The sequence below is a fragment of the Paenibacillus caseinilyticus genome, from assembly GCF_027533645.1.
Taxonomy (GTDB): domain Bacteria; phylum Bacillota; class Bacilli; order Paenibacillales; family NBRC-103111; genus Paenibacillus_G; species Paenibacillus_G caseinilyticus.
In genome coordinates, this window is the sequence record NZ_JAQAGY010000025.1 from 57,672 (window position 1) to 102,855 (window position 45,184).

Here is a 45,184-nt window from a genome sequence, read left to right on the forward strand (position 1 = left end):
CGATTTGTGACAAATCGAACCTTCTACCTAACAGCAAGTTACAGACGGTCTGCAAGCTTCAAGAATCGGGTCAAAATAACGGCTGCTTCAGCTCTTGTAGCCGGATTGGCAGGCCCCAGCTTGTCAGCGGAGATCCCATTCAACAGCTTCGCATTCAGCGCCGCCGCCATCTCCTGATGGGCCCATACGATTTGATCCGCATCACTGTAAGGGGACAGCAATGAAGCTTGTGCACTTGCAGGCACAGAAGCCGCTACTTGAACATAGTCCAGAGCGCGAACGACGATCGCTGCGAGTTCTTCCCGGGTCATCTGGGCACTCGGACGGAAGGTGTTATCCTCATAGCCGTTGACGATCCCCGTATAGACAGCAGAAGAGACTGTCGAAGCATACCAAGCAGAGTTAGTTACATCCGTGAAATAAGCAGACGACGTCACCGAAGGGATATCCAGTGCACGCACAACGAGAGCAGCAAACTCCGCACGGGTAATGCTGCGGTCCGGTTGGAACTCCGTAGCCGATACGCCGCTTATAATACCGTGGCTTGCCAGAAGCTCGATATCCGCTTTTGCCCAGTGGGAGGTAAGGTCTTCAAAGCTTGCCGGAGCGTAGACGCCTGTATAAACATCGGAATATACAGAGCCTGCTACACCCTCTACCGTGCTTGAGGTATTGGCGGTTACAGCAGCCATAGCCATGGCTGGAAGTAATGTGGCTACTAACAACAGGGAGACGAGGGCACTTGCGATCTTGCGGACAATCATAATCTATCTCCTTTCAAATTGGAGCAGCTATGTAAATGGAGAGTGAGTTAGAACATTCATTCTATACTAGTCCATCTCATAGAAGCATAGGGACTATTGTACCATATCCCCAAAGAAAAAAGGCAGTTTACCTCGGGATGAGATAAACTACCATGGGTGGAATTGTAAAGCTGTTATTTAGTTGAAAGTTGTTAGCTCATTCGAGGGATTCTCTTACGGGATTAATTAAAGTTACTGTTTAAAAGTATATCGAGTTGTTGCTTTTCATTAGGATCTTTTTGTATAAGTCTTTCCAGTAATCCTGGGTCATCCTTACCTTGCTTACGAAGGGAGGCAAGATACCAGCGTGCGATAATTGGATCGGCAGGTTCAAAAAACTCGCTATAAATCCTTCTTTTTAAGAACTCCGAAGATTCCTGATATTTACCCTGCATATAATAGATTTGACCAATATTCAGTACAATACTAGGAGATACGAAGAAGTCTCGGCCTTGAAGTTGTCCTTTTGGGAGATTCTTTAATTCTTCCGTTTTATGTTCCACTATTTTAAGAATGTCAAATGCTTTTATCCAATAGCTTTGATTTTTTTTCTCAGCAGATTGTGCTCCATATTCCGTAAGTAATGAGATAGCCTGTTCATATACAGTAAGATCCCATCTATAATTATCTATGCCTTTTAGAGCAGTCTCAATGGCTTTATCATATTCCTTATTATTACGATAAAGCTTAATTTTCTCATTGAACAACTGTCTATTGTACGGTTCATTTTGCTCAAGCATATTGATTAATATTTGAGCTTCAGCCAAATACTTAGGATCTTTTGTTTGGATATAGACTTGGTTCATAATAGAGAGTTTTGTTGCTGTATAGCTAGGGTTTGCTGTTAACTTTATTGCTTCGTTTAAAGGTTTGGAGATTTCCTCCAGAGGTTTCTTCTCAGCAATATATTGAGAAGAAACTCTAAATAAGGAATGTGCCTTGATATAACTAATAGACGTAAAAATAAAGTAGATTGATATTAAACAAAGCAAGATTGGATAAAGATATTGAACCTTTCTAGGAGGATCACCTAACCGAATATCCGAACGGACCTCGGTTGACGAAGCGAAAGAGGCCATTCCACCAAGGCATATAAAAACGATACAGGCAAGGTAAAGGAAGCTCATCTCAAAGTCCAACATGCTATGGAATAAAATGGAAATTGCAAAAATATAAAATATCAAGAGCATTTCATTGTTCTTATCTTTTCTATAAGCTTTTAAAAAAGAATAAAGGATGTAGCCGACGAATAGAAGGAAGACTGTTAACCCGATGATACCAGCCTCAGTTAAGTATTGTAGGAAAAAATTGTGTGCTTCCCTGCTAGTATACGGGTTGTTTTGATATTGCTCATATAAGGTTGCCCAAGCTCCGCCCCCCGCTCCTAGAAAAGGATAGTCTGAAACTAATTTCAAAGCATCCTTAAAAAAGGTTACTCGTTCCAGAACACTATTCTCTTGAAAGTTGATGCTTACTAATCGTTCCTTTAAAGAGGTTGGTAAAACACCAATGAGTGTTGAACTATTCAGTAATATAACAGTGCACACTGACATTAATATAATAAAGGCCGGAATTATCAGATTTGTAAAACGTTTTTCTACCAGCTTATTGAAAGTTTTATCACCATATTTTTTGAACAGTGCTTCTATTATATAAACGAATATTGTGAATAATAGGGAAGTGCCTAAAACATAGGACCAACCAAGCCAAGATTTATGCTCCAATACACTAATTGTAGGTGCTGGGACAGAGGAATTTATTTGAGTTTCAATAATCTTAGAGATTGGAATTCCAATGTCCACAATGGGTTGGAGGACAGCGATACAACAAAGCAAACTTAGAAGGGAATATACAAAGAATCTTATTTGTCTGCGTATATCAAGAAATGGAATGATAGCAAGCACAATGAAGGGGATCAGCACAAAACCTCCCCTTGAATAGGTTAGCATGATCGAAAGCGTTATGGGAACCAACATAAATGAGCAAATAATTTGGATATATTTCTTTTTTGAACTTGAAATGATAAAAAGGGTGCTGAAAAATAATGCGATCAGATATGCGGCATATGCGTTGGCATATTGAAAAACGGCAGTGAGCCGGAAGCCATATTCCGTAATCATGATAGAATGCATATAGTATAAATTTCCAAATATTGTTGAAATGCCAAACCAAACAACAATATACCCAGATACAAGTATTCCGTTCAATATGGTTAAAGCACCAAAAAGACTTTTGGCATAATATAGTGCTAAGAGGAAGAAGGAGGCATAAAGTAACATAGTTAATAGCATATGTTTGTTAAGATGCACTGAAGCAGCATTAGTGAATGATATGAGATAGGAGATGGGGAGCAAAAGAACAAGAAGGCTCAATATGCCGCGTTTATCTAAACGCCAACTTGTAAAAAGGTGTATCGAGAGTAAGAATAAACATGATGCCCCCCAGAACCAGTTAGTATAAATGGGGCCTTCAAAATCTGGTGAACGCCCATTAAACAAACCTTTATAAAAGGGAGAAATAAAGAAGAAGATGAACAAAAATGCCATGGTTAGCCAAAAAATAATTGAGGTTTTTTCTGAGGGCGGGATGCTTGCTTCTCTTTTATACATGATAACACTCCTTGTTTAAGAAAAAAGTCACCATTTAACAACCAATGATGACTTAGATTTGTGTTTAATTGGTTTAGGATTGTTTGAAGAACTCTTTAATATAGATGACGAGCAAACTTAATAATAGAGATACTATAAATGTAATTGCTATATTCAACGATTTTTTTGGTGCCACTGGCGTGGCAGGCGTTAATGCGGGATTGATCATAACTGCTTTAAAACCGTCCGAAAACCAAGAGGTCGAGTTCTTATTAATTATATCTGCAGTCAATTTGCTTTGAATATCATTTGTATGTGTTTCGAATTCTTTAATTCTATCGGAATTGGCCTGGACTTCACTTTTATACTTAGATAGGTTGATGGAGATTTCAGATAGTGTTGAGCTTAGAGATGTGTGCGCTGGATTAATTTCCTCATCTGTATATTGTAATGCTTGGCTATTTTTGCTGCGTTGAATGTCTGTTATGATGCTCTGAAACAGCGGGTCACTTGATAAGGTTTTAATGGTCGTTAATTTTTCGGGAGTTTGCTTCAGCAGAGTAGAGGCATTATCAAACTGACTTTGTGTTTGCTTAAGCAAATCTTCGGATTTTAACAAGTTGTTTTTATAGATTACAATCTTATCATTATAGTCGGAAACTTCAACATTAACACCGACTTGGAGTGCTAAGTAGTTTGCAATATTTCTAGCAATTTCCGCATTAGAAGAACGGATGTTTATAGTAATTAAATTCGAATTTTTCTCTGATTTCACATCAACAATATTTTTTAAAGTGTTGAGATTATAGGATGGCTGTTCTAGATTCAACTTTTGAATCATGTTTGTAAGTGTGTAGTCACTGGTTACTTGTTCTACGTAAGGGGTTAAATCTTTTTGTATAACTTTCTCTGTGTTGTCTTCGAACTGATTGTTGATGATTACCAATGCAGTAGATTCGAATGTGGGCTTAACAATAAAATAGTTGTAAACAATCGAAAAGATAGTAAGGGTTAAAATAATTTGAAGGGCTATTTTTTTATTTTTTCGTATAGTATTTACTATGCTTTTCATGGAAATTGCATTAGCCATATCGATCCTCCTTAATATAATAACTTTTGTATTATACTATATAGAAAAGAGCAATAACAATAAATGTCGAAATGACAAATATTAAAAGTTCAGTAAGTTTGACCTTTGCTTTTTTAGTATGCTAAGCTCTTTAAAAGTCTGCTTATAATACGTCGAAAAATCATGAATTGGTGTGATATGAACTTGATTAAGAGAATTCCTACGTATGCAGTAGTAGCTGGTAGTGCATGGATCAGCCGAATTATTTCGGCCGCTTTACAAATTCTTATTATACGTTTATTAACGGATGTTCTAAGTGCAAGTGAGTATGCTTATTTTGTGCTGCTTACCAGTCTAACAGGATGGTATAATTTAAGCAGTTTTGGTGTTGGGTATAGTCTTCAGAACTATATTTCTGAGCTTAGGGCCAAAGGTGAGGATTATAGAGCCTATATTAGTACCGCATGTCTTATTGTTACTGCCTGGTTGATTATTTTGGTTTTTTTGCTTTATACTGCTAGCACACAATTCGCACCTACATATTTAAAACAATTCGATTTTCTAACAAATGAACTAAAAATAAATAACTTTTTTATCGTGGGAATATTCGGGATTGTAGCTGGCATAACTGGAATAATATATAATATCTGGTACTCCGTTGATAAAGGATACCTATCAAGTATTATTCCTGCAATCTCCGCTATGATCTCATTCGGAAGTGTATATTTTTTATCAAACTTCTCATCCTTAAATGACAAATTGACTCTTTTTCTAATAGTTTATGTAGCACCGGCAGCAATTTTGCCAGGTATTTTTTTTATAAGGACCGCCATAAGATCATGGGGTAAAGGACATACATTTCAAACAATAGCATTCAAGCTAATAATAAAAAGGGCCTTGCAGTTTGGGGTTTTCGGAATAATGGCAGCCGCTGTTGTGCAAATTGATTATATTATCATGTCTCAAAACATTTCGTCTGAGCAAATCGTCATATACAATATAACTACTAAGATATATTCTATCATTGCATTTGTTTATAGTTCTGTATTAACAGCCCTTTGGCCCGAATTTACTAAAATGATATCTAATAATGAATGGATAAAGGTGAGACATTCGGTTGTAAAATACATTACTTTCGGAATAATTTTCTTCGCGATTAGCAGTGTTGTTCTTATTTTTTTAATGCCCTTTATTGTTGGTATTATCTCACCTAAGTTAGACATTGTGGTACCCGTCTCCCTGCTTGTTATTTTGGCTTTATATCATATAGTTCGTATCTGGACGGATACCTACTCGATGGTTCTGCAGAGTATGAGTGACTTGAAAATGATGTGGTTATGGACCCCGGCCCAGATCGTATTAAATGGTGCGTTGCAATTCTTATTGTCAAAGCAGTTTGGGATATACGGAATTGTGTTAGGGTTGATTTTATCTTACCTTCTTACGTTGGGATGGGCTTTGCCTAAACGGTTTTTATATCATGCTAAACAAGACAAAGCAAAAGAGGCTAATTAAATGCGGAAAACCATATTGTTTGTTCTTCCGAATCTTCAAGGTGGAGGTGCGGAAAAGGTCACTCTATCTTTCATAAAGTACTTGGATAAAGATAAATATAAGCCTATTCTATTTCTTTTGAAAAATGAGGGGGTATATTGGAATGATGTTTCTTCGGATGTGGAGGTTCATTACGCTTTAGAATCAGGGCAATCCCTCATGAAAAATGGATTTAGTGTTTTAAAGAAGTTGATATCAGTATCAAAAAGGTGCGACATATTGATAGGTTGTCTTGAACTTATTACCACTTACTTAGTCGTCATCTCAGGGAAATTACTCAAGAAGCCTACGATAGGTTGGGTGCATACCAATCTTAAATATTATCCAACTGCAACAAAGTGGAGCTACAAGTTTTTTACAAAACTATTCTATGGATTACTTGACAAAACTATTTGTGTGTCAGAGGGGGTTCTTCGGGATTTTATAAAAGAGTATCCAAGTATACATGAAACAAAGGTAGTACGTTTATATAATATCTTAGAGCCAGTAGTTATAGATCATCCAGAGAATGAACCATCAGATGAGCAAAAAGATATTCCAACTGTTATTGCTATGGGACGTCTTGTAAAGGAGAAAGGATTTGATACTTTAATTAAAGCTCATTCGGAGTTAATAGCGGAGAAAACCGCTCATTCTTTGTTGATCCTTGGTGAGGGAGAGCAAAGAGAATCACTGGAAGAGTTGATTCGGGAGCTACGGGTAGATAAAACAGTTACCCTCCAAGGGTTTGTTCCTAATCCTAATGAGTATCTATTAGAAGCGGATATATTTGTGTTAAGCTCAAGGTTTGAAGGCTTCGGGATGGTTATCCTAGAAGCAATGGCAGCGGGGGTTCCGGTAGTTGCTACAAATTGTGATGGTCCTATTGAAATATTGGAGAATGGCACACACGGTAAATTAGTTCCAATTGATGACATTAACGCCCTTAAACAAGCTATTAAGACATTGCTAAATAGTGATAAGGTAAGAGGGGCGTTTATTTCTAGTGGGCTAGAAAGAGTCAAGGATTTTTATCCGAGTAAAGTAATGCCACAATTCGAGATGATTATAAGAGAGGTACAAGATGAAAATTAGTTTGGTTTTGGCTACGTTGGGAAGTCGACACGACGAGATTATACGGCTACTTGAGTCACTTGATAATCAAAGTTATAAGAATTTCGAATTAATTGTAGTTGATCAGAATGAAGACGATGCTTTACGAAATCTACTCTTACTTTATAATGATAAATTTAAATGGCAGTATGTAAAAAGTGAGAAAGGTCTATCATTGTCAAGAAATAATGGATTAAAGTATGTCTCAGGAGATATTATTTGTTTTCCTGATGATGATTGTTGGTTCAATGAGCAAGTTTTGCAAAGGGTTGTTAACACTTTTCAAAATAATAGCTCTTTCGATGGTCTAACTGGAGGCTGTTTCGAACCAGATGGAAGTGGAAATATCGCTAAATTTGACAGCGAGAATGGATATGTTGATTTTTATAGCGTGTGGACTAAAGCAGTGTCTTGTACTATTTTTCTTAAGAAAAATGTTTTGGATACAGTTGGTGGATTTGATACAAATTTGGGGGTCGGTGCCAAAACTCCTTTTAAATCTGGAGAAGAAACAGATCTTATGATTAGAGTAATTAAAAGTGAATTTACAGTGTTTTATGACTCGGAGCTAATAGTGTACCATCCTAATCCAATTATCGAATATGATGCTAGAACATATGGTAGAGCATACACTTATGGATGCGGTTTTGGGCAAGTGTTAAAAAAACATTCGTATCCATTAATGTTCGTACTAAAATGCTTGATCCGGCCAATGGGTGGATCTATATTAAATCTGATAACTTTTAATACATCAAAAGCAAAATACCATCTTAATGTTTTTAAAGGGAGAGTCTATGGTTACACACACTAAGAATCTAGTAGAGGGTTTAGCATGAAAACTTCTAAACTCTCTTTCTATTTATATATTATGTCAGTGTTTTTAATACCTCTATCTCCTGCAACGAAGCTAATTCTTGGTATGGAGAACCTAACATGGGTAGATCCATCATTAATTTTATGTATGCTAGGCGTAATAATTCTAATTATGACTGATCAAATTAAGGTATATCAAAGAAGCTATTTGATATTATCAATTATGACGTTTATATTAATTTATTTCATCGGTGCTTTAATAAATGGTTCTCGTTTAGAAAGTATCTCAGTAGGGGAAATAATTCGAGAACCGCTCAAGTTATTATTATGTCTATGTATGACATATCTTACCTATGTGTTTACAAATCAAAATGAAGACCGAGTGACCATATTTTATTATTTTGGGACAGGTGCTATTTTACAGTTTTGTTTTGCTGTCTATTTAATTCTAGCTTATTATTTAAATCTACCTTTGCTTCCCCCAATGAAAGAATATATTGTTGACTATGTTGGACGTCAATCGTTATGGATTACCCCCCCTATTCCTAGGTTGGGAGGAACGTTCATTGAGAGTCCCCCCTTCGGTCTTTATATGTTAGTCGTGTTATTCTGCGCCACCCTTTTCTACAAATACTCTAAAAATATCTTCGCATTGGTAGTAATTATTATCGGTCTTTTGGGTGCAGTATTTTCATTAGCAGATCAAATATTAGTGGCTCTTCTAGTTAGCTTTTGTTTAATATTCATCTCTCTTGAGAAAGTAAGGAAGTCCTTTTTTATGCCAGTATTGGTAGTATATGCTGCGGTTTTGGTGGCAGTAGTTACTATTCTGGTTATGCCACATTTTCAAAACAAAATAGAGGAAATATCTAATATTAATCAATCTTCTGTTGGAGAAAGAACATTCCATATTTTATTTTCTTTAAAAATGCTATTTAATGATATTTTGACATTCTTAATTGGCTTAGGACCCGGACTTTATGGAAAATATGCTACTACTACGGGTTATTATCCTGATACGGTTACCCCCCAGGTTACAATTATTGAGATTCTTGTAGAAACAGGGGTTTTAGGGTTTGCTATATTCGCTTGTTTACTAGTTCTTACATTGAGAAGGATGTTAAGGCTTCATTCCATGTATGGGATAGCTGTATTCGTTGGTCTTTTTTTAGCAATTGCTGCTCAAGCCACATGGAAGTGGAGTAGTGTGTTTTTTTTAATTCCTTTTGTATTGTCCTTTAAAACACAGTTGGAACCCACAAATTTGGAGTGATTTATTTTGAAAAAAGTGGCTGTAGACGTTAGAATGATTAATGCTTCCGGAATAGGTACGTATATTTCAAATTTGTTGCCTCTTATTATAGAGAGCAATCCAGAAATCCATTTTTACTTGTTGGGTGATTCATCAAGTATTGAAAGAAAACAGTGGAATCTATCGAACATTTCAGTAATAAAAATGCAGAGCCCTATTTATTCTATAGCGGAACAAAAAGAGTTTACTCGTAAAATTCCCAAAGATATTAATTTATTTTGGTCTCCTCACTTTAATATACCGCTTTTTTATCGCGGCAAATTAATTGTTACAATTCATGATTTATTCCACCTAGCTAATCCAAAGTTCACCACAGTTCCACAAAGGATTTATGCGAAAATATTTTTTAATGCTTTGCGTAAGAAAGCTGATAAAATTATGTTTGTTTCCGAGTTCAGTAGAAGTGAATATACAAAATATCTTGGTGCCTCGTCAAAAGATTGCGTAACGCATATTGGTGTGGATTCTAGCTGGCTTCACTTTACAAAACTCGGTAAATGCAATAATAAACCATTCATACTTTATGTGGGGAATGTTAAACCTCACAAAAATTTAATGTCGTTACTAAGTGCTTATGAGAGAATAGCCGATAAAGTTATACATGACTTGATTATCGTGGGGAAAAAAGAAGGTTTCATTACAGGAGATACGCAAGTCTCTAAAAAAGCAGAGATGCTCGGGGAAAGAGTTAAATTTACAGGATATATTGAGGAAAGCACCCTTAAAAATTACTTTTCAAACGCAGACCTTTTAGTGTTTCCTTCTTTCTATGAAGGTTTTGGTTTACCTCCACTAGAAGCAATGGCTGTTGGATGCCCTACCGTTGTTTCCACTGCCGCTTCTATTCCTGAAGTGTGTGCTGATGCTTCTCTATACTTTGATCCGCACGATGCGGGAAGTATTGCTGAAAAAATATTGCTAGTGTTAAACGATAATGAGATTAGGGGAGAATTAATTCTTAAAGGTAAAGAAAGGGCTGCTTTATTTACTTGGGAGAAATGTGCAGCAAAAACAAACGAGCTGATTAGAGGAGTATTGGAACAATGAAAGTAGCATTAATTCACGAATGGATAGTTAATTATGCGGGTTCAGAGAGGGTACTAGAGCAACTCGTTTCATTATTTCCTCAAGCGGATATTTTCTGTGTAGTTGATTTTTTGCCTGATGGAGAAAGAGGGTTTATTAATAACAAAAAGACAAACGTGACTTTTATTCAAAAGCTACCATTTGCAAAAAAAAAATTCAGGAATTATTTGCCTCTCATGCCATTAGCTATTGAACAACTAGACTTATCTGAATATAATCTTGTAATTTCTAGCTCTCATGCAGTAGCGAAAGGCGTCATAACCGGCCCTAATACATTACATATCTCTTATGTTCATTCTCCTATGAGATATGCATGGGATTTACAACATCAATATCTCAGGGAGACAAAGCTGGACAAAGGGATGAAAGGAATAATAACAAGAGTAATCCTTCATTATCTACGCTTATGGGATTATAGAAGTGCAAATGGTGTCGATGTGTTTTTGGCTAACTCTGATTTTATCTCAAGAAGAATAAAAAAAGCTTACCGAAGAGATGCGACAGTAGTATATCCGCCTGTAGGCGTGGATTTATTTGAGGTTAACGAAATTAAAGAAGATTTCTATTTAACGGCTTCTAGAATGGTGCCGTATAAAAAAATGGATTTAATTGTTGAAACATTTTCAACTATGGAGGATAAAAAACTTGTTGTTATCGGAGACGGGCCAGAATTCGATAAAATAAAACAAAAAGCAGGTAAAAATGTAACTTTGTTAGGTTACCAAGAATTCTCTGTATTAAAATCCTATATGCAAAAGGCTAAAGCTTTTATTTTCGCTGCCGAGGAAGACTTTGGAATCATACCTGTTGAGGCGCAAGCATGTGGTACTCCAGTGATAGCATTTGGTAAAGGAGGAGCGCTTGAGACTGTAATTGGATTAGAATCTGAAAAACCAACAGGTGTCTTTTTTTACGAGCAAACCACAGCTTCCTTAACTGATGCAATTAATAATTTTGAGGCTAATATTGAACGCTTTTTTGCTCAAAGTTGTAGAGATAATTCTCTGAGGTTTTCTGTAGAGACTTTTAAAAAAAATATTCAACATATTATTGAGAATGAATATAGGGAATTTCTAAGACGTGATAAGGAAGTGTCCGAATGAAACTTATACTACTGTCGGGTGGATCAGGTCAACGGTTGTGGCCTCTATCTAATGATATAAGATCAAAGCAATTTATAAAACTGTTGAGATCCTCCGACGGTAAGATGGAATCTATGGTCCAGAGAGTGTGGGGGCAGTTAGAGAAAACCGACCTACATCACCAAGCCTACATAGCTACGGGTAAGTCTCAAGTAGGGATTCTCCAGAATCAATTAGGAATGGAGATTCCTTTAATAATAGAACCTAGTAGGATGGATACTTTTCCGGCGGTTGCTTTAGCAGCCGCGTATCTTTTTTCAGAAAAAAAAGTAGATCTTGATGAAGTGGTTATTGTTCTACCGGTTGACCCCTATGTGGAAGATGGATTTTACAAAAAGTTATTTGAGTTGGAAAAGTACTTGATTGAAGAAAAGACAGATATCGCATTATTGGGCGTGAAACCTTCTTTCCCTTCTGAAAAGTATGGTTATATAGTCCCTACAAACTCTAATGCTGATAATCCTTGGCTTTATGTTTCAGCGTTTAAAGAAAAACCTTCTGAAGCTACTGCTAAGGAGCTAATTGACTCGGGGGCGTTGTGGAATTGTGGGATTTTTGCCTTTAAACTGGGGTATTTATTGTCTATACTGAATAAAATGGATGTAATACCTGAATTCAATAAAATGACCGGAATATATAATGATTTACCTAAAATTAGTTTTGACTATGAAGTTGTTGAAAAAGCCAAGAATATTATTGTCGTGCCTTATGATGGACAATGGAAGGATCTTGGTACTTGGAATACTATAACTGAGGAAATGGGAGAGCGGGTAATTGGAAGAGGAACTTTAGAACACTCGCCTAATACACACATTGTAAATGAGTTAGATATTCCAACCGTAGTCCTAGGCATAGAAAATGCCGTAGTAATCAGTAGTCCTGATGGTATTTTGGTTGCTGATAAAAGCTTGAGTCCCAAAATTAAAGGTTATATTCCACAAGACATCGACAGGGTCATGTATGAAGAGAGACATTGGGGTATGTCAAAGACATTAGAATATAGAAAAGTGGATGGACAAGAGGAAATTCTAACAAAAAGAATACTAATCAGAAAGGATAAAAATATAAGCGTGCATTATCATAAATGCAGGAGAGAAATTTGGACCATTTTACATGGAGAATGTGAAATTCTTCTTGGGAATGAAAAATTAATATTATCTTCTGGGGATACTTTGAAAATAATGCCTAATATAATCCATAGCATAAGAGCACTAACTGATTTAGAATTTATAGAAATTCAATGTGGTTCAGAACTGACGGAAGAAGATGTTTATAGAATATCGTTGGAATGGTTATAGACGGCATTGTATTATTTACTAACGCTAAATAAATGATTGCTATTTGTATTTATGGTATAGTTAGACTATAACTTATTATTAAAAGAATTTAGGTGATAAAAGAATGTTGAGAGGTAAGGATAAATTCCTGTCTCAAGTTTATGCTCTTACAGATTTTATTGCTGTTAACCTTGTTTTTTTCTTGGCATGGTGGATTAAATTTATCAGTGGCATTTTTGTTATTGAGATACCGCTGCCCTTGGAAACGTACTATTTATGGACTTTAATATATGCCATAATCTCAGTGCCATTAGGGTATTTTTATAGACTTTACTCCTCTGATCGTAAACGAAAAGAAGGTTTTGGGTATGAAGTGTACAAAGTTTTACAAGTCAATCTGAGCAGTCTATTAATCCTGCTTAGTTTGTTGTTTATATTTAGAGAAATTGATATTTCCAGGTATTTCCTGGCGGTTTTTGTAACTGCTAACGTCGGATTTGTTATTCTTTACAGATATTTTGTGAAAATAACACTTAAGATGGTTAGAAGAAAGGGTTATAATAGACGCTATGTGCTAATCCTAGGTGCGGGTAGTTTGGGGAAGAAATTTTTGGAAAACATGGCACTTCACCGTGAAATAGGGTATGAAGTTGTTGGATTCCTTGATGATTTTCACGCTAGCCTGCCGAATAGTAAAAAACCAATCTTAGGGAAAATAGATGATCTTGAGAATATCTTCAATCAGACAATAATAGACGAAGTTGTTATTGCATTGCCATTAGAAGCTCACCATAAGATTGGGTCAATCATCGAAAGATGTGAAAAGTTTGGTACAAAGGCTTTAATCATACCGGACTATTATGATTACTTGCCTGCAAGGCCTTATTTTGAGAATTTTGTGGGACTTCCGATAATTAACGTCCGTGATATTCCTCTTGATGACATTGCGAACAGAATGGTTAAAAGAGCTTTTGATATCGCGTTCTCTTTAACTGCAATACTTGCATTGTTACCGTTGATGATTCTGATAGGTGTAGGTGTAAAGGTAACTTCCCCGGGTCCAATTATTTTTAGGCAGGAAAGAGTTGGGTTAAATAGGCGGACATTTGAAATGTATAAATTTAGATCTATGAGATCACTCCCTCCGGGGACAGTGGATACAGGATGGACAGTTGAAAATGATCCTCGAAAAACGAAGTTTGGATCTTTTCTAAGAAAAACCAGTCTAGATGAATTGCCTCAGTTTTTTAACGTTTTGTTTGGCCATATGAGTGTTGTCGGTCCAAGACCCGAACGACCTTACTACGTAGAGCAGTTCAAGGAAGAAATTCCTAAGTATATGGTTAAACATCATATAAGGCCCGGGATTACGGGCTGGGCACAATCAAATGGTCTACGAGGTGATACGTCTATTGAGGATCGTATTAATCATGACATCTTCTACATCGAGAACTGGAGCTTCCTCTTCGACATCAAGATTATCTGGAAGACAATCGTCAACGGATTCGTCAACAAGAACGCTTATTAAACAGCAGCAGGCTCAGCGGCACAGACTCCATAGCACTTATCCTATATGTTATACACCTGTAACCAACTGGTTACAGGTGTTTTTCTTTTCCCCCGACTCCTTGTCTGCATAATGGGCCAAGTCCCCACATAGACATGTTATCAGATGGATTCTTGACTATGGCGTGGAGGGGATGAAGGAATGCGGCGGTATACATGGGTAGTCGCCCTTGTGATGTTGTGTATGGCCTTGGTGGTAACCGGCTGCGGAGGGAAGAAGGATGCGGGTTCGATCGTAAAGGATCTGGACGAGACGGTCGCCAAGATGCAGAGCTATCATGGCAAAGGGGTCATGAAGCTGAACACTAGCGCGGAAGCGCAGGAGTATAACGTGGAAGTGTGCTATCAGGCTCCTTCGTATTATCGAATCTCGCTGACGAATGCCAAGAAGGATATCACGCAGATTGTACTTCGCAATGATGACGGGGTGTTCGTACTGACGCCGCATCTGAACAAGAGCTTCCGGTTCCAAAGCGACTGGCCGGAGAACCAGGGTCAAGTGTACTTATACCAATCTCTCGTGGGGAGTATTGTAACGGATGCGGACCGCCAGTTCGCGGAAGATGAGAAGGCGTTCGTGTTCGACGTCGCGGCGAATTATCAGAATAACTCGTTGGTGCGGCAGAAGATCTGGCTTGATAAGAAGACCTATCAGCCGCAGCACGTGGAAGTATCGGACGCGAGCGCGAATGTGATGGTTGAACTCAGCTTCAGCGAGTTTCAATTCGATGCGAAGTTCGATAAAGCCCAGTTCGAGATGCAGCACAACATGACGGGCTGGCAGACGAAGACGCTTCCTACGATGAAGCATGAGGATACGGGCAAAGACAAGGCTGGCGACGCTTCGAGCGCGAATGCTTCGGGTCAGGCGAACGGCGCAGCAGCGGGCGATACGGCCGCTGCAGGCAAGAACGATGCAGCAGCGGGCGATAAGGCCGCAGCGGACAAGAACGGCGCAGCAGAGGGCGGTACAGCCGTAACAGGTACGAACGGCGCAGCAGCGGGTGGTACAGCCGCAACTGGCACGAACGGCGCAGCAGCGGGTGGTACAGCCGGAGCAGGCACAAACGGCGCAGCAGCGGGTGGTACAGCCGCAACTGGCACGAACGGCGCAGCAGCCGGCGGTACAGCCGTAACAGGTACGAACGGCGCAGCATCGGGCGATACGGCCGCTGCAGGCAAGAACGGCGCAGCAGCCGGCGGCACGGCCGCAGAGGGCACTCACGGCGCCTCGGGGGCCGCTGATGCCCATGGCACGGCCGCCTCCGGCAAAGCAGCCGACACGGGCACTGCTCCTGCCGCGGCAGGCAGTACACCGGCAGCGCCCGGATCCGCCGCGAAGCCAACATCGTCGTTCGGCGTCATCGAGCCGCACTATCTGCCTAGCGGCGTGAAGCGCCAAGACATGACGGAGGTCAAGCTTGGCGAAGACAAGGCCGTGATGCTCCGCTACTCCGGCACTTACAACTTCACGCTGCTGGAGTCGCGTCCGACGACCAAGGAAGTGTCCTACCTGCCGGGCGATATTCTGGATCTCGGCTTCACGCTTGGCGTGGTGACGGGCGATGCCAAGAAGACGCTGGTCTGGACTTCTGAGGGCGTAGAATTCCGTCTCTCCACAGGCGACCTGCCGCAAGATGAGATGATCAAAGTCGCCCAGGCGGTACAGGGCGAATTGGGCAAATAAACCGTTCGGATCACCGGTTTCCGGGCACACCCGCCACCGAATTTCCAATTTCTACGTTGACAGGGTGCGGTGGAACGGATTAACATGGATTTAGCGATTGACCATCCAGGGAAGCTCTTTTCGGGACGCCTTATCAGGCCCGAAGGGAGGCTTCCCTGGGTTGTGTAAGATCTATAGAGGCCAAAGAAGGTGAATTCATGGATTCGTTTTACCGGCCTACGCGGGTGGAGATCTCCCTGGATGCTTTGCGCCACAACATCGGGGAGTTCCGCAGAGTACTGCCGGAGCAGGTGCGGATGATGGCAGTGGTCAAAGCGGATGCGTACGGACACGGTGCGGTCGAGGTATGCCGGGAAGTGCTGCAGTGCGGTGTGGAATACATCGCGGTAGCTTTTCTGGACGAAGGCCTGGAGCTTCGGAAGGCGGGCATCAGCGCCCCGATTCTTGTGCTCGGGTACACGCCTCCGGAAGGGCTGGAGACGGCCTGGAGCCATGACATCACGCTCAACCTGTATACGGATGAACTTCTGGATGCCTGGGAGCGTCTCGGACCGCGGGAGCGGCCGCTGCGCATTCACATCAAGATTGACTCGGGCATGAACCGGATCGGCGTAGCAGGGGAAGAGCAGGCGGTAGCGCTGATCGACCGGGCCTTGGGCATTGCAGGACTGCAGGTAGAAGGGTTGTTCACCCATTATGCCTGTGCGGACGAAGAGAACAAAAGCTATACGATCGAGCAGTATACCCGTTTCTCGGCTGTGGTAGAGCATTTCCGCGGCCGTGGTATCGAGTTTCCCTACATTCATGCCGGCAACAGTGCAGCCGCCATCGATACGCCGGAGCTCACTTATAACATGGTGCGGCTCGGCATCTCCATGTATGGTCTTTATCCATCGGAGGAAGTCGGCAAGGAGCGGGTCGATCTGCATCCGGTGCTCAGCATCAAGACGGGTGTTGTGATGCTGAAGCAGGTGCCTGCCGGGGAGGGGATCAGCTATGGAGCTGTGTACCGGCCCCAGGTTGAGGAAACGATCGCCACACTGCCAATCGGGTATGCAGACGGTTTCTCGCGTATGCTGACGGGCAAAGCCGAGGCATTGATCCGCGGCAGGCGCGTGCCGATTGTCGGAAGAATTTGCATGGACCAGTGTATGATGAACGTTACGCCCCTTGCCGATATTTCTAGTGAGGAAGAAGTCGTCATATTAGGAAGGCAGGGGGGTGAGACCATCTCGGCGGAAGAGCATGCGCAGTGGCTCGGTACAGTCAATTACGAAGTCGTCTGCATGATCTCTCACCGAGTCCCTCGGATGTATATCCGCGGGGGGCAAGTGGTCTCTACCATTAATCCGCTGCTGCGGCATTTGTGGGAACGGAAGTAAGGCAAGGCGTCCGGAATTGCAGGGAATGACGGGCGGTGTCGAAAGGTTTTCATTTCCATCGACTTTTTTTGGAGCCCTGAGAGGATTTTCATGTTTTGCCGCGAATATGTAGGGAGACATGGTTTGAGGAGCCTCCCGGTATAACATATCCGCTATACTCTGTGCATATATTGCTTTTGTATATATTTACAGAACTTTTGCCATAATGGAAGTAGGGTGCTTGTATGTTTTTGGGGGTGCATGATCAGGTGGCCAATGTGCAGAATACGAAACGAATTATGATCAGTTTACCGGACCATTTGCTGCAGGAGGTGGACTATCTCGTGGAAAAGGAAAATTCCAATCGGAGCGAGTTCATCCGTCAAGCGATGAAACTTTATTTGACTGAGCGCAAAAAGAGGCATTTGCGCGAAACGATGCAGCGCGGATACATGGAAATGGCTAAGATCAATCTTCACATGGCCTCGGAAGCATTCCAAGCGGAGGAAGAGGCGGATACTACGCTTGACCGTCTGGTGAGCGGGGTGTGACTCGGTTGATTGTCAAACGTGGCGATGTCTTTTTCGCAGATCTGTCCCCCGTCGTGGGGTCCGAGCAGGGCGGTATCCGGCCCGTTCTGATCATTCAGAATGATATCGGTAACAGGTTCAGTCCCACGGTCATCGTGGCGGCCATTACGGCCCAGATTCAAAAAGCCAAGCTGCCCACGCATGTGGAGATCGACGCGGAAGCGCACGGGTTTGACCGGGATTCCGTCATCCTTTTGGAGCAGATTCGCACCATAGACAAACAACGTCTTACAGATAAGATTACCCATCTGGATGAAGAAACCATGCGCAAGGTCGATGACTCACTGCAGATTAGTGTAGGACTGATTGAATTTTAACATGTTATGCCAGCCGGAGGCGGGGGTGCGTATGCTCCTGCTTTTTCGCTGTATAACCGGCAGGATTCGAGAGGAGAAGAGGACGTCTGATGACACAAGAGGGAACAGAGGCACCCGTGCTGGAGATCACCGATGCGAAGAAAGCGGAAACCCGGGAGCGCATTCTAAAGCAGATTGCCGCTGAACTGGCGCTGCCGGCAGGGAAGGTCAAGACGACCGTAGGCCTGCTTGAAGAAGGCAACACGATTCCGTTCATTGCGCGCTACCGCAAAGAGATGACGGGGGAGCTGGACGAGAATCAGCTGCGCGATATCGAGGAACGCCTCGCATACCTGCGCAATCTCGAGGACCGCAAGCTGGAAGTGCTGCGGTTGATCCACGAGCAGGGAAAGCTCACGGATGGGCTGCAGCGGTCGATCGAAGCGTCGGTGAAGCTGCAGGAGGTTGAGGATCTCTACCGGCCCTACCGGCAGAAGCGCAAGACTAGAGCCAGCGTGGCGAAGGAGAAGGGGCTTGAGCCGCTGGCCCAGTGGATCTGGTCGCAGCCGAGGCAGGGCAGCCTGCTTGACGAGGCGGGCCGGTACGTAAGCGCCGAGAAAGGCGTGGGTACGCCGGAGGAAGCGCTGCAGGGGGCCATGGATATCCTGGCGGAGAGCATTGCCGATGATGCCAAAATCCGCGCTTGGGTCCGCCGCCATACGACGGAACAGGGCGTGCTGCGGACCGAAGCGAAGGATGCGCAGGCCGAATCGGTCTACGAAATGTACTACAGCTACCAAGAGCCCGTGCGCAAGCTGCCGCCTCACCGGGTCCTGGCCATTAACCGCGGAGAGCGCGAGGAGATTCTCAAAGTGGCGCTTGATGTTCCCGTCGAACGGATACATGACTTCATGATCAAACAAATTGTGAAGGGGCCGTCTATCGTGAGGGATACGCTGATCACCGTCATTGAGGATGCCTACAAGCGGCTGCTCGCTTCCTCGATCGAGCGGGAAGTGCGTAACGAAATGACGGAGAAAGCAGAAGAGAAGGCGATCGAGGTTTTCGCCGAGAACCTGCGCAACCTGCTGCTGCAGCCGCCCGTGAAGGGCAAAGTGGTGCTGGGTGTCGACCCGGCTTACCGGACAGGCTGCAAGCTGGCTGTAGTGGACGATACGGGCAAGATGCTGGAGATTGCCGTAACGTATCCGACCCCGCCGAACAACAAGGTCGCCGAGGCGAAGGCGAAGTTCAAGTCGCTGATCGAGAAGTACGGCGTAGAACTTGTGGTGGTGGGCAACGGTACGGCCTCGCGTGAGACGGAACAGTTCGTGGCCGAGCTGATCGGCGAGCTCAGGGAGCGCCGGCTTCAGTATCTCATCGTCAACGAGGCGGGGGCCAGCGTGTACTCGGCGTCGAAGCTGGCGCAGACCGAGTTCCCGGATCTGGATGTGGCCGAGCGCAGTGCGATCTCGATCGCCCGCAGGGTGCAGGATCCGCTGGCTGAGCTGGTGAAGATCGAACCCAAAGCCATTGGCGTAGGGCAGTACCAGCACGATGTGGCGCAGAAGCGGCTCGACGAGAGCCTGACGTTCGTCGTCGAGTCGGCGGTGAACCATGTCGGCGTCGATGTCAATACGGCTTCGCCTTCGCTGCTCTCTTATGTATCGGGAATCAACAGCACGCTCGCGAAGAATATCGTGAAGTATCGCGACGACAACGGCAAGTTCACCGGCCGTTCGCAGCTGCAGAAGGTTCCCCGCCTTGGGGCGAAGGCGTTCGAGCAGTGTGTCGGGTTCCTGCGGATCGCGGAGGGCAAGAATCCGCTTGATAATACGCCGATCCATCCGGAGTCGTACGATGTGGTGGACAGGCTGTTCCGCGAGTTGAAGGTGAGCGTGTCGGAGCTTGGCTCTGCCGAACTCCGAACGAAGCTGCAGCATGCGGACACGGAAGCCTTGGCCGGCCAGCTCGGTGTAGGTGTTCCGACGCTGCGGGATATTCTGGATTCCCTGCTGCGTCCGGGCCGGGATCCGCGCGAGGAGCTTCCGCCGCCATTGTTCCGCACGGATGTGCTGCAGCTGGAGGATCTGAAGCCGGGCATGGAGCTGCAGGGGACGGTGCGCAACGTGATCGACTTCGGCGCTTTCGTGGATATCGGGCTCAAGAACGACGGACTTGTGCATATCTCGCAGCTCAGCAATTCCTTCGTGAAGCATCCGATGGATGTCGTATCGGTCGGGGATGTGGTGACCGTATGGGTGCTGAATGCCGATACGAAGAAGGGCCGGGTCGGCCTGACGATGAAGAAGCCGGTTGGCAGCTAAGGCGGCTGGGAGCTTACTATTGGGGGTACATGATACCGCCCATGGTTAGGACCGCTGCCCGAAGGTTTCTTCCTGGTGTCCTGCGCACCCGATAGGGCCACGATTCACTCAAGTAAAATAGAGCATAGGCCGGAGGAGGGGATCGTACACTGGACAGTGAGTCCATGCGACCTCGGGCTTATGCTCTATTTGGTGTGGTCTGCTTCACTGCGGAAGCTGGGTAGTCGACGGTTCGTCCTCGGATCTCCGCGTCCGGTAGAAAAACCAGCAGTCGTTCAGAAGCCGGATCTGCCGGCGGTTTTTGTTGTAGAATGCCCGCATGAGTTGGTTGCAAAGCCATTGTGGCAAAGCTTATCAGTCCCTTCCCTCTAGCTGCTGTGCCCTATAGCTTATGGGCTCAGAGCCTCGGGGGTGCAGGTCCAAGCGGCTGCGGCGGACTGAGGGATTAGGCCAGCTCCTCTTCCTCTTCGTACCACTGCTCCAGCTGGGCCTGAAGAGCCCGGATCTCGGTGAGCAGGGAGATGAGCGGATACTGTTTCTCCTGCTCGAGCAGAGCGGCGAAAGAGCGCTCTAGCGCGTTGATATACGTCAGCCCGTGCTGCAGCTCGTATCCGGGATGCGTAATCTCGATGCCGTCGAACTCGGCAACGAACACGGGGAGGGACGGTACCCCTGGAGCCGTCAATTTATCGAGCTCCTTGTGCAATCGCTGGTTCAGCGCGCCGAGCTGGTACATGTGGGTAGCAGGCATTTCGACAAATTCAAGTTGATCATTCAGCTTCAATAGGGCATACTTCATTTTGGACATCGACATGGCTGTAATGCTCCTCTCCGTACTACGGAAACAGGGGGATCCATCTAAGCCGGACACTGTTCCGCGATTCCTACTTGACAGTGTAGCCCAACCTGCGGTTACAATTCAAGTGATAAACCTAGAGAGAGATCAGAGCAAAGGATGGGAGAAGAATGGATGACCGGCAGCTGCAGCTGTGGGTAGAGCAAATCTCGCTGTCGTCGTTTGGCATTCCTTTTGAGCATCAGGCCCGCTTCAACAGGAGGCTGAGAGCGACGGGGGGGCGCTATTTTATGCGTAGTCACGATATCGAGATATCCTGGCTGCATTATGAGCAGTTCGGCATGGATGACGTCGAGAAGATTATCAAGCATGAACTCTGTCATTATCATCTTCATATTAAAGGCGGGGGCTATCAGCATAAGGATGCGGACTTCAAGTGGCTGCTTGAGACGGTGGGCGGGTCGCGTTACTGTCAGTCGCTTCCCCAGGCATTTCAGCGTAAGGAACCTTACAGATACAAGCTGGTGTGCGTAAGCTGCCCGATGGAATACTTACGCAAACGCAAGACCGATCCGCGTAAATATGTGTGCAGCAAATGCAAAGGAAAACTAAAGCTGCTGGCCCTTGACTTGAAACAGCATTCATGATAAATTAAAAAATGTCTTTCCCTGATAGCTCAGTTGGTAGAGCACTCGACTGTTAATCGAGTTGTCACAGGTTCGAGTCCTGTTCGGGGAGCCAATTTTTTTGGAGAGATACCCAAGTGGCTCAAGGGGACCCTCTGCTAAGGGGTTAGACTGCGCAAGTGGTGCGAGGGTTCGAATCCCTCTCTCTCCGTATAAGAAGAACCGTCCTCTGGGCGGTTTTTTTGTTGTCTAAGGAAGCGAAGCGATGAGCAAAGCAGGAGGTTTACGGGGCGGGCAAGCCGCCTTCTGATCCAGATGGTTTTTGGAGTTGGATCCTAGGGCGGCGATACTGTCCGAAGATAGGCCGATAGCTTGGCGACCAATCCAATCGAAAGGCTTTACTTATTTTTTTAAAAATGACTTGCCAAAGGACAAGCCATTCGCTATAATAACACTTGTCGCTTCGGAAGAGGTCGGCAAATGCTCAAGCATGGCCCGTTGGTCAAGGGGTTAAGACACCTCCCTTTCACGGAGGTAACAGGGGTTCGAATCCCCTACGGGTCAGTACTTTTACGCGGTTGTGGTGGAATGGCAGACACGCTATCTTGAGGGGGTAGTGGGCGTACGCTCGTGGAGGTTCGAGTCCTCTCAACCGCATACAGGATTTATCGGGAAGACTTGAAGGCGCGGATGCCTTCGAGTCTTTTTTTGTCTATGTCCAAGCAGGTCGATAAACCCGCTTAGACCTCAATTCAATTCAAACAAGTACAGCTTACCCAGCCCCGGTGTTTGTTTGGAAAATGGTCCTTTCGGGTAATCTATCTAGCAGAGATGGACAGGCAGACTCATATTCCGAAGGGAGCGAAGAACGATGTTGAGGACGGAAGGGCTCGAAGGACAAATTGTGAGCGTGCTGGATGCCAACGGTGTATGCTCGTTCGGGACGGTGTCAGGCAATCAGCCGAGAGTGCGCTATATGGCACTGCTGCACGAAGGCTTGACAATCTACCTGGCGACGAACAGCAAGACGGATAAAGTGGATGAGCTTAAGGAGAACGACAATGTGTTCGTATTGGTCGGATATGACGGCCAGAAGTCGGACCGGATCCTTCAGATTGCCGCGAAGGCGGAAGTGTGTGAAGACCGTTCGCTGCGGGAGAAATTGTGGAATGACAAGTTCGAGGCCTGGTTCAAAGGACCGCATGATCCGGAGTATGTCATCTTGAAGATTGTGCCAAGCCGAATTGAATTTTATGATGGGTCGACGGATGTTCAGGTCTGGGAAAAGTAAGGCCTGCCTGCCCGGTTACGATGAGACACAGAGGGAATCCTTTGTGTCTTTTTTTCTTGCCGTTAAACCGGATGGGATGAATGGGCTGGGGAGGTCTGCCTAAGGGAACATGGCGCGATACTAAGAGATATTTGCCCATTTCTTCCGTTTATTTACAGGTTGAAGGGGTTAAAAGAGGGAGGGGACCGACCTTGTCCCCCATCCAGGCCATTCATGTTGTATTAAAAGAACGGAGGGAACCGCATTGTTCAAACGTATCGATCGAATTGCCGCCGATTTGCCGAAAGCCACGTATGCCGATCCTAATGCCGCTGCTGCTGTACAGGAGCTTTTGGGCGGACGGTTCGGAGAGATGTCGACACTGAATAACTACTTATTCCAATCGTTTAACTTCAAGGGAAAAACGAAGTTGAGACCGTTCTATGATCTGGTAGCGAGCATTACGGCCGAGGAATTCGGGCATGTCGAGATGGTAACGAATGCGGCGATCAATCTCCGTGGAACGGGGGCTATGTGTTCAACAGCGGAAACCTGATCCTGGATCTGCTCCATAACTTCTTCCTGGAGTGCGGCGCTCGGACCCACAAGATGCGTGTGTATGAAATGAGCGACCACTCGGTAGCCCGGAAGATGGTCGGCTATCTGCTTGTACGCGGAGGTGTACACGTCGTCGCTTACGCCAAGGCGCTTGAAGTTGAAGTGGCTACAGGGGTCGATGTGACGAAGCTGATCCCGACGGTGCGCCAGTACCGGAGTTCGATGAGACGCCGGAAGAATTCGCGCCGGACATCGGGCCTGAGGAGTTCCTCCTTATTGCTCAGCGTTTGCAGCGGTCGGCCGGCTTGTAAGAACGAAGAAGCCGAAGCGCTCAAGGCGCGGCGGTTAATATAGACGAGCCCCGGCGGTTAGGGAGCGTCAGTTCCTCACATGCCGGGGATTTTGGTGCAAGCGCCGATATCCAGCCATCCCCGCTTTACTCTTGGTTCAGCAATGGGTATAATGAATATGTAATGTAAAAGCAAGCGGTTGTGGTGGAATGGCAGACACGCTATCTTGAGGGGGTAGTGGGCTTACGCCCGTGGAGGTTCGAGTCCTCTCAACCGCATACAGGAATGGATGTTTTCTGAGCATAGAGAAGTCTCGGGGCCCGCGGGGGCCGCAAGACTTCTCTTTTGTTTTGGTCTGAGGGTGAACGGCGGCTTTATGGTCTTTTTCCTCGCTCAAAGGCGCAGGAGTGATTGTCGTTCGGCCTGCGGACGGCACTGCCGGCAGACGCCGACCACTTTGCCGGGGCCGGAATAGAACGCGATTTCCTTCGAGGGCACTTTGCGGCGGCAGTACGAGCAGCTTTGTCTGCTAAGGGAAGAAGGCTTCTTGCGGTAGAACGGGTTGCTGCGTGCGTTGCGTCTGTTCAGCAGAACGATGGCAAGGATAGCCGCGAGCAGCAGAATGCCTGCGAAGATCAAGAGATACGGGGGGACCCACATGGGAATGGCACCTCATTTTGGCGGATTGCCCGAAGGAACGGGGCTCGGTATGTCAAGTCTCTTTCGACGCGGCAATGCCGGTTTCCTTCCCCTGCACCTTTACATGAACTTCATCCGTGCTTTACAGACGGGGGTTGCAAGTGCGCAGGGGGGCGTTTCATAATAGGTTCATTCCAGATCGATCTTAGGGACAGGGGAGGAAAGAACATGACGGAAGTTAATCCGTTTCCGAACAGGCCGCTCGTGATCGGGCACCGGGGGGCGGCGGGCGAGGCGCCTGAGAACACGCTGGCTTCGTTTGGCTTGGCGGTGAAGCAGGGGGCCGATGCGGTGGAACTTGACGTGCATCTGTCTGCGGACGGCGAATTAATCGTGTGCCATGATGCGACGGTGAACCGAACGACCGATGGAGCAGGGGTTATTGCCGAGATGACGACCGATCAGCTGCGCAGGTTGGATGCGGGCCGATGGTATGATGAGACCTATGCCGGAGAGGGGCTGCCTACGCTCGAAGAAGTATTCGTTCAGGTGCCTGCATGGGTTATGATCAATGTCGAGATCAAGTGCCCTTACAGCCCCCGGCTGCAGCAGAGGCTCCTTGAGCTGCTGAAGCAGTACGGCCGGCTTGACAGTACGGTGGTATCTTCGTTTAACCACAAAATCCTTCGGCTTCTTCAGGAAGCCGAGCCTGCGCTCAAAATCGGGCTGCTGTATGATGCTAATCTGGTGCATCACCGCGGGCTCGCGGAAGGATCGGGAATGAAGGTTTATTCGCTTCATCCGCATCATCTGCTGATTGATCCGGAGGATGTGGCCGATGCGGCAGCGCATGGTCTGAAGGTATATCCGTTTACGGTGAACGACGAGGTACAGATGCACCGTGCCATCCGGGCCGGCATGTCCGGCATCATTACCGATTACCCTGCCCGGCTGAGGCTTCTTTTGGAAAGATTGAGTTAGAGAGGGAGAAAAATCACTCCTGCGGAGCATAAAGAAAACCTCCCTTCCTTCCGATAAAAGGGGAAGAAGATGGGAGGTTCCTGTACATGTTCAATTTACGTTCGCTCGGGGCACGCGCGCTGTCCTTGCTGCTTGCCGTGCCGCTTCTGCTTCCCGGGGCTGCACCGGCCGCAGGGGCTGGAGTCTCGTTTCCGGATGTGAATCCGACGCGTCATGCGTGGGCGCTGAGCTCCATTGAGGTCATGACGCAGAAGGGCATCGTGACCGGCTACCCGGATGGCCGTTTTCTACCCGATCAAAGTATATCGAAAGCGGAGTGGACAGCGATGGTTTATCGCTTGTTCGATAAGTACCGACCCAATTCATATGCATACGGCGATTCCAAAATGGGGGATTTCATTGATGTGCCTTCGCAGCATTGGGCGTACCGGCCGATCTCGGAAATCTACGATGGCTCCTTCCATATCGGCGGTTTCGGTGAAGACCTGCACGGAGACTTGGCCTTCCGGCCGGAGATGCGTCTGAACCGGCTTCAGCTGGTGCAAATTCTTGGACATTCGTTCGGCACCCGGCTGGTAAAGAGGGGGATCTCCCAGAACGATGCATGTGCTTTTGTGGCTTCCTTGAAAGATGTGCCGTCGAAGATGCTCCCGAACACGGATCTCTATGCCGAGGCACAGGCCGACGGACGGTATAAGAACAGCGGCTATATGAACTCCGAAGAAGCGGGGGCCGTCTATCCGACCTTGTTCCTTGGGACAGGAACAGGCAATTGTGTATACGGGGACGACGAGCTGTCGAATACACAAGCATCCGCCCTTGCAAGCCTTCAGGCGTCAGGCATTATGTCGGCCGACGATGCGGGATATTTCCGTCCGCTAGATGCCGTAAGCCGGGCAGAGGCCGTCACGATCCTGGACCGGATCTATTTATATCTCCGCGGATTGGGCTTCGCGGCGGATTACTCTTCCATTGACCTGGAGGATGCCTCGGAGCGGGGGGACGGCAGCGGAGGCGGGGCAGGTGCGGGAGGCGGCGGTACTGGTACGTTGCCTCCCTCCGGCGGGGGAACATCATCCGGAGGCAGCACAACGGTGCCGGGGACCTCGGTACCGCCATCTGCGCTCGGGCCGGACGGTACAGGCTCGATCTCCCGGAATATTCGGCAGAAGGGCGAGATTGAAACGACGATTCGTCCGAATGGGCGCCTGTATCTCCAGTTTGATCTGGAATCGGACTGGAAGACCGACCTATACGTGATTGTCGACGGCAAGATTGGTTTCGTGCGTCTGGAAGAGCTGCCGATGACGATCCCGGTTGATGGAGTCACCTCCGTCGTACTGCGGACGCAGCAGCGGGAGAAGCCGGTCGGCACGACGGATAACGTGGCTACGCTCACGACCAAGCTGCTCGACGAGATGCCGGCCAAGGGCAAGAAAAAGTCATAAGGGCCGTATGGGTGCGGCGTCCACCCATAGCATGACAGCAAACAGGCTTTCGCTTCTCCGCATACCGGAGGCGAAAGCCTGTTTGCTGTGTTATGGGATGCCCTACTGCAGGAGATGCTTGTATGGAGTGTAGTCAATCTCCTTCTTGTCAAGATAGGACGTGAGACTTCGGTAGTCGCGCCGCGGCGTGGCCAGAATATACCCGCGTATGCAGTGGTCCCGGGTGACGGCAGGAGCATTGTCCCCCAGGGCGACTTCGCCGATCTTAGCCGCTATCGTATGGCGGGCGATATCCCGGAAGGGGGATGGCACGGGTTCGACGAGCATTTCGAGGAACTGTTTCGATTCTTCGGTCCACAGGTGGCGGGAAGCGTCCACATAATGGTTCTGCCAGTCGAGCTTCGACTTGCCGTCTTCCTTGGGCAGCACCTTGATGAATTTGCGGAACATGAAATAGCCGCCGATCGACATGAACGTAATCAGCACGAAGACCCAGAATATGATAAAATACATGAACCCGTCCGGGACGGCTTTTGTGCTCAAGTAGTACATGAAATGGATTCACCTCATTTTCCATTATACCTCACAAGGGCATACGGGAAAACATGGAGGCGGTCGTGGATTTGTGTCCTTTTATAGATTTATTGGATCTTTCCTTGTAAAATAGACGAGAGTGAGTTAAAGAAGGAGTGAACTCGAAAGCTATGGTGAGAATCGGATCGCACGTATCGTTTTCAGATAAAGGTCTGCTGAATGCCGCCAAAGAAGCCGCTTCCTACGGATCGGGCACGTTCATGATTTATACCGGGGCGCCGCAGAACACACGCCGTAAGCCGATCGAGAACCAGTTCATCGAAGAAGGCAAGGCGGTCATGGCGGAGAATGGGATCGGCGAGATCATTGTTCATGCTCCGTACATCATCAACCTGGCATCTTATAAGGAAGACACGTTCGAACTCGCCGTCCGCTTCCTGCAGGAAGAGATGCGCCGTACGGACTATATCGGCGTGAAGCAGATCGTGCTTCATCCCGGGGCCTTTACGGACAAGGATGCCGAGTACGGGATTGGACGTATTGCGGAAGGATTGAACGAAGTGCTCGAAGGCGTCAAGGATACCGGCGTGCATATCGCACTGGAAACCATGGCGGGCAAAGGAACCGAGATCGGCCGGAGCTTCGAGGAACTCGCTTCGATCATGGAGAAGGTCGAGAAGAACGACCGTCTGACCGTATGCCTTGACACCTGCCACGTCCACGATGCGGGATATGATATCGTGAACGACCTGGACGCGGTGATTGAGGAATTCGACCGTATCGTCGGGCTGGATCGCTTGGCGGTGGTTCACCTGAACGACAGCAAGAATCCCCGCGGCGCGGGCAAAGACCGGCATGCTCCGGTAGGTGCCGGCTGGCTCGGATTCGAAGCGATGCGCCGCATCGTGCATCACGAGAAGCTGAAGCACCTGCCTTTCATTCTCGAGACGCCGTGGATCGGCAAAGAGGATGCGACGGAGCGTCCGATGTACGAAGCCGAGATCGCCCTGCTGGCCGGGACGGTCAAGGAGAGGTTCGGCGCGGATTTTCTTGCCGACGTCGAGATGCTGAGCCATTTCTTCAAGAAGCAGGAACTCGACCCCCGGAGTTATGTACTTCAGACCTGGGATCTGCTCAAGACGGATGCGAAGGCGAAGAAGGCGGACGGCCGCGAGCCGATGGAGCGTCTCTATGATCTGATCATGGCGGACAACCTGTTCCCGCAGCTCAAAGAAGAAGAGATCAACCACAGGCTGACGGCATGGTTTGCCGGCGATCACGTGTTCGCGGCCGTGTAACAGTATAACGTAGGCGGTGGCGGGACGCGCAGCGGCAAACGAAGCTGCGCTCCCTGCCGCATGACCGTAATGAAGGAGTAGAAGAAGAGTTCCATGGTTCCCAAAATGACATCCCAACCCAAACGCAGCGGCCGGGACAACCGTGCCCGCATGCTGGTATCCTGCCCTGACCGTCCCGGTATTGTGGCGGCGGTATCCCGTTTTCTCCATGGGCACGGCGCCAATATCCTGCAGTCGGACCAGTATACGATGGACCCCGAGGGCGGCCTGTTCTTTATCCGAATCGAGTTTGATCTCGAGAATTTGAATGAACGGCGGGAGGCTTTGAAAGCGGACTTCTCGCGTGTGGCGGACGAGTTCCAGATGACATGGAGCATTGCCCGTGCAAGCCGACGCAAGCGTCTGGCGATCTTCGTCTCCAAGGAAGACCACTGCCTGCTGGAGCTTCTCTGGCACTGGCAGTCCGGTGATCTGGATGCGGATATTGCTATGGTCATCTCCAACCACAACGAGATGCGCGAGCTTGTCGAATCGCTTGGCATTCCTTATCATCACATTCCTGTGACAGCAGAGACGAAGGCGGATGCGGAGAAGCGCCAGCTTGAACTGGTGGACGGCCAGGTGGATGCGGTTGTTCTGGCACGTTATATGCAGATCATTTCGCCGAAGTTCATTGAACATTTTCCGAACCGGATTATCAATATTCACCACTCGTTCCTTCCCGCCTTCGTCGGAGGCAAGCCGTATGCACAGGCGCACAACCGAGGGGTTAAGATTATCGGGGCGACGGCGCATTATGTAACGGAAGAGCTGGATGGCGGCCCAATTATCGAGCAGGACGTACAGCGGGTCAGCCACCGCGATAATGTCGAGGACCTGAAGCGGATCGGCCGGCACATTGAGCGGACGGTACTAGCCCGCGCGGTGAACTGGCATGTGGAAGACCGTGTTATTGTACATGGCAACAAGACTGTTGTATTTAGTTAGGAATGGATAGAGAGGACCGGCACTTCCCTGGTAAGGGGGAGGGGCCGGTTTTTTTTGTGTAAGGCGGCTGGCTGGTTTTGGGCTTTTATCATGATGGTTGAACCAAGAGCCATGACGTTAATTAATATAACACTATAAGTGATATTGGAAAGCGTTTGCAGGAGAGGTATTTGTGTATCGGCCTAAAAAATGCGAATAATAACGATAAAAACTATCATGAACATCCGTATTTTTTAATATACAATCCAAGAATGTTAACAAATATTACATTTTGGTATTGTAATTTACGGTTTATCCTTGTATAGTTAACACAAGAAACAATGGTGTTATAAAACATAACATTAAAATCGTGATATCCCCCTTGGCAATCAAGGGAGCAGAGATGATCCTATAGAAAAGACAACATCAACCGCAAGGAGTGGTGAGAGATGAAACGGAAACTGGTACTGATAGGAAACGGGATGGCTGGCGTGTGGTGTGTGGAGCATATGTTGAAGCTGGCTCCCCAGCAATTTGAGGTGACGATCTTCGGGAGCGAGCCGCACCCGAACTATAACCGGATCCTGCTCTCGTCAGTGCTTGCGGGAGATTCGAGCATGAAGGATATTGTCCTCAATGACTGGGACTGGTACCGGGAGAACGGCATCACTCTTCATGCGGGTCATACGGTAACGAAGATTGATAAGGCCAAGCGTACGGTCACCTCGGACAAAGGGATTACGGTGGCTTACGATGAGCTCATTCTGGCGACAGGTTCGCGTGCTTTCATCCTTCCGGTGCCGGGAGCGGACAAAGAAGGCGTGATTGCGTTCCGCGATATTAAAGATTGCGAGACGATGATCGAGTCGGCGAAGAAATTCAAGAAGGCTGTAGTGATCGGCGGAGGCTTGCTGGGCTTGGAAGCGGCCCGGGGACTCCTGAACCTGAACATGGAAGTCTCGGTAGTCCATATCCACGATTACGTGATGGAGCGGCAGCTGGATCAGACGGCATCGACGATGCTCCGGGCCGAACTAGAAGGGCAGGGGATGAAGTTCTTGCTCGATAAGCATACCGAACAAATTCTTGGCAAGAACCGCGTTACTGGCGTCAAGTTCAAGGATGGCAGCGTGGTGGAAGCCGATCTCGTGGTGATGGCCGTTGGCATTCGGCCTAATGTGGCGATCGCGCGGGATCATGGCATAGAGGTCAATCGGGGCATTGTGGTGAACGACTTCCTGGAGACCAACGTTCCGAATGTCTACGCAGTTGGCGAGTGTGCTGAGCACCGGGGCGTAGCCTATGGCTTGGTGGCTCCGCTGTATGAGCAGGGGGATGTGCTGGCCAAGCGGCTCTGCGGGCTGGAAGTGGGCGGCTACCAGGGGTCCGTCACCTCCACGAAGCTGAAGGTGTCGGGGGTGGACGTCTTCTCGGCAGGGCAGTACAGGGAATCGCCGGGGATGCGGGCTATTAAAGTTCAGGATGAATTCGAGGGCATCTATAAGAAGATTCTGATTCGCGAAGGCAAGGTGGTCGGTGCGGTCCTGTTCGGGGATACCAGCGACAGTGCCCGGATCTTCAAGCTGATCCGGACCGCAGAGGATGTCAGCGGCCGCGAGAAGGAAGCTGCGCTGGGTGAAGGTTTCGGCAGTGCGGGCGGGAAGAGCGGGGGCTCGGCTGCCGCGGCCATGGCGGACGACGAGATCGTTTGCGGCTGCAACGGGGTGTCCAAGGGGGCCATTGTGAAAGCCATCCACGAACAGGGACTGACTTCGGTAGATGCCATCAAAGCCTGCACCGGGGCGTCCCGCTCCTGCGGCGGCTGCAAACCGCTGGTCGGTGAGGTACTCCAGTGCACCCTGGGGGCCGGCGCGGTTACAGCAGCCAAAGAGGGGATCTGCGGCTGCACGACCATGGGCCGGGACGAAGTGGTGGAAGCGATCCGTTCCATGCATTTGACTACGAGCAAGGAAGTCATGAACGTACTGGGCTGGGAGAACACGGAAGGCTGCTCGAAGTGCCGGCCTGCGCTGAACTATTATCTGGGTATGGTGTGGCCGGTAGAGCATGAGGAGGAACGCGAATCCCGGTTCGTCAACGAACGCAACCACGCGAACATTCAGAAGGACGGTACGTATTCCGTCGTGCCGCGAATTTATGGGGGAGTGACATCTCCACAAGAGCTCAAGCGGATTGCCGAAGTGGCCGAGAAGTACGAAGTGCCGCTGGTGAAATTCACGGGCGGGCAGCGGCTTGACCTGCTGGGGGTGAAGAAAGAAGACCTGCCGAAGATGTGGTCGGATCTTGATATGCCGTCCGGGTATGCCTACGGCAAGACGCTTCGCACCGTCAAAACCTGCGTTGGAAGCACCTTCTGCCGGTTCGGCACCCAGGATGCCATGGGCATGGGCATCGCCCTGGAGCGACGTTTTGAACGGCTGAGCACACCCGCGAAGGTGAAGCTAGCGGTGTCGGGCTGTCCGCGGAACTGCGCGGAAGCGACGATCAAGGACTTCGGCATTGTGGCCATCGACGGCGGCTATGAGCTGCATGTCGGAGGGAACGGGGGCGTGAAGGTCCGGGCGACCGATCTGCTCTGTAAAGTGAAGACGGAGGAAGAAGTCATGGAATACGCCGCCGCCTACCTGCAGTACTACCGGGAGACCGGCAAGTGGAACGAGCGGACGAGCGAATGGCTTCCGCGGGTGGGACTCGAAACCGTCCGGTCCGCCTTGGATACGCAGGAGAAGCGGCAGGCCTTGGTGGCTCGAATCGATGAGGCGCTGCAGGTGACAACCGATCCCTGGAAAGAGATCATCGAGACGCCGTCGCTGCGTTCCACGTTCGAAGAGCTGTCAGCCTCCGGTCCAGTGGACGCGGTAGCTGCAGCGGAAGTAGCTGCCGGTCTTGCCCACGAGGCGGGAACGGAGGGGGATTCGGCAGGAGAGAGTCGTTAGAAGCAAGTCCGGCCGGTTATCGCGGGAAAATTTCTTGAGGAGGCTATGCCATGAAACGGTTACAGGTGGGTCATATTTCGGATATTCCTGCACTGCGTTCGAGAACAGTCCGGGTGGAAGGTACAGAGGTAGCCGTGTTCAAGCTTTCCTCGGGGGCACTGTATGCGGTGGAGAATGCCTGCCCGCATAAGAGAGGGAAGCTGTCGGAAGGGATTGTCTGCGACCATCACGTGTTCTGCCCTCTGCACGACTGGAAGATCGATGTAAAAGACGGCCGCGTTCAAGCGCCGGATGAAGGGTGTGTGACGACCTTCGAAGTGGAAACGGATGAGGCGGGGAACGTGTATCTTCTTCTTGCGGAGTCGGGCGGCATGACGGCGTAAGGTCACAGGTGCCGAATCGGGGCGGAACGGGATCATTTCCTGTCCGCCTCTTTCGGCTGAAGGGATGGGAGGAGCCGGCCTCGGTGCAGAGCCGCGAACTGTGCCGGCCCTATCCATAGAATAGAAGGCTTGTCATCCGCCATGATCAGGCTTCCCCGTCTCACAGGAATGCCCTCTACCCAAGACAGGGGATGGGGGCAACGCCTGCATAAATGGCCTGGTGAACAAGCGCGAGCAGGCAGCCGGATAAAGACGCTGGGAGGAATGCACAATAGGAGATGGTCTTGGGGGACGCCGCGATATGGCAAACTGCGTCGGACAATGGTACAATAAAGCAAGAATATCGTGTTTATAAGGCAGTGCACACGTTAACAGAAAGTAATGTGGCTCTCATTTGTGAGGATGCCTCTGCCTGTTGCTGCACCCAGCCTGTCTTTAGTACATTGCTGTCACAAAGAATAGAGTGGAGGATGACTTATGACGGTCACAAACAAATCGATTGAGCAGCTTTCAATCGACACAATCCGCACGCTGTCGATTGACGCGGTGGAGAAAGCTAAATCCGGCCATCCGGGCATGCCGATGGGCGCTGCTCCTATGGGATACGAGCTGTTCGCAAAGGTTATGAAGCACAATCCGGACGAGCCGAACTGGATCAACCGCGACCGTTTCGTGCTTTCTGCCGGTCACGGCTCCATGCTGCTGTACAGCCTTCTGCACCTCTCCGGGTACGACTTGCCGATGGAAGAACTGAAGAACTTCCGCCAATGGGGCAGCAAGACTCCGGGCCATCCGGAAGTCGGGCATACGGCCGGCGTGGACGCTACGACAGGGCCGCTCGGACAAGGCTTCGGTATGGCAGTCGGTATGGCGGTGGCCGAGGCACACCTCGGAGCGGTATACAATAAAGAAGGTTTCCGTATCGTGGACCATTATACATATGCGATTTGCGGCGACGGGGACCTCATGGAAGGAATCTCTTCGGAGTCCGCTTCGCTGGCCGGGCATTTGAAGCTCAGCAAGCTGATCGTGCTGTACGATTCCAACGATATCTCGCTCGACGGCGAACTGAACCTCTCGTTCTCCGAGAATGTGGCGCAGCGCTTCGAGGGCTACGGCTGGCAGGTACTCCGCGTAGAGGACGGCAACGATCTCGAAGCGCTTCACCAAGCGGTCCTGGAAGCCCAAGCCGACTATCGTCCGACGCTGATCGAAGTGAAGACCGTCATCGGCTACGGTTCCCCGAACAAAGCGGGCAAGGGCGGCCACGTAGGACCTCACGGTTCCCCGCTTGGCGTAGACGAAGTGGCGCTGACCAAAGAAGCATACGGCTGGGACCGCGAGCAGCATTTCTATGTTCCGGATGCCGTACGCAGCCATTTCGAGGAAGTGAAGCGCAAGAACATCGGGACGTACGAGGCATGGAAGGCTTCTTTCGCCGAGTATGCCCAAGCGTATCCGGAGCTGGCCAAACAGTTCGACATGGCACTGAGCGGCGAGCTTCCTGAGGGCTGGGAGTCGAAAGTCTCACTCGATGCTCCGGCTGAGAAGGGAACACGTACAGCTTCCGGTATCGTGCTCAATGAGATTGCGAATGCCGTACCGCAGCTGATCGGCGGCTCTGCCGACCTGGAGTCTTCCACGATGACGCACATGAAGGGCCTCGGCCAGCTGACGCCTAAGGATTACAGCGGGCGCAACGTTTACTTCGGCGTGCGTGAGTTCGGGATGGGTGCCGCGGTCAACGGGATGCTGCTTCACGGCGGTCTCAAGGTATTCTGCGGCACGTTCTTCGTCTTCTCGGACTACCTGCGTCCGGCAATCCGCCTGGCCTCGATCATGAATGTGCCGGCGATCTACGTCTTCACGCATGACTCCATCGGCGTCGGGGAAGACGGTCCGACCCATGAGCCGATCGAGCAGCTCGCGGCGCTTCGCGTCATTCCGGGCCTGACGATCATCCGTCCGGCGGATGGCAGCGAGACGGCGGCTGCCTGGAAGTATGCCGTACAGAACAAGGTGGGCCCGGTTGCCCTGATCTTCTCCCGTCAAGCCGCAGTGAAGCTGGAAGGTTCGGAGAAGGGTGCGGTGGATCGCGGCGCGTACGTGCTGGCTGACGCGCCGGACGGCAAACCTCAGGCGCAGATCATTGCGACTGGTACGGAAGTTCAGCTGGCGGTAGCCGCACAGAAGGCTCTGGCCGAAGAAGGCGTGAACGTCCGCGTGATCTCCATGCCAAGCTGGGAACTGTTCGATAAGCAGACGCAGGAATACAAAGACTCGGTTATCCTGCCGGAAGTGAAGGCCCGCCTGGCAGTCGAAATGGGCCATTCCTTCGGATGGGACCGCTATGTAGGCGACGGCGGGGATATTCTCGGCATTAACAAGTTCGGCGCTTCGGCACCGGGGCCGGTTGTCATCAAGGAGTACGGCTTTACGGTCGAGAACGTGGTTGCCCGTGTGAAGCAGCTTTTAAAATAAGCCTTGACTTAGAGATACGCAGAGAAATTACATCAGAGGAGCGGTTGTCGCCATGTCCCAATTCGAGAATGTTACGGTAGTGAAGCAAGCTAATGTATATTTTGACGGCAAGGTGACGAGCCGGGCTGTCTTGTTCGCCGACGGCACGAAGAAGACGCTTGGCATCATGCTGCCGGGAGAGTACGAATTCGGTACGGACGTGAAAGAAATCATGGAAATTCTGGCAGGGGACCTTAGCGTCTTGCTGCCGGGTTCCAGCGAGTGGCTCCAGATCAGCGGCACGGGAGAGTTCACGGTTCCGGCTGGCGAGAAGTTCAAGCTGGAGGTCCGTACGGTCACGGACTATTGCTGCTCCTACATCAGCGAGTAAGGCTGCATCAAAAAAAGGCTGCATCGTCTTTGGACAAGACGATGCAGCCTTTTTTGGCTGGCCTGATACGGTCAGGGAAGCGACAGTGCCGGCTAACAGCCATACTGCAGCGCAGCGTGCGCTTATTCCCTCTTGTGCCGCGGCGGATTGTCCCGCTTGCGGTAACTTGGCTTAAGCCTCCGCCGAGCTGTCCGCTTCCGCTTTGCTGAGGACGTAGTCTTCCAGCTTGAGGCGGACATAAGGCGGCAAGCCGGAGAGCATGCAGCCATACTTGAACTGGTCGCCCTCCGCATGGATGCGGATGATGCGTCCGGTTACCGGCGGCAGGTCCGCTTCCTGCGGGAAGTGGATGACGATGAACATATCCTGGGCAAGCGGGGCGGCTGAGGTGATCAGCAGGCCGCTGTCAGAGAGATCGACAAGCGTGCCGTCGATCAGCTGGCCGGAGAAGGAGCCTTCCTGCTGCCATTGGTAGACCGAGAGATGCAGCTTGATGTTCAGCTGCACGCGGAGGCTGCGGCGCCGTTCCTCCGCCGATTCCTTAGATCCGGGAGCTTCCGCCGGGATCCCGACCTGCAGACCCATCCAGTCCTCGTAGCACTGGATGACGGCCGACAGATCCTCTTCGCTGAGTCCTTTGGCCCGTCCCATCTGGAAGATGCCGGTGGCCGCACGGAGCATAGGAGAGGGCAGCTGGAAGCCGTTGGCCACATCGCCTGCCAGCAGCAGGTCCTTCAGCATCAGTCCTAGAGAGAACTGATTGCTGAAGTCGCGGTTGACGATCTTCTGGCCCTTAAGCTCCGCCTGCTTGGAGCTCGCGCCTCCGGCGAGCACGATGCCGAGGAACCGCTCGGGATCCAGCCCTGCCTTGGTAACCAGAGACAGGCCTTCCATCAGTCCGAGCGCATTGATGCCGACCATCGTGTTGTGGGCGAGCTTGGCATGGGAGCCCGAGCCTGAAGGGCCCATGTACACGATACGGGTGCCCATCGCTTCAAACACGTCGCGGTGGGCATCCAGGGCCACTTCTTCCCCGCCGATCATAAAGACGAGCGTACCGCCCTCCGCACCGGGCTTGCTGCCGGTCACCGGCGCATCCAGGAAATCGACGGCATGGGCTGCAAGCTCGTCATGAATTCGCCGACTGGTTTCAGGGGACACTGTCGAGCAGTCGATTACGGCTTGTCCGGGCCGAAGTGACCCGATGATGCCTTGGGCCCCGACAATATGCTCCAGGACGACATCGTCCGTGCTCAGCATGGTGATAACAACGTCTGCTTCCTTGGCAGCCTGCGCGGGCGTGGAGGCCGTGCGGGCTCCGAGAACAAGCAGGTTATCCGCTTTGGATGGCGTCCGGTTATAGACGATGACTTCAAACCCTTTTTTTAGCAGGTTGGCTGCCATGGGGTTGCCCATTGTACCAAGACCGATAAAACCGATCGTTTTCATGATTCCACCTGACTTTCGTTAAGATCGTATTCTGAAGCTGGGCCGCCATCATTACGTCAAGGCTGGTCCGGGCGTCTTGGTACCATTGTAGCATTTCATCAGGCAGCGTGTGAATTCTCTTGCGTAATGGATGGATAATCAAGTATTCTATTTTTATAGGTACATAAAAGAGAAAGTATCCGGATCATTCGGAAATAGGAGGATTAGAATTCATGACAGCCAAGCTTCGTTTTGATTACAGCAAGGCGCTGGGGTTCATCCAGCAGCATGAAGTGGACTATCTGGAGGGAGCGGTAGCTCTCGCGCACGAACAGCTGCACAATAAGAGCGGGGCAGGGAGCGATTATCTCGGATGGATCGATCTGCCGGCGGCTTACGATAAAGAAGAGTTCGCACGTATTCAGCAGGCTGCACAGCGCATCCAGTCGGATTCCGACGCCCTGATCGTTATCGGCATCGGCGGATCTTACCTTGGCGCCCGTGCGGCGATCGAGATGCTGTCCCACAGCTTCTACAACCTGCTGCCGAAGGGTCAGCGCAAGACGCCGGAAGTGTATTTCGTCGGTCAGAATATCTCGTCGACCTATGTTACGCATCTGCTGCAGCTGCTCGAAGGCAAAGATATCTCCGTTAACGTAATCTCGAAGTCCGGTACCACCACAGAGCCGGCCATAGCATTCCGCATTTTCCGCGAACTGCTCGAGAAGAAGTACGGCAAAGACGGCGCGCGCAAGCGGATCTATGCCACGACCGACCAATCGAAGGGCGCCCTGAAGAAGCTGGCGACCGAAGAAGGCTATGAGACCTTCGTGATTCCTGATGACGTAGGCGGACGCTACTCCGTGCTGACGGCGGTAGGTTTGCTGCCGATCGCAACAGCCGGCATCGATGTGGAAGCGATCATGCGCGGTGCGGCGGATGCGCGTGAAGTGTATTCGAACCCGAGCCTGAAGGAGAACGAAGCTTACCAATATGCGGCGGTGCGCAACGCCCTCTACCGCAAAGGCAAGTCTACGGAAATTCTTGTGAATTACGAACCGTCCCTGCACTTCGTATCGGAGTGGTGGAAGCAGCTGTTCGGAGAGAGCGAAGGCAAAGATAACAAGGGCATTTATCCGTCCTCCGTCGATTTCTCCACCGACCTGCACTCCATGGGCCAGTTCATCCAAGAAGGGTCCCGTAACCTGTTCGAAACGGTCATTCAAGTGGAGCAGGTGAACGAGCAGATCACGATCGGCACCGACAGCCAGGACCTCGACGGTCTGAATTTCCTGAGCGGCGAGACGATGGACTTCGTTAACCGCAAAGCGTTCGAAGGAACCATGCTGGCCCATACGGATGGCGGCGTACCGAACCTGATCGTGACCCTGCCGGACATGACGCCTTATACCTTCGGATACATGGTCTACTTCTTTGAAAAAGCCTGCGGCATCAGCGGCTACTTGCTGGGAGTCAACCCGTTTGACCAACCCGGCGTAGAGGCGTATAAGAAGAACATGTTCGCGCTGCTCGGCAAGCCGGGCTACGAGAAGGAAAAAGCGGAGCTTGAAGCCCGTTTGAATAAGTAAGAAAGCCGGCCCCCGGCTGCAAAAAAAGCGGTTCATCCTTCCGGATGGCTGCTTTTTTTGAAAGGGGAGCCAAGACTTGAACCAGAAGCCCAAGGCAAGCGAGGAGGGCGGCAACGCCTTATGTTACCCCAGTACCGGACGGTGAGAGCATTTGGCTCCGACGAAATCGTCATCAAGAAATCCCGGTTTATCGGTTACGCCAAGCCTGTGTCGACCGAAGAAGAAGCGATTGCGTTCATCGATGAGCTGAAGAAGGAGCATTGGAACGCTACACATAACTGTTCAGCCTATATGATCGGTGAGCGTGATGAGATCCAGAAAGCGTCGGATGACGGGGAACCGAGCGGGACGGCAGGCAAACCGATTCTGGAAGTGATTAAGAATCAGGGGCTCAAGAATGTCGTTGTGGTCGTAACCCGTTATTTTGGCGGAATTATGCTTGGGGCCGGCGGGCTCATCCGGGCTTACACGGATGGGGCGGTCGCAGGGCTTGCGGCGGCAGGCCAGGTATATCAGGTGCTTCACCGGGAAATTAGGGTGGAGATCGACTATACGTGGCTGGGCAAGGTGGAGAACGAGCTGAGGGGCAGAGGCACGCTTCTTGGCGAAACCGGCTTCGCTGATAAAGTAACGCTGCTTTGTCTGCCGACGGCTGTGGAAGCAGAGGAGTTCTGCGCATGGATGACCGATTTGACCCAAGGCCAAGGACTGATCGTGCAAGGTGAATCACGCTACGTAGAGCATGCCGAGCTTCCCTAGGGAGCTTCGGCGGCTTCATGTATAGATGGCTTGTCATTACACAGCAGGAGGAGTGAGGATGTGGCAAGAAAAGCAGTAGCACAGGAGCTGAGCCGTGAGCGGATATTGGATGAAGCTCGTCACCTGTTCGTCCAACACGGCTATTATGCTTTAACGATGCGAAGCATCGCCAAGTCGATGGGGTACAGTCACGGGGCATTATATTACCATTTTAGGGAAAAAGCGGAGTTGTTCTATGCGCTGGTCATAGAGGATTTCAGGATGCTGCTCGAAAGGCAGAAGGACATGATCCGGCGCACCCGGCTCGGTGACTTAGCGCAGCTGGAGAAGCTTATGCTGGAGTTCATCAAATTTGGTCTGGAGAATCCAAACCACTATGAGATCATGTTTATGATCAAGGATCCGGAGCTGCAGCGCTATTCCCGGACGGAACAAGCGCAGTGCCTGGAACTCTTCGCTACGGTCGTTCGATCAGTGGTTGCGAAGCAGGAGGGCGGCGAGAAGAAAATGTACAGCCTGCCTTGGAGTCTTTTCATGTCACTGCATGGATTCATATCGTATAACATTCACTTTAACCAAACGTATGCCGACGTGAAGCGGCTGGCCGAACAACATGTCCAATATTTGTGCGAGGGGCTGCAAGGATAACATCCTGCCGAAATCTGCATCCTAAGATTCTTTGCAGCCCCTAACTTTAATACAGTAAAGCTTAACCGCGTACCAACTTTACCATGACATTTCGTTCCCGTGGTCCATCGAATTCGCAAAAATAAATTCCCTGCCACCGGCCGAGCACCAATCGGGAACCGGCGATCAGTACCGTTTGCGAGGATCCGACGGTCATGGCTTTCAGATGCGAGGCGGTATTTCCTTCCGCATGTTTGTACTTGGGATGCGTCCAAGGATATACTTCGTCCAGTCGCATCAGTACATCATGGCGTACATCCGGATCCGCATTCTCCTGAATAGTGATCCCTGCTGTCGTATGGGGACAATACACGACGGCCAGTCCATCTTCGATCTGTGTTTTCTTCAGAAGATCATGCACTTCACGGGTAATATCGATCATCGCATCTCGTTCACGTGTGTTCAACCGGAGTGTATGTATCATGCAGAATGCCTCCTTAGGGTACGGGTGCGCTGACCGCTCTCATTATATTACACGGCGCATCCGGCTGCCAAACATGGTACAATAGGGGAAACAGCCCTATTTAGCAGATTGAAAGGATGAAGAACCACGTGAATCTGACGTCGAATACACTTGAGAATACGGAATTCATGATTGAGGAAATTAAGAAAAAACTGCGTATGGCCTCCGGGGCAGCGCTGAAAGCTTCCCAATTGAACGATACGCAGTACGAGGACCTTCGGGATATCTATGAGATGGTTGCCGGCAAGAGCCAGTTCAGTATCTCCGAGATCGAAGCAATTACCACGGAACTGGGTAATCTTCGCCGCGGCTAAGACTTCACCGCTCCCGCAGTCTTTAAGGGCTGCGGCACAACTTGTGTATCTACGGACAAAGGTACAGGCAGAGCTTTAGGGCACCCCATAGGATATAGGGTAAGAGAACAGCAGACTCCCGCTTGCTGTACCTATATACTTCGGAGGTGTGCCAGATGCACAAAGCAGTTCGTAAGCAAGATGCCGCGAAGCTGATCGGCAAAGAGATCGTGGCCGTACGCAAAGACGGCTCCGTTGTCCGCGGCAAACTGGTCCGCGTCAGCGGCACCCAGCTGTTCGTCTCGCCTCGCAAGGGAAAAGGCAAGCAGGTGAAAACCTCGGCAATCATCCCGTTGGTCCTGTTTGACCTTCTTGCCATAGGAACGGCTCCTTACGCCTATGGCGGCGGTGGTTACGGGGGCTTCGGAGGTTATCCGGGAGGCTATGGATACGGTGGGTATCCCGGAGGCTTCGGCGGCGGCTGGTTCTGGTAAGCAGCGAGTCATCATGAGAGAAAACCCCATCCTTGAGCGGATTCTTGCGCTGAAGGATGGGGTTTTTGCGTAGGTGCATTTACCGTTACTGGTCTTCCCATTCGGGGTCGCGTCTCCTGCCGTTCCACAGGAACAAGAAGATCAGTGCAGCCGCTGCTACCAGAGGAGGAGCATAGAAGATGAGAAAGTTGTCCATCATCGTCATCCTTTCTTGGAGTTTCCGGATCCTTGCACATATCCCGCATCGAAGAGGAAGAGCCGCATAAGCAGCCACAGAGACGGGACCAGTACGAACAGCCCGGCAATGAAAGCGGCAATCAGTGCAGCAGCCATCGTCTCATTGGTAAAGCCCTCGTAGATGTTGATGTATGGATAGAGCACATAGGGCAGATGGGCCGCACCGTAGCCGTAGAAGGCGAAGGCGAACTGCAGCATCACGAAGATAAAAGCGACTCCATAACTTCGCCGTTTCCAAACGCAATACACTGCGACGAGAAAACAAATCAGGGAGGCCGCGAACATCCAATAAAGGTTCAGCATGCCGGCAAAGTGCCCGGGATTCTGGGAACGGATGCCCAGGAATACAAGAAAGGAGCTTAGGATGGTAGGACCGCTCCAGAGCAGCGCATATCCCCTGACTACCTCGAGTGCGTTCTGGTCTTTGGCCCGGGCGGCGTAATAGGTAAGGAACATAGCCGAGATATACAGCACGGAGACGATCGCGAGCAGTACCACACTCCAAGAATAGGGACTGGAGAGCAGCCGGTTCCACAGGAAAAGAACTTGGCCGCCGCGTTCTTCGATATACCCGCCTTCCGAGATCGTCAGCACGGTCGATAGCGAAGCGGGAATAAGCAGACCGGTAGCGCCATACAGCAGCATGTACCAACGGTTTTCCTTGCTGCCGTATGTGGAGAAGGCGTAGTAAGAACCGCGGATTGCGAGCAGAATGATCGCGATGCTCCCAGGAATAAGCAGGGCTGTGCCGTAATAATACGCCGTTTCGGGGAAGAACCCAACGATACCGACGAAGAAAAAAATCAGAAAGACGTTCGTCACTTCCCAAACGGGGGAGAGATACCGCTGGATGATTTTGTGTATTTTATTTTGCTGCCCGGTCAGCACACTGTAATAACTGAAGAATCCGGCGCCGAAATCGACGGAAGCTACAATAAGATAGCCGTACAGAAAGGTCCAGAGTACGGTAATGCCGAGCAGTTCGTAACTCATGGACGTCTGCCTCCTTTTTCGATACCGAGTGAGATCATCTCCTGGATTACATCGTAATTACGGAACAGCTTACCGAGCACCCGGACCACCGTAATGCCGAGCACGAGGTAGAGCAGGCAGAAGAGGACGAGCATAGCATCGACATGGGCCGATGTCGTCGCGGCATCCGACACTTTCATGTACCCCCGCAGAATCCAAGGCTGCCGGCCCACTTCGGCGAAGAACCAGCCGAGTTCGATGGTAATCATCGCAAGAGGTCCTGCCAGTAGAATCATGCCTAGGAGCCACCTGGGGAGAAGATTCCGGCCGCGTGTCCACTTGTTACGAAGAAGATACAGAAAACCGACCAGGGCCAAATACATACCGAATGCGACCTTCAGGTTAAACAAATAATGAATATACAGCGGGGGGCGCTCGTTCTCCGGAAACTCGTTCAGACCGGTTACCTCTCCATTCGGAGTGCCGTGTGCCAGGATGCTGAGGCCATAAGGGACCGAAAGACCATATTTAATCTCGTAATTCTCGTTCAGGTAACCTCCAAGCACGAGAGGGGCTCTACGCTCCGTTTCGAAATGCCATTCGGCCGCAGCCAGCTTCTCCGGCTGGTATTTGGCTAAGAATTTGCCCGACAGGTCACCAATGGTCGCTGTCGCCAGCGAGAAGACGAAGGCCGCTGTCACGGTGAGTTTCAATGCTTTCTTATAATAGAGGTGGTCGTTGCCCTTCAGCAGCTTGTAAGCCGCAATAGCAGCCAGGATATAAGCGGATGTGGTATAAGAGGAGGCGAGTACATGGGCCACCTTGGTCGGGGTCGCAGGATTGAACATGGCTGCAAGCGGCTGCAGATTCTTGATGACACCGTCTTCCAGGGTAAAGCCTCTCGGTGTATTCATAAAAGCGTTCAATGTCGTAATGAAAAACGCCGATGCCGAGGAACCGATCACAATGGGGATCATGAGCAGCAGATGGGTTGTTTTTTTCTTGAATCGATCCCATGTATAAAGGTAAATCCCCAAAAAGATGGCTTCAATGAAGAATGCGAAGGTCTCAAGGAAGAGGGGAAGCGCTATGGCCTGGCCTGCGATCTTCATAAAGCTCGGCCACAAGAGGCTTAGTTGAAGGCCAATCGCCGTTCCCGTAACTACGCCGACAGCGACAGTTATGACGAAGCCGCGTGTCCAGCGCCGGGCCAGCAGTGCATAATGAGGATCACCGGTTCGTATGCCCCGCCATTCGGCAAGGGCGATCATCACGGGAACCCCAACACCTATCGTCGCGAAAGTAATATGGAAGGCCAAGGTGAGCTCAGTCAGCATACGGCTGTAGAATACCGGATCATAGTGCATTCAGTGGTCAGCTCCTTTTTCACCCTGTATGAAGGGTGGAATTACATGAACAAGCGGCGCAGAAAGGCCATAAGCATTACGAACCCGACAATAAACATTAGAATCATCAGGCGCTTCTCGTGCTTTTGATAGGGCTCCACAGTGACACCTCCTACATATACAAAAATGCTTCATTTACGAACCGTAGAACCGGAATACCTGTCCCCAGGGTATTCGGCGGTTCCTTTCAGATGCTCACTCACCATTAAACGAGAACCTTACCCTTTAATCGTATATCAAATCATGTGATTTATTTCACATAATTATGAAGAACTATTGAATAGACTGTGTCAACATATTGAAGGCCAATAACGTTTGGCGAGAGAGTATCTTCCAAAATTTTCACTTGAACACTTGATAGAGCTGTGATATATTAACGTTCGCTGCACTGATAACGAGCTTCAACGTTTTACTTGATATCTGCGCTACGGGTATTGCACCCTTGAATGGATACAAAAGACCTTGAATCGTTTATAGAATAATGATAGGTTTACAAATCCGCCGATAGTTAGCGGGTGCTCTATAGAAGTTGATTTTTATTTTTAAAAATGAAACTTGCAATTGAGCAGCATGTATGCTACATTGATTCTCGCCGCTAAGAACCATGGCGAATGCAGTCGAAACGAATTGCCCTTTGAAAACTGAACATCGAGTGAGTGTTAAATATAGAAGCTCAGCAATGAGTTTCTGCCATGC

41 protein-coding genes, 5 tRNA genes and 1 pseudogene are annotated in these 45,184 nt (G+C 49.4%); 34 read left to right on the forward strand and 13 right to left on the reverse strand.

Annotated features, from left to right (window positions below):
• Nucleotides 1-38: 38 nt before the first annotated feature.
• The 3 genes from O9H32_RS27030 to O9H32_RS27040 all read right to left on the reverse strand — a co-directional run bounded on the left by O9H32_RS27030 (nucleotide 39) and on the right by O9H32_RS27040 (nucleotide 4,481).
• Nucleotides 39-764 (reverse strand): S-layer homology domain-containing protein, encoded by a 726-nt coding sequence (locus tag O9H32_RS27030; protein ID WP_269869228.1) that lies wholly within the window; start codon nucleotides 762-764, stop codon nucleotides 39-41.
• Between the two features lie 221 nt (nucleotides 765-985).
• The gene (locus tag O9H32_RS27035) at nucleotides 986-3,412 is read right to left on the reverse strand and encodes an O-antigen ligase family protein (protein WP_269869229.1); all 2,427 of its coding nucleotides are present in this window, start codon (nucleotides 3,410-3,412) and stop codon (nucleotides 986-988) included.
• A gap of 73 nt (nucleotides 3,413-3,485) precedes the next feature.
• Nucleotides 3,486-4,481, reverse strand: coding sequence for a Wzz/FepE/Etk N-terminal domain-containing protein (locus tag O9H32_RS27040; protein ID WP_269869230.1), 996 nt, complete (start codon nucleotides 4,479-4,481; stop codon nucleotides 3,486-3,488).
• A gap of 177 nt (nucleotides 4,482-4,658) precedes the next feature.
• Here O9H32_RS27040 and O9H32_RS27045 point away from each other — a divergent pair, with 177 nt between their 5' ends.
• The 13 genes from O9H32_RS27045 (at nucleotide 4,659) to O9H32_RS27105 (ending at nucleotide 20,563) form a co-directional block, all read left to right on the forward strand.
• Complete coding sequence (locus tag O9H32_RS27045) at nucleotides 4,659-5,975, forward strand: MATE family efflux transporter (protein ID WP_269869231.1); 1,317 nt, start codon at nucleotides 4,659-4,661, stop codon at nucleotides 5,973-5,975.
• The gene (locus O9H32_RS27050) at nucleotides 5,976-7,088 is read left to right on the forward strand and encodes a glycosyltransferase (RefSeq protein WP_269869232.1); all 1,113 of its coding nucleotides are present in this window, start codon (nucleotides 5,976-5,978) and stop codon (nucleotides 7,086-7,088) included.
• A complete protein-coding gene (locus tag O9H32_RS27055; RefSeq protein WP_269869233.1) occupies nucleotides 7,078-7,917 on the forward strand; it encodes a glycosyltransferase family 2 protein in 840 nt (279 codons plus the stop codon). Before O9H32_RS27050 ends, O9H32_RS27055 begins: the two co-directional genes overlap by 11 nt.
• A 21-nt stretch (nucleotides 7,918-7,938) precedes the next feature.
• Nucleotides 7,939-9,192, forward strand: a complete 1,254-nt coding sequence (locus O9H32_RS27060; protein WP_269869234.1) for an O-antigen ligase family protein — start codon at nucleotides 7,939-7,941, stop codon at nucleotides 9,190-9,192.
• A gap of 15 nt (nucleotides 9,193-9,207) precedes the next feature.
• Nucleotides 9,208-10,278 carry a glycosyltransferase family 4 protein gene (locus O9H32_RS27065; RefSeq protein ID WP_269869268.1) on the forward strand — a complete coding sequence of 357 codons (1,071 nt, stop codon included), beginning with the start codon at nucleotides 9,208-9,210 and terminating at the stop codon, nucleotides 10,276-10,278.
• Entirely contained in the window at nucleotides 10,275-11,420 is a 1,146-nt protein-coding gene (locus O9H32_RS27070; protein ID WP_269869235.1) for a glycosyltransferase family 4 protein, read from the forward strand. The genes O9H32_RS27065 and O9H32_RS27070 overlap by 4 nt, the downstream gene beginning before the upstream one ends.
• A complete protein-coding gene (locus tag O9H32_RS27075; protein ID WP_269869236.1) occupies nucleotides 11,417-12,757 on the forward strand; it encodes a sugar phosphate nucleotidyltransferase in 1,341 nt (446 codons plus the stop codon). The genes O9H32_RS27070 and O9H32_RS27075 overlap by 4 nt, the downstream gene beginning before the upstream one ends.
• 103 nt (nucleotides 12,758-12,860) lie before the next feature.
• Nucleotides 12,861-14,264: an undecaprenyl-phosphate glucose phosphotransferase gene (locus O9H32_RS27080; RefSeq protein ID WP_269869237.1), complete on the forward strand. Its 1,404-nt coding sequence runs from the start codon at nucleotides 12,861-12,863 to the stop codon at nucleotides 14,262-14,264.
• 222 nt (nucleotides 14,265-14,486) lie between these two features.
• Nucleotides 14,487-15,989, forward strand: a complete 1,503-nt coding sequence (locus O9H32_RS27085; protein ID WP_406627390.1) for an outer membrane lipoprotein carrier protein LolA — start codon at nucleotides 14,487-14,489, stop codon at nucleotides 15,987-15,989.
• A gap of 197 nt (nucleotides 15,990-16,186) precedes the next feature.
• Nucleotides 16,187-17,371: an alanine racemase gene (gene alr, locus O9H32_RS27090; RefSeq protein WP_269869239.1), complete on the forward strand. Its 1,185-nt coding sequence runs from the start codon at nucleotides 16,187-16,189 to the stop codon at nucleotides 17,369-17,371.
• Between the two features lie 248 nt (nucleotides 17,372-17,619).
• A complete protein-coding gene (locus O9H32_RS27095; RefSeq protein WP_041617724.1) occupies nucleotides 17,620-17,901 on the forward strand; it encodes a CopG family ribbon-helix-helix protein in 282 nt (93 codons plus the stop codon).
• 5 nt (nucleotides 17,902-17,906) lie between these two features.
• On the forward strand, nucleotides 17,907-18,257 hold the full coding sequence (locus O9H32_RS27100; protein WP_269869240.1) for a type II toxin-antitoxin system PemK/MazF family toxin: 351 nt from the start codon (nucleotides 17,907-17,909) through the stop codon (nucleotides 18,255-18,257).
• A gap of 89 nt (nucleotides 18,258-18,346) precedes the next feature.
• Nucleotides 18,347-20,563 (forward strand): Tex family protein, encoded by a 2,217-nt coding sequence (locus O9H32_RS27105; RefSeq protein WP_269869241.1) that lies wholly within the window; start codon nucleotides 18,347-18,349, stop codon nucleotides 20,561-20,563.
• Between the two features lie 204 nt (nucleotides 20,564-20,767).
• On the opposite strand, the gene cmpA is transcribed toward O9H32_RS27105, so the two are convergent.
• Both cmpA and O9H32_RS27115 read right to left on the reverse strand, forming a co-directional pair.
• Nucleotides 20,768-20,911 (reverse strand): cortex morphogenetic protein CmpA, encoded by a 144-nt coding sequence (gene cmpA, locus O9H32_RS27110; RefSeq protein ID WP_269869242.1) that lies wholly within the window; start codon nucleotides 20,909-20,911, stop codon nucleotides 20,768-20,770.
• A gap of 97 nt (nucleotides 20,912-21,008) precedes the next feature.
• Nucleotides 21,009-21,377 (reverse strand): hydrolase/acyltransferase, encoded by a 369-nt coding sequence (locus O9H32_RS27115; protein WP_269869243.1) that lies wholly within the window; start codon nucleotides 21,375-21,377, stop codon nucleotides 21,009-21,011.
• Between the two features lie 152 nt (nucleotides 21,378-21,529).
• Here O9H32_RS27115 and O9H32_RS27120 point away from each other — a divergent pair, with 152 nt between their 5' ends.
• From O9H32_RS27120 to O9H32_RS27155, 8 genes and pseudogenes are all read left to right on the forward strand, one after another.
• Nucleotides 21,530-22,006 carry a SprT family protein gene (locus tag O9H32_RS27120; protein WP_269869244.1) on the forward strand — a complete coding sequence of 159 codons (477 nt, stop codon included), beginning with the start codon at nucleotides 21,530-21,532 and terminating at the stop codon, nucleotides 22,004-22,006.
• Between the two features lie 18 nt (nucleotides 22,007-22,024).
• Nucleotides 22,025-22,100: transfer RNA gene (locus tag O9H32_RS27125), tRNA-Asn, on the forward strand.
• Nucleotides 22,101-22,108: 8 nt separating this feature from the next.
• Nucleotides 22,109-22,196: transfer RNA gene (locus tag O9H32_RS27130), tRNA-Ser, on the forward strand.
• Nucleotides 22,197-22,477: 281 nt separating this feature from the next.
• Nucleotides 22,478-22,549 (forward strand) — tRNA-Glu (locus tag O9H32_RS27135).
• Between the two features lie 10 nt (nucleotides 22,550-22,559).
• Nucleotides 22,560-22,642 (forward strand) — tRNA-Leu (locus tag O9H32_RS27140).
• A gap of 214 nt (nucleotides 22,643-22,856) precedes the next feature.
• Nucleotides 22,857-23,276 (forward strand): pyridoxamine 5'-phosphate oxidase family protein, encoded by a 420-nt coding sequence (locus tag O9H32_RS27145; protein WP_269869245.1) that lies wholly within the window; start codon nucleotides 22,857-22,859, stop codon nucleotides 23,274-23,276.
• Nucleotides 23,277-23,520: 244 nt separating this feature from the next.
• A pseudogene (locus O9H32_RS27150) lies at nucleotides 23,521-24,124 on the forward strand (manganese catalase family protein).
• Between the two features lie 174 nt (nucleotides 24,125-24,298).
• Nucleotides 24,299-24,381, forward strand: a tRNA-Leu gene (locus O9H32_RS27155).
• A gap of 115 nt (nucleotides 24,382-24,496) precedes the next feature.
• Here the strand turns inward: O9H32_RS27155 and O9H32_RS27160 are convergent.
• On the reverse strand, nucleotides 24,497-24,763 hold the full coding sequence (locus O9H32_RS27160) for a hypothetical protein (protein WP_269869246.1): 267 nt from the start codon (nucleotides 24,761-24,763) through the stop codon (nucleotides 24,497-24,499).
• A 207-nt stretch (nucleotides 24,764-24,970) separates the two neighbouring features.
• On the opposite strand from O9H32_RS27160, the gene O9H32_RS27165 reads away from it, so the two are divergent.
• Together O9H32_RS27165 and O9H32_RS27170 are read left to right on the forward strand one after the other, a co-directional pair.
• On the forward strand, nucleotides 24,971-25,723 hold the full coding sequence (locus O9H32_RS27165) for a glycerophosphodiester phosphodiesterase (protein ID WP_269869247.1): 753 nt from the start codon (nucleotides 24,971-24,973) through the stop codon (nucleotides 25,721-25,723).
• 86 nt (nucleotides 25,724-25,809) lie between these two features.
• Nucleotides 25,810-27,171 carry an S-layer homology domain-containing protein gene (locus tag O9H32_RS27170; RefSeq protein WP_269869248.1) on the forward strand — a complete coding sequence of 454 codons (1,362 nt, stop codon included), beginning with the start codon at nucleotides 25,810-25,812 and terminating at the stop codon, nucleotides 27,169-27,171.
• A gap of 102 nt (nucleotides 27,172-27,273) precedes the next feature.
• Here the strand turns inward: O9H32_RS27170 and O9H32_RS27175 are convergent, their stop codons facing one another.
• Nucleotides 27,274-27,723 carry a DUF2621 domain-containing protein gene (locus tag O9H32_RS27175; RefSeq protein ID WP_269869249.1) on the reverse strand — a complete coding sequence of 150 codons (450 nt, stop codon included), beginning with the start codon at nucleotides 27,721-27,723 and terminating at the stop codon, nucleotides 27,274-27,276.
• Nucleotides 27,724-27,875: 152 nt separating this feature from the next.
• Here O9H32_RS27175 and O9H32_RS27180 point away from each other — a divergent pair, with 152 nt between their 5' ends.
• From O9H32_RS27180 to ppnP, 6 genes are all read left to right on the forward strand, one after another.
• The gene (locus tag O9H32_RS27180; RefSeq protein ID WP_269869250.1) at nucleotides 27,876-29,003 is read left to right on the forward strand and encodes a deoxyribonuclease IV; all 1,128 of its coding nucleotides are present in this window, start codon (nucleotides 27,876-27,878) and stop codon (nucleotides 29,001-29,003) included.
• Nucleotides 29,004-29,096: 93 nt separating this feature from the next.
• Complete coding sequence (purU, locus tag O9H32_RS27185) at nucleotides 29,097-29,990, forward strand: formyltetrahydrofolate deformylase (RefSeq protein ID WP_269869251.1); 894 nt, start codon at nucleotides 29,097-29,099, stop codon at nucleotides 29,988-29,990.
• A gap of 428 nt (nucleotides 29,991-30,418) precedes the next feature.
• Nucleotides 30,419-32,926 carry a nitrite reductase large subunit NirB gene (gene nirB, locus O9H32_RS27190; RefSeq protein WP_269869252.1) on the forward strand — a complete coding sequence of 836 codons (2,508 nt, stop codon included), beginning with the start codon at nucleotides 30,419-30,421 and terminating at the stop codon, nucleotides 32,924-32,926.
• Nucleotides 32,927-32,976: 50 nt separating this feature from the next.
• A complete protein-coding gene (gene nirD / locus O9H32_RS27195; protein WP_269869253.1) occupies nucleotides 32,977-33,309 on the forward strand; it encodes a nitrite reductase small subunit NirD in 333 nt (110 codons plus the stop codon).
• A 477-nt stretch (nucleotides 33,310-33,786) separates the two neighbouring features.
• Nucleotides 33,787-35,790, forward strand: a complete 2,004-nt coding sequence (tkt, locus tag O9H32_RS27200; protein ID WP_269869254.1) for a transketolase — start codon at nucleotides 33,787-33,789, stop codon at nucleotides 35,788-35,790.
• A gap of 52 nt (nucleotides 35,791-35,842) precedes the next feature.
• On the forward strand, nucleotides 35,843-36,160 hold the full coding sequence (ppnP, locus tag O9H32_RS27205) for a pyrimidine/purine nucleoside phosphorylase (RefSeq protein WP_269869255.1): 318 nt from the start codon (nucleotides 35,843-35,845) through the stop codon (nucleotides 36,158-36,160).
• Between the two features lie 171 nt (nucleotides 36,161-36,331).
• Here ppnP and O9H32_RS27210 read toward each other — a convergent pair whose 3' ends face one another.
• Entirely contained in the window at nucleotides 36,332-37,609 is a 1,278-nt protein-coding gene (locus O9H32_RS27210) for an NAD(P)-binding domain-containing protein (protein ID WP_269869256.1), read from the reverse strand.
• Nucleotides 37,610-37,821: 212 nt separating this feature from the next.
• Between O9H32_RS27210 and O9H32_RS27215 the strand changes: the two genes are divergently transcribed.
• The 3 genes from O9H32_RS27215 to O9H32_RS27225 all read left to right on the forward strand — a co-directional run bounded on the left by O9H32_RS27215 (nucleotide 37,822) and on the right by O9H32_RS27225 (nucleotide 40,584).
• Nucleotides 37,822-39,177: a glucose-6-phosphate isomerase gene (locus O9H32_RS27215; RefSeq protein WP_269869257.1), complete on the forward strand. Its 1,356-nt coding sequence runs from the start codon at nucleotides 37,822-37,824 to the stop codon at nucleotides 39,175-39,177.
• Nucleotides 39,178-39,297: 120 nt separating this feature from the next.
• Nucleotides 39,298-39,936 carry a YigZ family protein gene (locus O9H32_RS27220; protein ID WP_269869258.1) on the forward strand — a complete coding sequence of 213 codons (639 nt, stop codon included), beginning with the start codon at nucleotides 39,298-39,300 and terminating at the stop codon, nucleotides 39,934-39,936.
• A gap of 60 nt (nucleotides 39,937-39,996) precedes the next feature.
• A complete protein-coding gene (locus O9H32_RS27225; protein ID WP_269869259.1) occupies nucleotides 39,997-40,584 on the forward strand; it encodes a TetR/AcrR family transcriptional regulator in 588 nt (195 codons plus the stop codon).
• A gap of 61 nt (nucleotides 40,585-40,645) precedes the next feature.
• Here O9H32_RS27225 and O9H32_RS27230 read toward each other — a convergent pair whose 3' ends face one another.
• The gene (locus O9H32_RS27230; RefSeq protein ID WP_269869260.1) at nucleotides 40,646-41,047 is read right to left on the reverse strand and encodes a secondary thiamine-phosphate synthase enzyme YjbQ; all 402 of its coding nucleotides are present in this window, start codon (nucleotides 41,045-41,047) and stop codon (nucleotides 40,646-40,648) included.
• A gap of 128 nt (nucleotides 41,048-41,175) precedes the next feature.
• On the opposite strand from O9H32_RS27230, the gene O9H32_RS27235 reads away from it, so the two are divergent.
• Together O9H32_RS27235 and O9H32_RS27240 are read left to right on the forward strand one after the other, a co-directional pair.
• Nucleotides 41,176-41,400, forward strand: a complete 225-nt coding sequence (locus O9H32_RS27235; RefSeq protein ID WP_269869269.1) for a DUF1128 domain-containing protein — start codon at nucleotides 41,176-41,178, stop codon at nucleotides 41,398-41,400.
• 155 nt (nucleotides 41,401-41,555) lie between these two features.
• Entirely contained in the window at nucleotides 41,556-41,873 is a 318-nt protein-coding gene (locus tag O9H32_RS27240) for an eL33 family ribosomal protein (RefSeq protein ID WP_269869261.1), read from the forward strand.
• Between the two features lie 85 nt (nucleotides 41,874-41,958).
• On the opposite strand, the gene cydS is transcribed toward O9H32_RS27240, so the two are convergent.
• The 4 genes from cydS to O9H32_RS27255 all read right to left on the reverse strand — a co-directional run.
• Complete coding sequence (gene cydS, locus O9H32_RS32965; RefSeq protein WP_409162844.1) at nucleotides 41,959-42,069, reverse strand: cytochrome bd oxidase small subunit CydS; 111 nt, start codon at nucleotides 42,067-42,069, stop codon at nucleotides 41,959-41,961.
• Nucleotides 42,070-42,074: 5 nt separating this feature from the next.
• On the reverse strand, nucleotides 42,075-43,103 hold the full coding sequence (locus O9H32_RS27245) for a cytochrome d ubiquinol oxidase subunit II (RefSeq protein WP_269869262.1): 1,029 nt from the start codon (nucleotides 43,101-43,103) through the stop codon (nucleotides 42,075-42,077).
• Nucleotides 43,100-44,449: a cytochrome ubiquinol oxidase subunit I gene (locus O9H32_RS27250; protein ID WP_269869263.1), complete on the reverse strand. Its 1,350-nt coding sequence runs from the start codon at nucleotides 44,447-44,449 to the stop codon at nucleotides 43,100-43,102. Before O9H32_RS27250 ends, O9H32_RS27245 begins: the two co-directional genes overlap by 4 nt.
• Before the next feature lie 510 nt (nucleotides 44,450-44,959).
• On the reverse strand, nucleotides 44,960-45,184 hold a 225-nt coding region (locus O9H32_RS27255; protein WP_269869264.1), incomplete at its 5' end, for a hypothetical protein.

Excerpts from the sequence above, each read along its gene's own strand:
- O9H32_RS27075 (WP_269869236.1), top strand. The coding sequence starts at position 11,417 with ATGAAACTTATACTACTGTCGGGTGGATCAGGTCAACGGTTGTGGCCT.
- O9H32_RS27245 (WP_269869262.1), bottom strand. The coding sequence starts at position 43,103 with ATGAGTTACGAACTGCTCGGCATTACCGTACTCTGGACCTTTCTGTAC.
- O9H32_RS27035 (WP_269869229.1), bottom strand. The coding sequence starts at position 3,412 with ATGTATAAAAGAGAAGCAAGCATCCCGCCCTCAGAAAAAACCTCAATT.
- O9H32_RS27230 (WP_269869260.1), bottom strand. The coding sequence starts at position 41,047 with ATGATACATACACTCCGGTTGAACACACGTGAACGAGATGCGATGATC.
- O9H32_RS27220 (WP_269869258.1), top strand. The coding sequence starts at position 39,298 with ATGTTACCCCAGTACCGGACGGTGAGAGCATTTGGCTCCGACGAAATC.
- nirD (WP_269869253.1), top strand. The coding sequence starts at position 32,977 with ATGAAACGGTTACAGGTGGGTCATATTTCGGATATTCCTGCACTGCGT.
- purU (WP_269869251.1), top strand. The coding sequence starts at position 29,097 with ATGGTTCCCAAAATGACATCCCAACCCAAACGCAGCGGCCGGGACAAC.
- nirB (WP_269869252.1), top strand. The coding sequence starts at position 30,419 with ATGAAACGGAAACTGGTACTGATAGGAAACGGGATGGCTGGCGTGTGG.
- O9H32_RS27085 (WP_406627390.1), top strand. The coding sequence starts at position 14,487 with ATGGCCTTGGTGGTAACCGGCTGCGGAGGGAAGAAGGATGCGGGTTCG.
- O9H32_RS27250 (WP_269869263.1), bottom strand. The coding sequence starts at position 44,449 with ATGCACTATGATCCGGTATTCTACAGCCGTATGCTGACTGAGCTCACC.
- O9H32_RS27180 (WP_269869250.1), top strand. The coding sequence starts at position 27,876 with ATGGTGAGAATCGGATCGCACGTATCGTTTTCAGATAAAGGTCTGCTG.
- O9H32_RS27120 (WP_269869244.1), top strand. The coding sequence starts at position 21,530 with ATGGATGACCGGCAGCTGCAGCTGTGGGTAGAGCAAATCTCGCTGTCG.
- O9H32_RS27055 (WP_269869233.1), top strand. The coding sequence starts at position 7,078 with ATGAAAATTAGTTTGGTTTTGGCTACGTTGGGAAGTCGACACGACGAG.
- O9H32_RS27040 (WP_269869230.1), bottom strand. The coding sequence starts at position 4,481 with ATGGCTAATGCAATTTCCATGAAAAGCATAGTAAATACTATACGAAAA.
- O9H32_RS27050 (WP_269869232.1), top strand. The coding sequence starts at position 5,976 with ATGCGGAAAACCATATTGTTTGTTCTTCCGAATCTTCAAGGTGGAGGT.
- O9H32_RS27240 (WP_269869261.1), top strand. The coding sequence starts at position 41,556 with ATGCACAAAGCAGTTCGTAAGCAAGATGCCGCGAAGCTGATCGGCAAA.
- alr (WP_269869239.1), top strand. The coding sequence starts at position 16,187 with ATGGATTCGTTTTACCGGCCTACGCGGGTGGAGATCTCCCTGGATGCT.
- O9H32_RS27105 (WP_269869241.1), top strand. The coding sequence starts at position 18,347 with ATGACACAAGAGGGAACAGAGGCACCCGTGCTGGAGATCACCGATGCG.
- O9H32_RS27045 (WP_269869231.1), top strand. The coding sequence starts at position 4,659 with ATGAACTTGATTAAGAGAATTCCTACGTATGCAGTAGTAGCTGGTAGT.
- O9H32_RS27115 (WP_269869243.1), bottom strand. The coding sequence starts at position 21,377 with ATGTCGATGTCCAAAATGAAGTATGCCCTATTGAAGCTGAATGATCAA.
- O9H32_RS27145 (WP_269869245.1), top strand. The coding sequence starts at position 22,857 with ATGTTGAGGACGGAAGGGCTCGAAGGACAAATTGTGAGCGTGCTGGAT.
- tkt (WP_269869254.1), top strand. The coding sequence starts at position 33,787 with ATGACGGTCACAAACAAATCGATTGAGCAGCTTTCAATCGACACAATC.
- O9H32_RS27070 (WP_269869235.1), top strand. The coding sequence starts at position 10,275 with ATGAAAGTAGCATTAATTCACGAATGGATAGTTAATTATGCGGGTTCA.
- ppnP (WP_269869255.1), top strand. The coding sequence starts at position 35,843 with ATGTCCCAATTCGAGAATGTTACGGTAGTGAAGCAAGCTAATGTATAT.
- O9H32_RS27160 (WP_269869246.1), bottom strand. The coding sequence starts at position 24,763 with ATGTGGGTCCCCCCGTATCTCTTGATCTTCGCAGGCATTCTGCTGCTC.
- O9H32_RS27165 (WP_269869247.1), top strand. The coding sequence starts at position 24,971 with ATGACGGAAGTTAATCCGTTTCCGAACAGGCCGCTCGTGATCGGGCAC.
- cydS (WP_409162844.1), bottom strand. The coding sequence starts at position 42,069 with ATGGACAACTTTCTCATCTTCTATGCTCCTCCTCTGGTAGCAGCGGCT.
- O9H32_RS27080 (WP_269869237.1), top strand. The coding sequence starts at position 12,861 with ATGTTGAGAGGTAAGGATAAATTCCTGTCTCAAGTTTATGCTCTTACA.
- O9H32_RS27210 (WP_269869256.1), bottom strand. The coding sequence starts at position 37,609 with ATGAAAACGATCGGTTTTATCGGTCTTGGTACAATGGGCAACCCCATG.
- O9H32_RS27170 (WP_269869248.1), top strand. The coding sequence starts at position 25,810 with ATGTTCAATTTACGTTCGCTCGGGGCACGCGCGCTGTCCTTGCTGCTT.
- O9H32_RS27060 (WP_269869234.1), top strand. The coding sequence starts at position 7,939 with ATGAAAACTTCTAAACTCTCTTTCTATTTATATATTATGTCAGTGTTT.
- O9H32_RS27215 (WP_269869257.1), top strand. The coding sequence starts at position 37,822 with ATGACAGCCAAGCTTCGTTTTGATTACAGCAAGGCGCTGGGGTTCATC.
- O9H32_RS27175 (WP_269869249.1), bottom strand. The coding sequence starts at position 27,723 with ATGTACTACTTGAGCACAAAAGCCGTCCCGGACGGGTTCATGTATTTT.
- O9H32_RS27030 (WP_269869228.1), bottom strand. The coding sequence starts at position 764 with ATGATTGTCCGCAAGATCGCAAGTGCCCTCGTCTCCCTGTTGTTAGTA.